The 54,892-nt window shown below is 65.4% G+C and carries 60 protein-coding genes and 1 tRNA gene (2 of these 61 only partly in view); 33 read left to right on the top strand and 28 right to left on the bottom strand.

The genetic code is table 11. The features are described from left to right. Positions 1-126, top strand: the 3' end of a protein-coding gene (locus EHH60_RS12590) for a cell wall hydrolase (RefSeq protein WP_199751425.1). It extends 1,323 nt beyond the left edge of the window; only the last 126 of its 1,449 coding nucleotides appear in the window; the start codon falls outside the window, past its left edge; the stop codon is at positions 124-126. 122 nt (positions 127-248) lie between these two features. Here EHH60_RS12590 and nadC read toward each other — a convergent pair whose 3' ends face one another. The 3 genes from nadC to nadA all read right to left on the bottom strand — a co-directional run bounded on the left by nadC (position 249) and on the right by nadA (position 4,041). Continuing rightward, positions 249-1,127: a carboxylating nicotinate-nucleotide diphosphorylase gene (gene nadC / locus EHH60_RS12585; RefSeq protein ID WP_124159775.1), complete on the bottom strand. Its 879-nt coding sequence runs from the start codon at positions 1,125-1,127 to the stop codon at positions 249-251. 10 nt (positions 1,128-1,137) lie between these two features. Further along, positions 1,138-2,742, bottom strand: coding sequence for an L-aspartate oxidase (locus EHH60_RS12580; RefSeq protein ID WP_124159774.1), 1,605 nt, complete (start codon positions 2,740-2,742; stop codon positions 1,138-1,140). A gap of 192 nt (positions 2,743-2,934) precedes the next feature. Next, a complete protein-coding gene (gene nadA, locus EHH60_RS12575) occupies positions 2,935-4,041 on the bottom strand; it encodes a quinolinate synthase NadA (RefSeq protein WP_124159773.1) in 1,107 nt (368 codons plus the stop codon). Between the two features lie 356 nt (positions 4,042-4,397). On the opposite strand from nadA, the gene EHH60_RS12570 reads away from it, so the two are divergent. The 6 genes from EHH60_RS12570 to EHH60_RS12545 all read left to right on the top strand — a co-directional run bounded on the left by EHH60_RS12570 (position 4,398) and on the right by EHH60_RS12545 (position 11,707). Next, positions 4,398-5,651, top strand: a complete 1,254-nt coding sequence (locus tag EHH60_RS12570; protein ID WP_124159772.1) for an MFS transporter — start codon at positions 4,398-4,400, stop codon at positions 5,649-5,651. Between the two features lie 40 nt (positions 5,652-5,691). After that, a complete protein-coding gene (acuI, locus tag EHH60_RS12565; RefSeq protein WP_124159771.1) occupies positions 5,692-6,678 on the top strand; it encodes an acrylyl-CoA reductase (NADPH) in 987 nt (328 codons plus the stop codon). Between the two features lie 113 nt (positions 6,679-6,791). Continuing rightward, a complete protein-coding gene (locus EHH60_RS12560) occupies positions 6,792-7,379 on the top strand; it encodes a hypothetical protein (RefSeq protein WP_124159770.1) in 588 nt (195 codons plus the stop codon). 159 nt (positions 7,380-7,538) lie between these two features. After that, positions 7,539-7,784 carry a DUF6894 family protein gene (locus tag EHH60_RS12555; protein ID WP_124159769.1) on the top strand — a complete coding sequence of 82 codons (246 nt, stop codon included), beginning with the start codon at positions 7,539-7,541 and terminating at the stop codon, positions 7,782-7,784. 206 nt (positions 7,785-7,990) lie between these two features. Next, positions 7,991-9,727 (top strand): methyl-accepting chemotaxis protein, encoded by a 1,737-nt coding sequence (locus EHH60_RS12550; protein ID WP_124159768.1) that lies wholly within the window; start codon positions 7,991-7,993, stop codon positions 9,725-9,727. A 291-nt stretch (positions 9,728-10,018) separates the two neighbouring features. Continuing rightward, on the top strand, positions 10,019-11,707 hold the full coding sequence (locus tag EHH60_RS12545) for a methyl-accepting chemotaxis protein (protein ID WP_199751424.1): 1,689 nt from the start codon (positions 10,019-10,021) through the stop codon (positions 11,705-11,707). A 3-nt stretch (positions 11,708-11,710) separates the two neighbouring features. Here EHH60_RS12545 and EHH60_RS12540 read toward each other — a convergent pair whose 3' ends face one another. The 6 genes from EHH60_RS12540 to ygfZ form a co-directional block, all read right to left on the bottom strand. After that, positions 11,711-14,419, bottom strand: a complete 2,709-nt coding sequence (locus EHH60_RS12540) for a DUF2339 domain-containing protein (protein WP_124159766.1) — start codon at positions 14,417-14,419, stop codon at positions 11,711-11,713. Positions 14,420-14,470: 51 nt separating this feature from the next. Beyond that, positions 14,471-15,439 (bottom strand): NUDIX hydrolase, encoded by a 969-nt coding sequence (locus EHH60_RS12535; protein WP_124159765.1) that lies wholly within the window; start codon positions 15,437-15,439, stop codon positions 14,471-14,473. A gap of 217 nt (positions 15,440-15,656) precedes the next feature. After that, positions 15,657-16,163, bottom strand: a complete 507-nt coding sequence (locus EHH60_RS12525; RefSeq protein WP_124159763.1) for a tyrosine phosphatase family protein — start codon at positions 16,161-16,163, stop codon at positions 15,657-15,659. A 164-nt stretch (positions 16,164-16,327) separates the two neighbouring features. Next, positions 16,328-16,942 carry a YfbR-like 5'-deoxynucleotidase gene (locus EHH60_RS12520; protein ID WP_124159762.1) on the bottom strand — a complete coding sequence of 205 codons (615 nt, stop codon included), beginning with the start codon at positions 16,940-16,942 and terminating at the stop codon, positions 16,328-16,330. After that, positions 16,939-17,565, bottom strand: coding sequence for a DNA-3-methyladenine glycosylase I (locus EHH60_RS12515; RefSeq protein ID WP_124159761.1), 627 nt, complete (start codon positions 17,563-17,565; stop codon positions 16,939-16,941). The genes EHH60_RS12520 and EHH60_RS12515 overlap by 4 nt, the downstream gene beginning before the upstream one ends. Beyond that, a complete protein-coding gene (ygfZ, locus tag EHH60_RS12510) occupies positions 17,562-18,443 on the bottom strand; it encodes a CAF17-like 4Fe-4S cluster assembly/insertion protein YgfZ (protein ID WP_124159760.1) in 882 nt (293 codons plus the stop codon). Before ygfZ ends, EHH60_RS12515 begins: the two co-directional genes overlap by 4 nt. A 101-nt stretch (positions 18,444-18,544) precedes the next feature. Between ygfZ and EHH60_RS12505 the strand changes: the two genes are divergently transcribed. From EHH60_RS12505 to EHH60_RS12485, 5 genes are all read left to right on the top strand, one after another. Then, complete coding sequence (locus EHH60_RS12505) at positions 18,545-19,879, top strand: dihydroorotase (RefSeq protein ID WP_124159759.1); 1,335 nt, start codon at positions 18,545-18,547, stop codon at positions 19,877-19,879. Between the two features lie 160 nt (positions 19,880-20,039). Then, complete coding sequence (locus tag EHH60_RS12500) at positions 20,040-20,909, top strand: sulfurtransferase (protein ID WP_124159758.1); 870 nt, start codon at positions 20,040-20,042, stop codon at positions 20,907-20,909. Between the two features lie 91 nt (positions 20,910-21,000). After that, positions 21,001-21,690 (top strand): RNA polymerase sigma factor, encoded by a 690-nt coding sequence (locus EHH60_RS12495; RefSeq protein WP_124159757.1) that lies wholly within the window; start codon positions 21,001-21,003, stop codon positions 21,688-21,690. Between the two features lie 86 nt (positions 21,691-21,776). Beyond that, positions 21,777-22,310: a DUF4142 domain-containing protein gene (locus EHH60_RS12490; protein ID WP_124159756.1), complete on the top strand. Its 534-nt coding sequence runs from the start codon at positions 21,777-21,779 to the stop codon at positions 22,308-22,310. A 10-nt stretch (positions 22,311-22,320) separates the two neighbouring features. Beyond that, positions 22,321-22,632 (top strand): cupredoxin domain-containing protein, encoded by a 312-nt coding sequence (locus EHH60_RS12485; RefSeq protein WP_370138588.1) that lies wholly within the window; start codon positions 22,321-22,323, stop codon positions 22,630-22,632. A 188-nt stretch (positions 22,633-22,820) separates the two neighbouring features. Here the strand turns inward: EHH60_RS12485 and EHH60_RS12480 are convergent, their stop codons facing one another. From EHH60_RS12480 to EHH60_RS12465, 4 genes are all read right to left on the bottom strand, one after another. After that, on the bottom strand, positions 22,821-23,081 hold the full coding sequence (locus EHH60_RS12480; protein WP_124159754.1) for a hypothetical protein: 261 nt from the start codon (positions 23,079-23,081) through the stop codon (positions 22,821-22,823). 272 nt (positions 23,082-23,353) lie between these two features. Continuing rightward, complete coding sequence (locus EHH60_RS12475) at positions 23,354-23,731, bottom strand: TIGR02301 family protein (protein ID WP_124159753.1); 378 nt, start codon at positions 23,729-23,731, stop codon at positions 23,354-23,356. A gap of 110 nt (positions 23,732-23,841) precedes the next feature. Continuing rightward, a complete protein-coding gene (locus EHH60_RS12470) occupies positions 23,842-24,276 on the bottom strand; it encodes an NUDIX hydrolase (protein ID WP_124159752.1) in 435 nt (144 codons plus the stop codon). A 9-nt stretch (positions 24,277-24,285) separates the two neighbouring features. Next, positions 24,286-24,795, bottom strand: a complete 510-nt coding sequence (locus EHH60_RS12465; protein WP_124159751.1) for a hypothetical protein — start codon at positions 24,793-24,795, stop codon at positions 24,286-24,288. A gap of 63 nt (positions 24,796-24,858) precedes the next feature. On the opposite strand from EHH60_RS12465, the gene EHH60_RS12460 reads away from it, so the two are divergent. After that, entirely contained in the window at positions 24,859-25,617 is a 759-nt protein-coding gene (locus EHH60_RS12460; RefSeq protein WP_124159750.1) for an SOS response-associated peptidase, read from the top strand. A gap of 25 nt (positions 25,618-25,642) precedes the next feature. Here EHH60_RS12460 and EHH60_RS12455 read toward each other — a convergent pair whose 3' ends face one another. From EHH60_RS12455 to EHH60_RS12425, 6 genes are all read right to left on the bottom strand, one after another. Then, positions 25,643-26,836 (bottom strand): CaiB/BaiF CoA transferase family protein, encoded by a 1,194-nt coding sequence (locus EHH60_RS12455; protein ID WP_124159749.1) that lies wholly within the window; start codon positions 26,834-26,836, stop codon positions 25,643-25,645. A gap of 35 nt (positions 26,837-26,871) precedes the next feature. Beyond that, positions 26,872-27,801 (bottom strand): glycine reductase, encoded by a 930-nt coding sequence (locus EHH60_RS12450; protein ID WP_124159748.1) that lies wholly within the window; start codon positions 27,799-27,801, stop codon positions 26,872-26,874. 294 nt (positions 27,802-28,095) lie between these two features. After that, positions 28,096-28,677, bottom strand: coding sequence for an NUDIX domain-containing protein (locus tag EHH60_RS12440; RefSeq protein WP_124159746.1), 582 nt, complete (start codon positions 28,675-28,677; stop codon positions 28,096-28,098). A gap of 8 nt (positions 28,678-28,685) precedes the next feature. Continuing rightward, complete coding sequence (locus EHH60_RS12435; protein WP_124159825.1) at positions 28,686-29,135, bottom strand: GNAT family acetyltransferase; 450 nt, start codon at positions 29,133-29,135, stop codon at positions 28,686-28,688. 2 nt (positions 29,136-29,137) lie between these two features. Continuing rightward, entirely contained in the window at positions 29,138-30,565 is a 1,428-nt protein-coding gene (locus EHH60_RS12430; RefSeq protein WP_124159745.1) for an FAD-binding oxidoreductase, read from the bottom strand. Between the two features lie 23 nt (positions 30,566-30,588). Next, positions 30,589-31,578, bottom strand: coding sequence for an L-threonylcarbamoyladenylate synthase (locus tag EHH60_RS12425; RefSeq protein ID WP_124159744.1), 990 nt, complete (start codon positions 31,576-31,578; stop codon positions 30,589-30,591). 68 nt (positions 31,579-31,646) lie between these two features. On the opposite strand from EHH60_RS12425, the gene EHH60_RS12420 reads away from it, so the two are divergent. Continuing rightward, positions 31,647-31,723: transfer RNA gene (locus EHH60_RS12420), tRNA-Pro, on the top strand. Between the two features lie 146 nt (positions 31,724-31,869). Here the strand turns inward: EHH60_RS12420 and EHH60_RS38555 are convergent. Beyond that, entirely contained in the window at positions 31,870-32,004 is a 135-nt protein-coding gene (locus EHH60_RS38555) for a hypothetical protein (RefSeq protein ID WP_283811828.1), read from the bottom strand. Positions 32,005-32,390: 386 nt separating this feature from the next. Between EHH60_RS38555 and EHH60_RS12415 the strand changes: the two genes are divergently transcribed. After that, positions 32,391-33,365 carry a tripartite tricarboxylate transporter substrate binding protein gene (locus EHH60_RS12415; RefSeq protein ID WP_124159743.1) on the top strand — a complete coding sequence of 325 codons (975 nt, stop codon included), beginning with the start codon at positions 32,391-32,393 and terminating at the stop codon, positions 33,363-33,365. A gap of 26 nt (positions 33,366-33,391) precedes the next feature. On the opposite strand, the gene EHH60_RS12410 is transcribed toward EHH60_RS12415, so the two are convergent. Both EHH60_RS12410 and EHH60_RS12405 read right to left on the bottom strand, forming a co-directional pair. Beyond that, entirely contained in the window at positions 33,392-33,718 is a 327-nt protein-coding gene (locus EHH60_RS12410; protein ID WP_124159742.1) for a hypothetical protein, read from the bottom strand. A 170-nt stretch (positions 33,719-33,888) separates the two neighbouring features. Then, positions 33,889-34,113 (bottom strand): hypothetical protein, encoded by a 225-nt coding sequence (locus EHH60_RS12405; RefSeq protein ID WP_061878448.1) that lies wholly within the window; start codon positions 34,111-34,113, stop codon positions 33,889-33,891. A 256-nt stretch (positions 34,114-34,369) separates the two neighbouring features. On the opposite strand from EHH60_RS12405, the gene EHH60_RS12400 reads away from it, so the two are divergent. The 5 genes from EHH60_RS12400 (at position 34,370) to EHH60_RS12375 (ending at position 39,342) form a co-directional block, all read left to right on the top strand. After that, complete coding sequence (locus EHH60_RS12400) at positions 34,370-35,329, top strand: N-carbamoyl-D-amino-acid hydrolase (protein ID WP_124159741.1); 960 nt, start codon at positions 34,370-34,372, stop codon at positions 35,327-35,329. 1,228 nt (positions 35,330-36,557) lie between these two features. Then, a complete protein-coding gene (locus tag EHH60_RS12390; protein ID WP_124159740.1) occupies positions 36,558-37,175 on the top strand; it encodes a TetR/AcrR family transcriptional regulator in 618 nt (205 codons plus the stop codon). A 57-nt stretch (positions 37,176-37,232) separates the two neighbouring features. Next, complete coding sequence (locus tag EHH60_RS12385) at positions 37,233-38,426, top strand: MFS transporter (protein WP_124159739.1); 1,194 nt, start codon at positions 37,233-37,235, stop codon at positions 38,424-38,426. A gap of 159 nt (positions 38,427-38,585) precedes the next feature. Further along, positions 38,586-39,005, top strand: coding sequence for a DUF4118 domain-containing protein (locus EHH60_RS12380; RefSeq protein WP_124159738.1), 420 nt, complete (start codon positions 38,586-38,588; stop codon positions 39,003-39,005). 139 nt (positions 39,006-39,144) lie between these two features. After that, complete coding sequence (locus EHH60_RS12375) at positions 39,145-39,342, top strand: hypothetical protein (protein WP_124159737.1); 198 nt, start codon at positions 39,145-39,147, stop codon at positions 39,340-39,342. 242 nt (positions 39,343-39,584) lie between these two features. On the opposite strand, the gene EHH60_RS12370 is transcribed toward EHH60_RS12375, so the two are convergent. Beyond that, entirely contained in the window at positions 39,585-40,562 is a 978-nt protein-coding gene (locus EHH60_RS12370; protein ID WP_124159736.1) for a LysR family transcriptional regulator, read from the bottom strand. 118 nt (positions 40,563-40,680) lie between these two features. Between EHH60_RS12370 and EHH60_RS12365 the strand changes: the two genes are divergently transcribed. The 9 genes from EHH60_RS12365 (at position 40,681) to EHH60_RS12325 (ending at position 49,784) form a co-directional block, all read left to right on the top strand. Continuing rightward, positions 40,681-41,718 (top strand): class 1 fructose-bisphosphatase, encoded by a 1,038-nt coding sequence (locus tag EHH60_RS12365; protein ID WP_124159735.1) that lies wholly within the window; start codon positions 40,681-40,683, stop codon positions 41,716-41,718. Positions 41,719-41,730: 12 nt separating this feature from the next. After that, a complete protein-coding gene (locus EHH60_RS12360) occupies positions 41,731-42,606 on the top strand; it encodes a phosphoribulokinase (protein ID WP_124159734.1) in 876 nt (291 codons plus the stop codon). A gap of 16 nt (positions 42,607-42,622) precedes the next feature. Further along, positions 42,623-44,641, top strand: a complete 2,019-nt coding sequence (tkt, locus tag EHH60_RS12355; protein WP_124159733.1) for a transketolase — start codon at positions 42,623-42,625, stop codon at positions 44,639-44,641. Between the two features lie 12 nt (positions 44,642-44,653). After that, the gene (gene fba, locus EHH60_RS12350) at positions 44,654-45,739 is read left to right on the top strand and encodes a class II fructose-bisphosphate aldolase (protein ID WP_124159732.1); all 1,086 of its coding nucleotides are present in this window, start codon (positions 44,654-44,656) and stop codon (positions 45,737-45,739) included. Positions 45,740-45,777: 38 nt separating this feature from the next. Continuing rightward, positions 45,778-47,238 carry a form I ribulose bisphosphate carboxylase large subunit gene (locus tag EHH60_RS12345; RefSeq protein ID WP_124159731.1) on the top strand — a complete coding sequence of 487 codons (1,461 nt, stop codon included), beginning with the start codon at positions 45,778-45,780 and terminating at the stop codon, positions 47,236-47,238. An 11-nt stretch (positions 47,239-47,249) separates the two neighbouring features. Next, positions 47,250-47,657: a ribulose bisphosphate carboxylase small subunit gene (locus tag EHH60_RS12340; RefSeq protein WP_124159730.1), complete on the top strand. Its 408-nt coding sequence runs from the start codon at positions 47,250-47,252 to the stop codon at positions 47,655-47,657. Between the two features lie 94 nt (positions 47,658-47,751). Further along, positions 47,752-48,684, top strand: a complete 933-nt coding sequence (cbbX, locus tag EHH60_RS12335; protein WP_199751423.1) for a CbbX protein — start codon at positions 47,752-47,754, stop codon at positions 48,682-48,684. Further along, positions 48,681-49,400, top strand: coding sequence for a ribulose-phosphate 3-epimerase (gene rpe / locus EHH60_RS12330; protein ID WP_124159728.1), 720 nt, complete (start codon positions 48,681-48,683; stop codon positions 49,398-49,400). Before cbbX ends, rpe begins: the two co-directional genes overlap by 4 nt. A 171-nt stretch (positions 49,401-49,571) precedes the next feature. Continuing rightward, a complete protein-coding gene (locus EHH60_RS12325; protein WP_124159824.1) occupies positions 49,572-49,784 on the top strand; it encodes a hypothetical protein in 213 nt (70 codons plus the stop codon). A 20-nt stretch (positions 49,785-49,804) separates the two neighbouring features. Here EHH60_RS12325 and EHH60_RS12320 read toward each other — a convergent pair whose 3' ends face one another. After that, positions 49,805-50,641 (bottom strand): universal stress protein, encoded by an 837-nt coding sequence (locus EHH60_RS12320; RefSeq protein ID WP_124159727.1) that lies wholly within the window; start codon positions 50,639-50,641, stop codon positions 49,805-49,807. A gap of 206 nt (positions 50,642-50,847) precedes the next feature. On the opposite strand from EHH60_RS12320, the gene EHH60_RS12315 reads away from it, so the two are divergent. Together EHH60_RS12315 and EHH60_RS12310 are read left to right on the top strand one after the other, a co-directional pair. Further along, entirely contained in the window at positions 50,848-52,392 is a 1,545-nt protein-coding gene (locus EHH60_RS12315; RefSeq protein ID WP_124159726.1) for a Do family serine endopeptidase, read from the top strand. A gap of 268 nt (positions 52,393-52,660) precedes the next feature. After that, positions 52,661-53,023: a hypothetical protein gene (locus tag EHH60_RS12310; protein ID WP_124159725.1), complete on the top strand. Its 363-nt coding sequence runs from the start codon at positions 52,661-52,663 to the stop codon at positions 53,021-53,023. A 12-nt stretch (positions 53,024-53,035) separates the two neighbouring features. Here the strand turns inward: EHH60_RS12310 and EHH60_RS12305 are convergent, their stop codons facing one another. After that, the gene (locus tag EHH60_RS12305) at positions 53,036-53,308 is read right to left on the bottom strand and encodes a DUF6496 domain-containing protein (protein WP_124159724.1); all 273 of its coding nucleotides are present in this window, start codon (positions 53,306-53,308) and stop codon (positions 53,036-53,038) included. 87 nt (positions 53,309-53,395) lie between these two features. Continuing rightward, positions 53,396-53,590, bottom strand: coding sequence for a DUF3072 domain-containing protein (locus EHH60_RS12300; RefSeq protein ID WP_124159723.1), 195 nt, complete (start codon positions 53,588-53,590; stop codon positions 53,396-53,398). A gap of 113 nt (positions 53,591-53,703) precedes the next feature. Between EHH60_RS12300 and EHH60_RS12295 the strand changes: the two genes are divergently transcribed. Continuing rightward, positions 53,704-53,976, top strand: a complete 273-nt coding sequence (locus tag EHH60_RS12295; RefSeq protein WP_124159722.1) for a hypothetical protein — start codon at positions 53,704-53,706, stop codon at positions 53,974-53,976. Positions 53,977-54,094: 118 nt separating this feature from the next. Here EHH60_RS12295 and EHH60_RS12290 read toward each other — a convergent pair whose 3' ends face one another. Both EHH60_RS12290 and EHH60_RS12285 read right to left on the bottom strand, forming a co-directional pair. Beyond that, a complete protein-coding gene (locus EHH60_RS12290; protein ID WP_124159721.1) occupies positions 54,095-54,337 on the bottom strand; it encodes a hypothetical protein in 243 nt (80 codons plus the stop codon). 94 nt (positions 54,338-54,431) lie between these two features. Further along, entirely contained in the window at positions 54,432-54,689 is a 258-nt protein-coding gene (locus EHH60_RS12285) for a hypothetical protein (RefSeq protein WP_124159720.1), read from the bottom strand. A gap of 141 nt (positions 54,690-54,830) precedes the next feature. Here EHH60_RS12285 and EHH60_RS12280 point away from each other — a divergent pair, with 141 nt between their 5' ends. Then, a protein-coding gene (locus EHH60_RS12280) for a hypothetical protein (RefSeq protein ID WP_124159719.1) crosses the window boundary here: on the top strand, positions 54,831-54,892 show its 5' end (the start). It continues 160 nt past the right edge of the window; only the first 62 of its 222 coding nucleotides appear in the window; the start codon lies at positions 54,831-54,833; its stop codon lies beyond the right edge, outside the window.

Here is a 54,892-nt window from a genome sequence, read left to right as displayed (position 1 = left end):
CGGCCGCGCAACTGGGGCGACGGCAGCGAGGAGCCGAGCTGGGGCACCCCGGCCCAGACCGCCGCGCTGTCCGCTGAACTCGCGCAGGAAGCCAAGAGCTCCGCCGAGATGGGCGAGCGGCGTTAGAATCTGGAGATGGTCGTCATGCCCGGGCTTGTTCCGGGCATCCACGTTCTTCGTTCCGCATGCCAGACGTGGATGGCCGGGACAAGCCCGGCCAAGTCGGTGTGGAAGTTCAGGTGCTTGAACTACGCCTCGATATCCAGTGCGCAGTCGAAGTTGGGCGCCGAATGCGTCAATGCGCCCGCCGACGCATAATCGACACCGGCCGCCGCGATCGCGGCGATCGAGTCCAGCGTGACGCCGCCGGACGCCTCCAGCTTGAGACGGCCCCCGTTGATCCTGACGGCCTCGCGCAGCATCGCGAGGTCCATATTATCGAGCAGCACCGCGTCGGCCATCCCGCTGTCGAGCACTTCGCGCAGTTGCGCCAGCGTGTCGACCTCGATCTCGATCTTGACGAGGTGGCCCGCGTGGGCTCGGGCGCGCTCCAGCACCGGACGGATGCCGCCGGCCACCGCGATGTGATTGTCCTTGATCAGGATGGCATCGTCGAGCCCGAAGCGATGATTGAAGCCGCCGCCGCAGCGCACCGCGTATTTCTCCAGTGCGCGTAGTCCGGGCGTGGTTTTTCGCGTGCAGCAGATGCGCATCTTCGTGCCTTCGGTGCGCGCGACATACTCCGCCGTGAGCGTGGCGACGCCCGACAGGCGGCCGACGAAGTTGAGCGCGGTTCGCTCGGCCGTGAGAATGACGCGCGCGGGGCCCGAGATCGTCAGCACATGCTGCCCGCGCGCAACCCGCGCGGCGTCGCGGACATGTGCACGCAGCTCGATGTCGGGCGACAGTTTCTGCAAGGTCGCGAGCGCCAGCGGCAATCCGGCGATCACGCCGGACTGACGCGCGACGAGGACCGCTTGCGCCGTCGTCGCTTCCGGAATCGTCGCAAGCGAGGTGATGTCGCCGGCGCGGCCGAGGTCCTCGTCGAGCGCGCGCTGCACGGCCGCGTCGATCGCGAGCGGAGAGAGAAAGGCGTCGGGATAGAGCAGTGAAGTCGGGGTGATCATGGGGCCTCCTTCAGCCGATCATGGATTGCGCAATGCGTGGCAGCGCACGCTCGTCGAGACTCTCCGCGACCTCGCGCATCGCGACGAGCGTCGTCATCGTTCTCCGGGCCCGCCCGGGATCGTCAGCCGGATGATCGGAACGGAAATGCGCACCGCGGCTCTCGCGCCGCGTCCAGGCCGCAACGGCGATGAGCAGGGCCGAAACCGCCATGTTGCGGAGGACGATGTCTGCGGCCTCGCGTTCGAGCATGGCGAAGTAGCGCACGGCTTGCGCAAGCCCGTCACCGTCGCGGATCACGCCGGCATGCGCGCTCATCATCGCGCGCAGCCGCTTCACGGCTGTGCTATCCGCCGTACCGCCTCGCGCTGTCACAGCATCGGGCAGACGGGCGGGCGCGGGGATCGCATGGCCGGCGATGTCGTCAGCGATGCGCGCGGCATAGACCACGGCTTCGAGCAGCGAATTGGAGGCGAGGCGGTTGGCGCCGTGCGCGCCGGTCGAGGACACTTCGCCGCAGGCCCAGAGCCCGTCGATCGAGCTGCGGCCGCGCATGTCCACCGCGATGCCGCCCATGTGATAGTGTGCGGCCGGCGCAATCGGAATCGGCTGCGCCGCGGGATCGATGCCGGCGGCGATGCAGCTCGCATGCACGGTCGGAAACTTCTCGGCAAAGCGCGCGCCCAGTGCCTGCCGCGCATCGAGGAAGGCGCCGCGTCCGGCCGCGATCTCGGCGAACACGCCGCGGGCCACGATATCGCGGGGCGCGAGCTCCGCGAGCGGGTGGCGGGCGCTCATGAAGCGCTCGCCGTTGCCATTGATCAGCGTTGCCCCTTCGCCGCGCAGCGCTTCGGTGGCGAGCGGTGCCGGGTCGCGGCCGACCATGATGGCGGTCGGGTGGAACTGCACGAATTCAGGATCGGCAATCACGGCGCCGGCGCGGGCGGCGATCGCAAGGCCCGAGCCGCTCGCTTCACACGGGTTGGTGGTGACGCCATAGAGATGTCCGATTCCGCCGGTCGCAAGCACGATCGCGCGTGAAGCGAGCACGACCGCCCGTGCAGAGGGATGGCCGGTTTCGCGCAATTGAAGGCCGGTCACGGCGCCGTCCTCGGTCAGCAGGGCTTCGGCGACAAAGCCTTCCATCAGACGGATCGCGGGCGTGCGCCGCACGGCTTCGCTCAGCGCTGCGATGATCGCGGCGCCAGCACCATCGCCGCGCACATGCACGATGCGACGTGCGGAATGCGCAGCTTCCCGTCCGACGGCAAGCCTGCCGTCGAGATCGCGATCGAACGGCACCCCGTAAGCGAGAAGATCATGGATGCGCGGGGCCGCCTCGCGCGCGATCCCGAGTGCGACTGCTTCATCGACAAGGCCGCCGCCGACCGCGACGGTATCGGCGGCGTGTGCCTCCGGCGTGTCGCCTTCGGCCACCGCCGCGGCGATGCCGCCTTGCGCCCACGCGGACGACGCGCCCTGTCCGAGCGGTGCCGCCGAGACCAACGTCACCGGCCGCGGCGCGAGTTTCAGCGCGCAGAACAGTCCGGCGAGGCCGCCCCCGACGATGACGACGTCGTCGGTGCTGCGGGTGAGGTTGTGGATGGCGTTGGTCATTGTCCTCTCCATTCACTCCGCCGTCGTCGCTGCGAAAGCAGGGACCGCATACGCTCGGCGGGAGCTTGTTGCGCGAAGCTGCGCAACGCCGTTCTTCGCCAAATATCTGCCTGTGATTATGGGTCCCGGATCTGCGCGCGCTCGAGGCGCGCTTGTCCGGGACGACAGACGTGTGTGTTGCTGCGTCCCGTCCTAGTTCTTCAGGTTGATCATTCGCTCGACCGAACGCCGCGCGCGTTCGGCAAGCGCGGGATCGATCGTCACCTCCTCGCGAAGCGTCAGCAGGCTCTCCAGGATCTTGGCGAGCGTGATGCGCTTCATGTGCGGGCAGAGATTGCAGGGCCGCAGCATCTCCACATCGGGAAGCTCGGCCCGCACATTGTCGGCCATCGAGCATTCGGTGATCATGACGAGGCGCCGCGGCCGCTTCGCGCGCACCCAGTTGATCATGTGTGCGGTCGAACCGGTGAAGTCGGCTTCCGCCAGGACGTCCGGCGGGCACTCCGGATGCGCGATGATCTGGACGGACTGATCGGCTTGCCGAAAAGTCCGCAGCTCCTCGCCCGTGAAGCGCTCATGCACCTCGCAGGCGCCTTTCCAGGCGATGATCTTCACGTCGGTCTTCGAAGCCACGTAAGTGGCGAGGTATCGGTCGGGCAGGAAGATCACGCTCGGCGCGTTTAGGCTCTCGACCACCTGCACCGCGTTCGAAGACGTGCAGCAGATATCGACTTCCGCCTTCACCTCTGCCGAGGTGTTGACATAGGCAACGATGGGCACGCCAGGGAATCTTTCGCGGAGCAGCCGCACGTCGGCGCCGGTGATGCTGGCGGCGAGCGAGCAGCCCGCGCGCGAATCCGGAATCAAAACGGTCTTGTCCGGATTGAGCAGCTTGGAGGTCTCCGCCATGAAGTGCACGCCGCACTGGACGATGATGTCTGCCTTCACCTTGGTGGCTTCGACGGCGAGTTGGAGCGAGTCGCCGCCGATGTCGGCCACACAGTGGAAGATCTCCGGGGCCTGGTAGTTGTGGGCGAGGATCACCGCACCCCGCGCGCGCTTCAACTCGTTGATCGCGTTGATGGTCGGCGCCATCAGCGGCCATTCGATCGGCGGGATCACGTGTTTCACGCGCTCATAGAGCGGCGCGGTGGCGCGCTCGACCCCCGCCGTCCATTCCAGGGAGGGCATTGGCCACGTCGGTCCCGCGGGCGCCGACGCGGCGCGAGGGGAGGTGATGAGTTGGCCCTGCGGCCGATTGGCAAAATCGTCGGGGCCGTAAATTCCAGCGATCGGCATTGAAGCCTCCCATGCATGGTTATTATGCTCAATATGAGAATATATAGGGCCTGATAAATCCGGCCGAGAAGGCCGGTCAGATCAGGTTGTACCCAAATATGCTCAATCTGAGTAAATCGAAGATAGCACGCTCCGGTTCGGGCCGCTAGATCCTGCCGCACACATTCCCGTCAGTTCGCGGGTGAAGCGCCGCGCGAGGCCGCATTGAAACGCAATGCTCCCGCGGCAGCCCCTCATGGAATGCAATCGTCCTCGACTGGCGATCTTTTTTGACTTGGGATTTGCATGCAGATGCATTAAACGGGCTCTCCCGCGGCTGCTGATCGCGCATCCGTCAACGACAGACGAGGAAGACCATGTCGACACAGATCGGCGAGCTCGCTCCGGCCTCACGTTCCTCCAACTGGCGTACCCCGGCCGTCATCATTCTCTGCGGTTGTGCGATCGGCATGCTCGGCTTCGGTCCGCGCTCGGCGCTCGGCTTCTTCGTGCAGCCGATGAGTCACGAATTCAGCTGGGGCCGCGACGTGTTTGGCCTCGCGATTGCCGTACAGAATCTGTTGTGGGGGCTGGGCCAGCCCTTCGCCGGCGCAGTTGCCGATCGCTTCGGCCTGTTCCGGGTGATGTGTGTCGGCGCTCTGCTCTATGCCGGCGGCCTGCTCCTGATGCGCTACTCCTCGACGCCGCTGTCGCTGGACATCGGCGCTGGCGTGATGGTCGGCTTTGGTCTTGCCGGCTGCTCGTTCAACCTGGTGCTGTCGGCGTTCAGCAAGCTCTTGCCGGCGGAGAAGCGCGGCCTCGCGCTCGGTGCCGGCACGGCGGCGGGCTCGTTCGGGCAGTTCCTGTTCGCACCGATCGGCGTCGCATTGATCGATAATTTCGGCTGGCAGCAGGCGCTCTCCGTGTTCGGTTTCCTGATGCTGCTGATCATCCCGCTGTCACTGGCGCTCTCGACGCCGCCGGTCGCAAGCACGGCCAACACGGCGCCTGTAGATGAGCAGACCTTCACCAGGGCGCTGGCCGAAGCCTTCGGCCACCGCTCATACGTGCTGCTGGTGCTCGGCTTCTTCACCTGCGGCTTCCAGCTGGCCTTCATCACCGTGCATCTGCCGGCCTTCCTGGTCGATCGCGGCATCTCCGCGCAAACCGGAGGCTGGGTGATCGCGGCAATCGGCCTGTTCAACATCATTGGCTCGCTCAGCGTCGGCTATCTCCAGAACTCCCTGCCCAAGCGCTACATCCTCTCGACCATCTACTTCACGCGTGCGCTGGCAACGCTCGCCTTCATCTCGTTCCCGATCACGCCGTTCTCGGCGATCGCATTCGGCGCGATTTCCGGCCTGACCTGGCTGTCGACGGTGCCGCCGACCTCGGCGCTGGTGGCGCTGATGTTCGGCACGCGCTGGCTCGCGACGCTGTACGGCTTCGCTTTCGTCAGCCATCAGGTCGGCGGTTTCCTCGGCGTCTGGTTAGGGGGCATCGTGTTCGAGCGGTTCGGTTCCTACACGCCGATCTGGTGGCTCTCGATCCTGTTCGGCGTGCTTTCCGCGCTGATCAATCTTCCCATTGTGGAGAAACCTGTCGAGCGAGCGGTTGCACAGCCTGCCTGATCGGCTAAACAATCCCTGAAACAAGTCAGGGAGTTCAGTCGTGGCCACATTCAAGGCGATCCGGATCGACAAGGCGGACAAGGGCACCACCGCGCAGCTCACGCAGTTCGACGAAGCCGAGCTGATGGACGGTGACGTCACCGTCCGTGTGGAATGGTCGACGCTGAACTACAAGGACGGCCTTGCGCTCACAGGCAAGGCCCCGGTGGTGCGCCGCTTCCCGATGATTGCCGGCATCGACTTCGCCGGCACCGTCGAAGCCTCATCGCATTCACAGTGGAAGGCGGGCGACAAGGTGGTCTGCACCGGTTGGGGCATGGGCGAGACCCATCTCGGCGCCTACGCGGAGAAGGCGCGGGTGAAGGGCGACTGGCTGGTCGCCTTGCCGCAGGGCCTGTCGGCGCGCGATGCCATGGCGATCGGCACCGCCGGCTTCACTGCGATGCTCGCGGTGCTGGCGCTCGAGAAGCACGGTCTCTCGCCGAAGAGCGGCCCGGTCGTGGTGACCGGCGCTGCCGGCGGCGTCGGCTCGGTCGCGATCGCCGTGCTCTCCAAGCTCGGCTACCACGTCATCGCGTCGACCGGCCGGGCCTCCGAGGCCGACTACCTGAAGCACCTGGGAGCAGCCGAAGTCATCGACCGCAATGAACTCTCGGCATCGGCAAAGCCCCTCGCCAAGGAGCGTTGGGCAGGCGGCGTCGACAGCGTCGGCTCGGCGACCCTCGCGAATCTGCTCTCGATGACGAAATATGGTGGAGCGATCGCGGCTTGCGGTCTGGCCGCCGGTATGGACCTGCCGTCCTCGGTCGCGCCGTTTATTTTGCGCGGAGTGTGCCTTCTCGGCATCGATTCCGTGATGTGCCCGATCGAGCCGAGGAAGGCAGCCTGGCAACGCCTCGCGTCCGATCTGGATCGGACAAAGCTATCTGAAATCACTAAGGAAATTTCGCTCGACGAAGTTTCGGAGTGGGGCGCGAAGATCCTTGCCGGCCAAGTCCGGGGCCGCATCGTGGTTAAAATTGACTAACGGCGTTTAGACTTTACCAACCAAGCTGCTCCAATGTTGCCTTGGTTGGTATGGTAAGCAGTGGGTAAAGAGATAGGCATCGCCCGCTGCGGGGGTTGAGTTCGGAGTTGAGCATGCTTGCGCGTATTGTGTTGGGGGCTGTTACGGCGGCAGCAACGTTTGCGCCAGCCATTGCTGGGAGCATGAACGCCGACGAGGCGCGTCGCTTCGTGGCGGGCAAAGTGTTCGCCTTCACCTGCTTCGACGGCACCCGCGGTGCAGGCCGCATCCTCGACGACCTCGGCGCCGCCGGTGCGGTGCAGTTCTCGGGCGCTGGCCCGGTCCGTCACCTCCGCCTGCCCGGCAATACGCTCCAGATCCGCGGCCAGAACGTTTGCGCCTCGATCAAGGGCATCCCGTTCGAGCCCTGTTTCAACCTGGAAAAGACCGACGATCGCAGCTTCCGCGGCTCGGTGTCGGGCATGGGCTTCGCCTATTGCGACTTCCATCACCAGGGCGGCAACCAGATGCTGATGGCGCGCGCTGCGGCGCGGCCGCGCTCGCTGCGGACCTCGGAGCGTACCGGTTCGATCGGCGCATCGAACACCGAAGTCGCCGCGCGCGTCGAGACGCCGCGTGTCGAGAGCAGCCGGCTCGAGCCGGTGAAGTCCGAGCCGGCGAAGAATGAGGGCCCGCTGGAGTTGCGCCAGTCGACCCAGTGAGCTGGCCGCGCGGGACCATCCGCGCAACTTGTCGCCGAAGACGTCCGTCGAACACGAAGCCGCTGCGCCGTATTGATACGGACTGCGGCCTTCATGCGTTGGTAGCTGTTCGCCTTCAATTTGCGTGCGGCCGGGGCGGTTCTACGCGAGGGGTCAACGATGTCGCTCTATTTCTTTCGCATCAGTACCGGCCGCTATTCCGGCGCCGCCGACCAGCCGTACGAGTTCGAGGATCGCGTGGCGGCCTGGACCGAGATGACCGAGGTGTGCGCCAATCTGCTCGGCGGCATAGCGCGTAGCCTGAAGCCAAACGCCGAGTGGTGCATGGAGCTGCTCGACGAGAACAAGAAGCCGGTCTTTCGAATCAGCGTCGTCGGCGAGACGGTCGGGTGCAGAGCCCCCTAGATCCGACCTCCAGCTGCAATTTACAACTATGGCGAGATCAATTCCCTTCGCTTTCAATCATTTAGCGTAACAAATCCGTATTTCTGCGAGTGATGTCCTTAACCAAATCGGAAGGTGCCGCGCTCAATTTTTAGGCAAGGGCGCAGTCAAGGCCTAGGGACAGTCGACAATGACTCGGCTGCGCATTCCTTCGGGGGAAACTGCCCATGTTGAGCCTTGTTCAGAATTTGAGAATCGGCACCAAGCTGGCGATTGCTTCGGCACTCGGGGTGCTCCTGGTCGGAGCCATGATCGCGAGCCAGATGCTCGGCAATGTCAGTGTCCGCGAGATCACAGAGAGTGCAGTTGCGCAGCAGCAGATCGCGCGCGACGCCGTGAAGGCGGAGGCAGCTGTTCGCGGCATGCAACTCGCTGTACGAGACCTTCGTCTAGCCAATAGCCAGGCCGATATCCAAAAGGCGAATCAGAGTTTGGAGGATCAGCAGAAATCGACCGGCTTATTGGTCGACCGGATGCTGCGCCTGTCGCACGAGGCTGAGAACCGCGCCCGCATGGAGAAGTTGAGGTCGATGGCGGCGGATTATGGAAAGGCCGCGCAGCAGATTTCTGGCGTCCGCAGCGAGATATTGGCTGCGAGCGGCGCAGATAGCGCGTCGCGTGCCGCCAAGCTCAATGAAGACGCTGTACGCATCGCTCGCGAGGTGACCCTGCCGATTGCCGCCGAACTCGATGTCCTGATCGGTCAGATCGCCGACTACGCGGGGCGCAAGTCCGAGGAGAAAAATGCAGCGGCCGCTACACGAATGAAATCGAGCGAGCAGCTCGCGATGCTGGTCGGTGCACTTGCCATGCTCGTCCTCGTCGGCTCCTGGCTGATGTCGTTTCTCACCATCGCGCGGCCGATCCGCGCGCTTACGGTCGCCATGGACAAGCTCGCCGGCGGCGATTTCTCCGTGGTGCTGCCCGGTCTCGGGCGCAAGGACGAGGTCGGCGGCGTCGCTGCGGCGGTCGAAAAGTTCAAGGTCGTGTCAGAACAGAAGGCGCGCGAGGAAGCTGAAGCCAAGATCAGGCAGGACCAGATTGCGGCCGCGCAGCGCAAGACGGAGATGCACAAGCTCGCGGACAGCTTCGAGGCTGCGATCGGCGAAATCGTCGATACCGTCTCCTCGGCATCGACCGAACTGGAAGCTTCTGCCTCGACGCTGACGTCGACTGCGGCGCGTGGACAGGAGCTCACCACCATGGTTGCTGCTGCATCCGAGGAAGCGTCCACCAATGTGCAGTCGGTGGCGTCGGCGACCGAAGAGCTGTCGTCGTCGATCACCGAGATCAGCCGGCAGGTGCAGGAATCGGCCCGCGTCGCGAGCAATGCGGTGAGCCAGGCCCGGACCACGACCGACCGCGTCGGCGAGCTTTCCGCTGCGGCGGCGCGGATCGGCGACGTGGTGGAACTGATCAACACCATCGCGGGCCAGACCAATCTCCTGGCGCTCAACGCAACCATCGAGGCCGCGCGCGCCGGCGAGGCGGGCCGCGGCTTTGCCGTCGTCGCCTCCGAGGTCAAGGCGCTCGCCGAGCAGACCGCGAAGGCGACCGGCGAGATCGGCCAGCAGATCGCCAGCATCCAGACCGCCACCGAGCATTCGGTCGGCGCGATCAAGGACATCAGCCACACCATCGAGAAGCTCTCGGAGATCTCCTCGACCATCGCAGCCGCGGTCGAAGAGCAGGGCGCCGCAACGCAGGAGATTTCCCGCAACGTGCAGCAGGCCGCGGCAGGCACCCATCAGGTGTCGTCCAACATCATCGATGTGCAGCAAGGCGCGAGCGAGACCGGATCGGCGTCCTCGCAGGTGTTGGCGGCGGCGCAATCGCTGTCCGGCGACAGCAACCGGCTGAAGCTGGAGGTCGGAAAATTCCTCGGTACCGTGCGCGCGGCGTGACGCTCGCCGTCACCGTGAGGGAAGCCGTCATCCCCTCCGTGATGCGGTGCATCAAGCTGCGTCCGCATCGCGGCAGGAGACGTCCATGCGCGCCGCAACAGATGGTTGGCGATCACGGGCGCGAGCCGTAGTTTTACGTAGGTTCCTGTTAACGCCTGTTTGCGATTATGGGCGCAATCTCTCGGGACAAGAACCAGCCAGCATTGTTGAACTGACTTCCGCCCTGTCGTCCGTCGCGACGATTGCGGCGCAGGTCATTCGCGCGTTGTTGGCTACATCGGGATTGTCATGATGTCGAAATTGTCGATCGTATTCAAGCTGCTGACCGTGCTGTCGGTCCTCGTGCTCTCGCTCGCCGGCGTCGGCGTGATGGCGATCGGCACGATGCAGAACATCAACGCCCATACGGTCGAGATCGCGGAGAGCTGGCTGCCGAGCGTGCGTGCACTCGGCTCGATGCGCGCCGACATCAACGAGCTGCGCGTCGTCCTGCGACTCCACCTGATGCAGGAGAGCATTGAAGGCAAGGACGCCGCTGAGAAGCGCATGGCTCCGCTACGCGAGCGCATCGAGAAGACGCGCAAGGTCTATGAAGGCCTGATCACCTTGCCAGAGGAACGCTCGATCTATCAGCAGTGGACCAAGGCCTGGGCCGAATACCTCAATGGCGTTCAGGAGACGATGGCGCTGTCGCGCAAGAGCACCGGCCGCTTCCCGACCGATGCCAACGAGCTGCTGCAGACCAAGGTCGCGAAGATGGCTCAGGCGGCGGATCCCCTGCTCCTGAAGAGCATCGAGCTCAACAACAGCGGCGCCGAAGCGGAAACGAAGCAGGCGGCCGACAGCTACGCCACCATCTTCCGCGCACTCGTCGGCATCATCGTTGCAGCGGTCGCGATCGCGATCGCTGCCGCCTATTACCTCGTGCGCGACGTCTCGCGCGGAATCGCCTCGATCATCCGTCCGATGCAGTCGCTCGGCGAGGGCGACCTCTCGGCCGACGTGCCGCACCGCGGCGAGAAGACGGAGATCGGCTCGATGGCGGATGCGCTCCAGATCTTCAAGGAGGCGTTGATCGCCAAGAAGGCGGCCGACGAGGCGGCGGCGCGCGACGCCGAGGCCAAGATCGAGCGTGGCCGCCGCGTCGATGCCATCACCCGCAATTTCGAGGTCATGATCGGCGAAGTCGTCGAGACCGTGTCATCGGCCTCGACCGAACTCGAGGCCTCCGCGGCCACGCTGAGCGGCACGGCCCAGCGCGGCCAGGAGCTCGCAACCGTTGTTGCGGCGGCCTCGGAGGAGGCTTCCACCAACGTCCAGGCGGTGGCGTCCGCCTCCGAGGAGCTGTCGTCCTCCATCACCGAGATCAGCCGCCGCGTGCAGGATTCGGCGCGGATGGCTGCCGAAGCCGTCGAGCAGGCGGCGCGGACCAACGAGCGCGTCAACGCGCTGTCGCAGGCGGCCTCCCGCATCGGCGACGTGGTCGAGCTCATCAACACCATCGCGGGCCAGACCAACCTCCTCGCGCTGAACGCGACCATCGAAGCAGCGCGCGCCGGCGAGGCCGGCCGCGGCTTTGCCGTCGTCGCCTCCGAAGTCAAGGCGCTGGCCGAGCAGACCGCGAAGGCGACCGGCGAGATCGGCGCGCAGGTGTCCGGCATCCAGGCCGCAACGCAGGAATCCGTCAGCGCGATTCAGGAGATCGGCGGCACCATCGAGCGCCTCTCCGAAGTATCCTCGGCCATCGCTGCCGCCGTCGAAGAGCAGGGCGCGGCCACGCAGGAGATTTCGCGCAACGTTCAGCAGGCCGCGCTCGGCACGCAGCAAGTATCATCCAACGTCACCGACGTGCAGCGCGGCGCGATCGAGACCGGCTCGGCCTCGGGCGAAGTGTTGTCGGCGGCGAAGTCGCTGGCGACCGACAGCACCCGCCTGAAGGTCGAAGTCGCGCAGTTCCTGGAATCGGTCCGCGCGGCCTGACCTTCACGTGCCCGTTTGCGGCGCGGCCGGCGGCAGTGTGACCTGCCGCCGGAACAGGATGCGTTGGTACAGCCAGCCGATCGCGACCAGCACGACGCCGAGGCACATGAACGAGAGCGCGCGATAGACGCCTGTCAGCGTCCAGACGTCGACGGCGAAGGCCTTCAGGATCGTCAGCGCGATGACGGCGGCCGAGGCCAGGCGTGCACGCTCCGAATTGACCAGGATGCCCACGCCAAGCAGCATCACCCCGAATGCGAGCCAGCCGATCGAATAGGTATATTGCTCCGCGCTCGTTGTGCCGCCGTAGAGCAGGACCGGGCCGTGGTAGAACCGCCGGATCTCCAGCGTCACATAGGTGAGGGCGAACACCAGCGCGCCGCCGGCGATCGTGTTGGCGTATGCGACAGGGCGATGGACCGCCACGGCGTAAGAGAGCAGCAGCATCAGCACGGCCGGCAGCGCATAGGCGAGGAGCAGCAGGTTGAATACGAGGCCGCCGACATTGACGCCGGAGAGCAGCAGCGGGTTCTCCAGGAGCAGGAGCCCCAGCACGCTGATGAGCCCGGCGATTGCGGTCAGCACCACCGCGCCGACATTGTGCACGATGCTGTGGCTGCGCAGCCGCAAGCGCTCCAGCCCGATCGCCATTGCCAGCGTGATGCAGACCTGCAGCGCGAATTCGAGCAGCGAGGGAGCGGCGGTCATGCGGCCGCCGGTCGCGAAGTGCCGGATCTCCATGAAGGCGAGCAGCGCGGTGAACAGGATGGCGGCGGTCTCGACCATGCGCAGCGGCACATCATCGGCGCGGCGGCGCAGGAAGATGCTCGCGCCCCAGAAGGAAAGCGCCGGCAGGCCGTAGCCCCACAAGAGCCAGTTGAAAATCGGCGTGGTGCCGACGGCGTCGCCGACGATGCGCGGATCGTAGGCGATGCGCGCGGTGACGAGCGCGGCGAAGATCGCGACGAGCCAGCGCAGGAACGGAATCGGCCGCTGCATCGAGATCCAGGCCGTGCCGAGCGACATCAGCGCAAGCGCGATCGTCAGCCAGCCTTTCTCCAGCGCGAAGGTCAGCGCCAGTGCCAGTGCGCCGAGCGTGCCGGTCGCGAACAGGGCAGTGGAGATCGCAACGCCAGGCCGGGTCTCGCGGCGCGTGAGCGCCTCGGTCGCAGCGCCGAAGGCGGCGGCGAGCAGCACGGCGAGCATCGCGAACGGGATCGAGCGGTCGAGATGGGCGATGCGCGCATAGAGCGCGACCAGGATCGCGATCGGCGTCGCGACGCCGGCCGCCGACCACACCACCGGAATGATCGCCGAGTTCGAGCGGCCTTGTGCCAGGAAGCCGGCGACGCCAAAGCCGGCGGCGAAGATCGCGGCCGTCACCAGGTGCAGCGTCACCGCGCTGTCGGTTGCTGTCGGTCCAATGCCGGGCATGGGGCCGCCCGGCAGCACCAGCATGTCAGGATTGGCGCGCACCGCCCATTCGGCGAACACGATGAAGACGGTGGCGGCAGCCGCGCCGATCGCGCCGGTGGCCGCCGGCGCGCGCCAGGCGACGAACAGGGTTGCGCCGACGAGCAGCGCAAACGCGATCAGCGCCAGATCGGCATGCGCACTCGACAGCACGATCAGCATCGCGCTGAACAGATAGGCACCGAGCGAGCTCGACGAGACCGGCTCGATCTCGCCGTCCTCGATGCCGGGCCCGAGCATGAAGCCGCAGACGACGAGCAGCGCGGCCAGCACGAAGCCCGCGATGACATGGAAGGCGTGCGGTGCGACCTGCAGTTCGGCGGCGTCGAGACCCGGCAGGATCCAGAGCACGGCGAAAACGATTGTCGTGACTGCAAGCCAGCGCCACAGGCGGATACGGGCGAGGCCGAAGCTCGCGGCGGTGACGATCGCAAGATAGATGTAAAGCGCCCAATAGTCCGGCTTGCCGCTGGAGACGAGGATCGGCGTCACGAAGGCGCCGACCACGCCGAGGCCGGCGAGCGCGGGCCCGTGCAGCAGCGCGGCGGCGAGCGTGCCGAGTGCGACCAGGCCGAGCAGCACGAAGGCGGTTGCGGGCACGAGGAAGCCGTAAAGCGCATAGGCCGCGTAGATGGTTGCGAACGCTACCGCCGTGCCGGCCGCGGTGAGGATCGCGGGGATGTTGGCGATTGGCAGCGCCTGGATGCTGGAGATGGCCTCCTTGCGCCGCGTCCATTCGCCGGCTCCTAACAGCGCCAGCGCGAACAATCCGCCGAGGAACACGCGCACGCCGGGGCCGAGGAGGCCGGCCTCGATCGAATAGCGCACCATGAAGAAGCCGCCGAGCGCGAGCGCGAGCCCGCCGATCCACACCACCCAGCGGGTGCCGAGCCGCTCCTCTAACCCGGGCGCCGGTGCGGGCAGCGGCGGCGGTGCGCCGACCTCGCTCCCGGCCTCGAATGGGGGCGGCGAAGCATCTGCGGTGACCGGCGGAGGCGACGCAAGCTCGGTTTCGGGCGCAAGCGGCGGCGGCTCCGCTGGAGCCGTTGCTGGCGCCTCGGTCTGCACCGCCGCGGGTATCAACGGCGGCGGCTGCACCTGCCGCTGCGCGTAAAACATCTCTTCGAGCGAGCTCAGCCGGCGGCGCAGCTCGGTCGCCTGGTTGGTCGCCTTGATCGCGATCAGGAAGGCGACGATCGCAATGATCAGCGCAAAGACGTCAAACGGGCCGTCGAACATGGAGCCTCCAGGCAACCGGCGGGCGGGGGCCGGTACCACAAATATCAGGATCTAGCGCCGGGAGCGCACGCGCAAGCCCGGCGCGGGCCGCTCCTGGAGCACCTCGCGGCGGAAGCGGTAGAGCGCCGCCGGCCGTCCGCCCGTCTGTGTCGACATGACGCCGGTCGGTTCGACCAGGGCTTCCATTTCGACCAGGCGACGGAAATTCTGCTTGTGCAGATGCCGGCCGGAGATCGCCTCCACCGTGTGCTGCAGTTCGGTAAGTGTGAATTCGGCTGGCAAAAGTTCAAAGATGACAGGACGATACTTCAGCTTGGCACGCAGCCGCGCGATCGCAGTGGCGAGAATCCTGCGGTGGTCGAAGCGCATCGACGTGCCGAGCGGGGGAAGTGTCTTGCGCGCTAATGCCGCAGGGCGGCCATCGCGCCGTGCTTCCTCGATCAGCCCGGCCTCGTACAGCAGCTCATAGCGGTCGAGCACGCGTTCCTCGTCCCAGGGCGCGCCGTCGAGACCGAAATAGAACCGCACGCGATCCTTCCGCGGCAGCGCGCGCGTCGTCTCCGGCGTTTCCTGCTCGGCCCACTTCGTCAGCGCCGGAATGATGTCGCGGGCGATGATCGCCGGCGGCTGCTCGCGCCAGTCTTCCCAGGGGAAGAAGCGATACCATGGCGCAAAGCTCGCCGCGTTTGCGGCGAGCTCGCCGTCCACAGGGCGCGTCAGTGCGAGATAGCCGATCGACACCATATGCGCGCCGGTATCGCCGGCCTCGGCATGGCGGCCGCGATCGCCGAAGGTGTAGAGCTGCTCGACATAGCCAAGCCGCAGGCCCGCCTGCTGCTCGACCCAGGCGCGCAGGCCGATTTCGAAGGTGCGATGGCTCACCGCGTCGAACGGGCCGAACGGCAGGCCGGCAAGCCCGTCGGCACCAGGTGCGGTCAGGATCAGCGGCTCGTGGTTCTCGATCGCAACGATGGCGGCGGTGAGGCCAATCTCGATCGGCGTCAGCTGCCTGTCGCTCATGCGGCCGGGATCGCAGGTGCTGTGAAAACGGCTTGTCGGTTGTTTGAGGCGGTTTCACCGCGGAGGCGCTGCAACCTCTCCCGCTTGCGGGAGAGGTCGGCGCGTAGCGCCGGGCGAGGGTTGTCTCCACACCGGGAGTGTCCCGATGAGGACGCACCCTCTCCCCAACCCTCTCCCGCAAGCGGGAGAGGGAGCGCACCTATCTCGTGACGCCTGGTCATTCGAGCTCGATTACGAAGGGGCGGCCTTCCACCATCATCGCACCGGGTCCCATCTCGTCGAGCGCGCGCAGCATGCGGCCGTTGCGCCCGAGAGCACGATCGGCGAGGTCGACGATGCGCCGGTTCGGCGAGGCAATCGGCGATGCCGCGCGGATCTTCCTGGCAATCTCGATCTCGTCGCGATTCGGATTGAGCGCGCAGGCGGCCGCGAACGCGCTCGCGGTGGAGCGGCTGATGCCGGCATAGCAATGCACCACCAGCGGTGCACTGCGGTCCCAGCCGCGCACGAAGGTCAGCACCTGCTCGATATGCGCCTCCGATGGTGCGACGAAACCGTCCATCTCCTCGGTAATGTCGTCCATCGACACCTTGAGGTGGTTGGCCGGCAGCACCGACACCGGACGTGCCACCTGCTCGACATTGGCCATCACCGTCAACACATGGCTGGCGCCGGTGATGCGGACAGTTTCGGGAAGCGCGGCGAGGGAACAGACATGGATCATGGGAGACCTTTTTGCCGCCGATTATAGCGAGGGTCGGTGGGATGGGCAAAGCGACATGTCCGCCGTAGCTCGAAGAGCGAAGGCGGAAGCGTGCCCGCCACTCTTGTCGCAAACGCGAAGGGATGGGGGGCGCGACGCAGTGCGCCTTTGCCACCTTACAGGACCTACGCAAACACGGCGCCAAATCGCTCCAGAAACTGCTTCTCGGCCCGCGCCGCCGTCCAAGGCGTCAGGTAGTCGCGCCGGATGGTGTCGGACAGGCCGGGATTCTTGCCGAACAGGCGCTTGGCCTCGCTCTCGCTGAAGCCGGCCAGTTCGGTTGCCTCGAGGTAAGCTGCGCCGCGATCGGCGGCCTTGATGGCTTGCGTGATCTCGTCGGGCAGCACCGGCGGCAGGCCGAAGCGGATATGGATAGCGCCGAGCAGGCGCTTCTCGACTGCCTTGTAGTGGCCGTCGAGCACGGCCTTGAACGGCGAGATCATGTCGCCGATCACATATTCCGGCGCATCGTGCAGCAGGGCAGCGAGCCGCATGCGCTGGTCGGCTCGCGGCATCTCGTGCCGCAGCACGGTTTCCACCAGCAGCGTGTGCTGCGCAACCGAAAAGATGTGCGCACCGATGGTCTGCCCATTCCAGCGCGCGACGCGGGCAAGGCCGTGCGCGATGTCGGCGATCTCGATGTCGAGCGGCGAGGGATCGAGCAGGTCGAGCCGCCGGCCCGACAGCATGCGCTGCCAGGCGCGGGACTGCGCATCGCGCGCGGTCTTCTTCGCCGTCATTTGGCCTTGAGGCGCGGCTTGCGCTGCGTCTTGCCGCAGGTGGCGTGACAGTGGCAGTCGACGAGATGATCGTTGACCATGCCGGTCGCCTGCATGAAGGCATAGACGATGGTCGGGCCGACGAATTTGAAGCCGCGCGAGGACAGCTCCTTGGAGATCTGCACCGACAGCGGCGTCGATGCGGGCACGCTCGCGGTGGTCTTGAACTGGTTGACCTGCGGTTTTCCGTCCATGAAGTCCCACAGCAGCTTCGAGAAGCCCGGGCCTTTCTCCATGATATCGAGATAGGACTTTGCGCTCAGGATCGCGCCGTCGATCTTGGCCTTGTTGCGCACGATGCCGGCATCGTTCATCAGCGCATGGACCTTCTTCGCGTTGTAGCGCGCGATCTTCTCCGGCTGGAAATCGTCGAAGGCTTTACGGAAATTGTCGCGCTTGCGCAGGATCGTGATCCAGGACAGCCCGGCCTGGAAGCCGTCGAGCATCAGCTTCTCATACAGCGCGCGGTCGTCATATTCCGGCACGCCCCATTCGGTGTCGTGATAGGTGACATAAAGCGGATCTTCGCCAGGCCAGGGGCACCGCTTCAGGCCGTCGGGATGCAGGCGGGGAGCACGGCTCATGCGATGGGCTGCTTGGCTGGAATTCGAACGACGTCCGGTTCAGCGAGCGTCAGAGGCAGCCCGCCAGCGGTGAGCGGCTGGCCCGCGTCGAGCGCTTCCGCGACGCGGTCGATGCGCACCAGGGCAATGCCCTTGCCGCCGGCAGTCGAGCCGATGGTGCCGACCGGCTTGTCGCCGGCGAGAATGGTCGCACCCGGCTCGGGCGACGCGTCCTCGAGCAGCACCTTCACGCTGCGCGTGCGCGCGGTGCCGCGATGCTGCATGCGCGAGACGACCTCCTGACCGACATAGCAGCCCTTGTCGAAATCGACGCCGGCGAGGCGATCCATGTTGGTCTCGTGCGGGAATGCATCGCTGTACATGAAATCGAGCCCGCCGCGGGGCACGCCGAGCGCGATGCGGTGCGCCTCGTATTCGGCCGCATCGACCAGCTCGGCACCGATCAGGTCGGACAGCTTCTGCTTGAGATTTTCCGGGATCAGGATGCGGTAGCCGAGCCCGTCGTTCCGTGGATCGATGAAGGCGAGGTCCGGCTCGGCCGCGGGCTGGCCGTCCCAGGCCGCGAGCACGCCGAGATCGTCGGAAAGGTTGTCGACCGTGACCTTGGCCCGCAGCTTGTAGAATTTCAGCTTGGTGGCGAGGCTGTCTGCCAGCGCTTTCGGGCAGTCGATCAGGAACCCGCCGCCGTGACCCGCGGGCGCTTCCGTGATCAGGAAATCCACGATGATCTTGCCCTGCGGCGTCAGCAGCGCGCCGAATCGCCCCAGGCCCGGTTTCAGCCTGTCGACGTCGGTCGTGACCAGGCCGTTGAGGAAGTTGCGCGCATCCTCGCCCGCGACCTTGACCACGCCCCGGTCGGGAAGAAACGCCGATTTCATGCGAAAATCTCTTGCGACATGTTGCTCCGGAACGTAAGCCCCCAACGCATAAACGACAAGACCTCGAGCCCTGCGCTTGGGGATGAGAAAGGCCTTCAGCCATGAGCCAGCGTTTCGATGTGATCCTCAAGGGCGGCACAGTGGTCAACCAGGACGGCGAGGCTGTTCGCGACATCGGCATCACGGGCGGGCGCATCGCCGAGCTGGGCCCGCTGTCGCAAGGCAACGCCGCGGAGGTGCTCGACTGCAAGGGCCTGCACATCCTGCCCGGCGTGATGGACACGCAGGTGCATTTCCGCGAGCCCGGGCTGGAGCACAAGGAAGACCTCGAGACCGGCTCGCGCAGCGCCGTGATGGGCGGCGTCACCGCCGTGTTCGAAATGCCGAACACCGCGCCGCTGACGGTGACGGAGGCCGAATTCACCGACAAGGTGAAGCGCGCCCATCATCGCATGCATTGCGATTTCGCCTTCTTCATCGGCGGCACCCGCGAGAACGTGCAGGACCTGCCGGTGCTCGAGCGCGCCCCCGGCTGCGCCGGCGTCAAGGTGTTCATCGGCTCCTCGACCGGCGCACTGCTGGTGGAGGACGACGAAAGCCTGCGCCGCATCTTCCAGGTGATCCGCCGCCGTGCGGCCTTCCACGCCGAGGACGAGTATCGGCTCAACGAGCGCAAGCCGCAGCGCATCGAGGGCGACGCGCGCTCGCATCCGGTCTGGCGCGACGAGACCGCGGCGCTGGTGGCGACGCAGCGACTGGTCAATCTCGCGCACGAGACGGGCAAGCGCATTCACGTGCTGCACATCTCGACCAAGCAGGAGATCGAGTTCCTGCGCGACCATAAGGATGTCGCCTCCTGCGAAGCGACGCCGCATCATCTCACGCTGGTCGCGCCCGAATGCTACGAGCGGCTCGGCACGCTGGCGCAGATGAACCCGCCGGTGCGCGGCGCCGATCACCGCGCCGGCATCTGGCGCGGCATCGAGCAGGGCATCATCGACGTGCTAGGCTCCGACCATGCACCGCATACGCTGGAAGAGAAGCAGAAGACCTATCCGGCCTCGCCCTCGGGCATGACCGGGGTGCAGACGCTGGTGCCGCTCATGCTCGACCACGTCAATGCCGGCCGCCTGTCGCTGGCGAGGTTCGTCGACCTCACCAGCGCCGGTCCCGCTCGCATTTACAACATGGCCTGCAAGGGCCGCATCGCCGCCGGCTATGATGCCGATTTCACCATCGTCGATCTGAAGCGCAGCGAGACCATCACCAACAAATGGGTTGCATCCAAGGCCGGCTGGACTCCCTATGACGGCGTGCGCGTGACGGGCTGGCCCGTCGGCACCTTCATCCGCGGCCGCCGCGTGATGTGGCAGGGCGAGCTGGTGACCCCCTCGCAGGGCGAGGCGGTGCGGTTTCTGGAGACGCTGAAGCCGTAGAGCTTCTGTCGGGGGACGAACGCACCATCCCCCGTCATTGCGAGCACAGCGAAGCAATCCAGAAATTTTCGGTAGGCAGTCTGGATTGCTTGGTCGCAAGAGCTCCTCGCAATGACGAGGGGAGAGGCTTACACTCCCTCTCGAACGGGAGAGTAATCCAATGTCCCAGCCAGCCGGCCTCATCACCACCGACCAGCTCGCCGCCATCTTGGGCGATCCCAATCTCCGCCTCTACGACTGCACGACCTATAACGAGCCGGTGCCCCCAGGCAGCGACGTGCCCTATCGCGCGGTGCCCGGCGACAAGACCTTCGCAGCCGGCCACATCCCCGGTGCCGATTTCCTCGACCTGCAAGGTGAGTTCTCGGACGCCTCGTCGCAACACTTCTACATGATGCCTGACGTCGCCCAGCTGGAGGCCGGGTTCGGCCGGCATGGGGTCGACGCGTCCAAGACCATCGTGCTCTACAGCATCGGCACCATGATGTGGGCGACGCGGTTCTGGTGGATGTTGCGCGCGCTCGGCATCGATGCGCTCGTGCTCGATGGTGGGTTCGACAAATGGAAGGAGGAGGGGCGGCCGGTCGAAAGAGGTGCCCCGAAGGGCTATCCGGCGACGACCTTCAAGGCGACGCCGCGCGCGGGCTTCTTTATCGACAAGACCACCGTGCTGGCGCGGATCGGAGATCCCGCGACTGTCATCGTCAACGCGCTCGGGCCGCAGTTTCACCGCGGCCTCGAACCCAGCCGCTATGGCCGGCCGGGTCGCGTGCCCGGCAGCGTCAACGTTCCAGCCGCAACGCTGGTGAACGCCGACAAGACGCTGACGACGCTTGCAGATGCCGAGGCCAAATTCGCGGCCCAGGGCGTCACGCGCGACAAGACCGTCATTTGCTATTGCGGCGGCGGCATTTCGACGACGGTCGACCTCTTCCTGCTGGCGCAACTCGGCTTCGACAAGCTGACGCTCTACGACGCCTCGATGGGCGAATGGGCGAAAGATCCGGCGCTGCCGATCGAGACGAATTAGGTTTGCTGGCCCCCTTTGGGCGAAAGAAAACTGGGAACCTTTTCCGCCAGCCTGCATCCAACGTCTGGAGCGAATGGAGATAGGTAACGCCATGCCAGGGACTGCAGCCGGCCTGTCCGCCGGGGCCAGGACATTGGAGGCCGCGCTGATCAACCGCGCGCGGCGCCGGGACGAGACTGCTTTGCGCGAGATCATGCAGGCAAACAACCGCAGGCTCTATCGCCTGGCGCGCGGCATCCTGCGCAGCGACAGCGAAGCCGAGGACGTGGTGCAGGAAACCTACGTTCGCGCATTCACCCATCTCGACGGCTTCCGCGGCGAGTCGGGACTGTCGACCTGGCTGTCGCGGATCGCCATCAACGAAGCCCTTGGGAGGATGCGAAGCGCCAAGCCGCATGTCGAGCTTGGTGCGGTGCCGGAAGAGGCGATCGCGGCGCAGATCATCAAATTCCCCGCTTCTTCCGCAGGCGATCCGGAAAAGACCATGGCCCAACGTGAAATCCAGCGCGTCGTCGAACGCGCCATAGACGAACTGCCGGACGTCTTCCGCATGGTCTTCATCGCGCGCGTCATGGAGGGCATGAACATCGAGGAGACGGCAGATCTGCTCGGCGTGAAACCGGAGACCGTGAAGACGCGGCTGCATCGCGCCCGCACGATGCTGCGCGAGAATGTCGAGAAGGAGATCGGTCCGGTGATGATGGATGCATTCCCGTTCGCCGGCTGGCGGTGCGAGCGCCTGACTGAAGCGGTGTTGAAGCGGCTTGCTGTCGGCGGCTGAAAATTCTTGGGAACGTTTGCACGAAACGCTCATCCAACTCCCGTGAAGCAAAGCCGGCGAATGCCCGGCAGCACAGGAGTCTCACCATGTTTGTCCGTTGGAGCGCGGCCGCCGCCGCAGCCATTCTGTTGTCCAGTCCCGCGCTGTTGCAAAGCGCCGGTGCAGCCGACAAGCCCACCGATCCGCAGATCGCTCACATCGCCTACACCGCAGGCGTGATCGACATCAACGCCGCCAAGCAGGCGCAGAAGAAGGCGAAGAGCAAGGAGGTGAAGGCGTTCGCCGAGGACATGCTGCGCGACCACGAGGCCGTCAACAAGCAGGCGCTCGCGCTGGTCAAGAAGCTGAACGTCACCCCTGAGGACAACGACACCAGCAAGGCGCTGTCCAAGCAGGCCGGCGACAAGTTGGCCGAGCTCGACAAGCTGAGCGGTGCCGCATTCGACAAGGCCTATGTCGCCAACGAGGTCGCCTACCACAAGCAGGTCAATTCCGCGCTGGAGACCCAGCTCATTCCCTCGGCCAGCAACGCCGAGCTGAAGAGCCTGCTCCAAACCGGCTTGAAGATCTTCCAGGGCCATCAGCAGCACGCCGAGCACGTCGCGGCCGAACTGAAATAGGAGAGCGATGATGTCGGGACGAGTGTTCTCCGCTGTCGCGCTCGTCGTGGCGATGGTCGTCCCGGCGCGCGCCGCGACGATCGAGATCACGATGGACAACCTCGTGATCTCACCGGCCGAGATATCGGCGAAGGTGGGCGATACCATCACCTGGATCAACAAGGACGTCTTCGCTCACACCGCGACCGCGAAGAACGGTGACTTCGACGTGATGCTGCCGCCGAAGAAGTCGGCCACGTCGGTTTTGAAGAAGGCGGGGACGATCGATTATTACTGCCGCTATCATCCCAACATGAAAGCGACGCTCAAGGTCGAGCCGTGAGGAGGGAGCACGTTCCCGATCGCGACGGGAACATCTCCCGACCGCCGCGAGACTAATGCTCATCAGCCTGACGTGGCCTCCGTGCGATAAAGGCGGGAGACTTCGCGAAGGCTTTCGTCAAATCCGTTCGCAAAGTCTTTCATCCGTCGACTGGCCCCGCCCGCGTGGCGGGGTCATTTTCGACGGGTTTACTGCCTGGAGATGCCGACCGAGAACTCGCCGTTGCGAATGCGGCCAGGAAAGCCCTCGACGAACTTCGCTACCGCGTCCTCGCCATAGGTGCCGACGAGTTCGGCCAGTGCCGCGAACAGGCTCGCCTGAGCCAGGCAATCACCGTCGACGCCGTCATGGCGCGCCTCGGCCCAGGCCTCGTTGAGATAGCTCAGGGCAGCTTGTTTCTGCTCGTGATCGGGCAGCGGCGCGCGGGCGTAGGAAATCGGCTGGTTCATGAAACTCGGTCAGGGCTGGGGCGCGATCCACGGCGATGCGCTATGCGAGAGGTGTAGCACGGGCGTTAACGACCGCTAGGCCACATCTTTAAGAACGGTTAACGGCTGTGCACAAAGTCGACGACAGGGTTCCAGCACCCGTCCGGGGCGCGCGCAGCGCGAACTACGGTGCGCAACTACGCACCTGAGAATCCATCTGGCGCAGAGTTGGTGGTGCGATGGATTCCGGATTCGCGATTTCGTCCCGCTCCGGAATGACAAGCAGAGAGCGGTCAGTTCGCGTAGCGCGCCGTCAGATCCCGCGAGATCTTCGAGCCTTCCTCGATGTAGCGGCGGATCGCCACCGTCGCGGCCGGCGTGCAGCTCCGGTAGGTCTGCTGAAAGCCGTTATAGCCGCGGTTGAATCCGGCGATCATACGGGTGCGGCGCTCCCCGGAGGGGGTTTCGGCCTCGATCAGCGCCTGCATCTCGTTGCGCCATTTGTTGCCCTCGTTGGACCCGCAGATGCCGCGGAGATAGTGCAGGCCGCCGAGGATCTCGGCCAGGCGCTGCAAATCGGCGTCAAACGGCGCCGCTACGTCCTGGGCCCGGACGGACCCGGCGGCGCAGGCGAGAATCAAGGCAAGAATGGCCAGAAATCGCGTAGACATCGGCGGGCTGTATGCCCCCTCGGGGCGGTGGACGCAAGGCGGAGTCGCGCGGACGGTGCGCTCCCTCCCCCGGCAAGCAAGCGGGAGAGGTGTCGGAGTTTGCCGCTCAGTCAGGGGCCGATCAGCCGGGCGGCGGACTGGATGACCTCCTCCAGCCCTCCGGTCAGCTTGAGGTCGCCGAGGCCGCCGAGAGCGGCCGGCGCGATCCAGCGGTAATCGTCGAGTTCGTCGTTCAAGGCCGGTTCGTTGGCCACCCAGCGGGCGGCAAAGGACATGATCAAATAATGGCCGGCGCCGGTCGCGGTGGGCAACACCTCGCGCCAGCCGGCAAGGCCAATGATCTCGATACGAAGGCCGGTCTCTTCGTCAACCTCGCGGTTCAGGGCCTGATGCAGCGATTCGCCGAATTCGACCCGGCCGCCCGGCAGCGAATAGAACCCCTTGGCAGGCGAACGGGCGCGTCGGACCAGCAGCACCTTGCCGTCTCGGAAGATGGCTGCGCTGACCGCGAGCTGGGGGTGGGTGGGCTGGACGACCGCGGCCAATCTCGTCACCTATCCGGCCGAGGTCGCCATGATGGTGTCGACGTCGGCTTCCGCGCCGCCATTGATGATGCCGCCGCAGGCCGCGATCAGCGGCTTGACCCAGAGGGTGGCCTGCTCGGCGAGGCGGACGCGGGTTGTGTCCTTCTCGACTTCGCGCATGGCCGAGCCGACCGCGGTCAGGATCGAGGTCATGGTATCGGTGATGTGGTCGAACTGGGCGCGGACGTTGGGATCGGCCTTGTCATAGGCCTCGATGGCGAGGTCCCGCGCCTTGAAATTCGACGCCGTGAAATGCTCGGCATAGGACAGAGGCGTCCAGGTCAGGAAGTCGTCGGCGCATTCAGGCATGTCCGGGACCATTTCGAGCAGCATCACGGCTTCATTGAAATGATTGAGATAGTCGGTTGCAAGCCCCGTCCGCGGGTTGATATTGGCCACGCGCAGGCGTTCGGCCCAGGCCTCCGCCTCGGGGCCCGTCTGTACGTGCGTCCGCGCGGGTTGGGAGGCCGTTGAGCTCATCTGCCGCAGTGTTAGCGTTCGGAGTTAAAAGGACCTGAACGGACCCTATATAGATACCAAAGCATGTGTGGACGCTTCGTCATAACTTCGGCCCCCGCGGCTTTGCGGCAACTGTTCGGCTATGTCGAGCAGCCGAATTTCCCGCCCCGGTACAATGTCGCCCCGACACAAGCGATTCCGGTCGTATTGGTCGAGAACGGCGCGCGCCATTTCCGCCTGATGCGCTGGGGCCTGTTGCCGGGCTGGGTCAAGGATCCGCGCGGATTTACGCTCCTGATCAATGCCCGCGCCGAGACGGTGCTGGACAAGCCCGCCTTCAAAAGGGCGATTCGTCGCCGGCGCGGCCTGATCCCGGCCGATGGCTATTACGAGTGGAAGACGGAAGACGGCCGCAAGCAGCCCTTCTTCATCCACCGCGCCGACGGCGAGCCGCTCGGCTTTGCCGCAGTGTTCGAGACCTGGGTCGGGCCGAACGGCGAGGAGCTCGATACCGTCGCGATCGTCACCGCCGCGGCCGGCGAGGATCTCGCCGCGTTGCATGACCGCGTGCCCGTGACCATCAGCCCGCGCGATTTCGATCGCTGGCTCGACATCAGCGGCGACGAGGTCGACGCGATCCTGCCGCTGATGACGGCCCCGCGCGTCGGGGAATTCGTCTGGCACCCCGTCTCCACCCGCGTCAACCGCGTTGCCAATGACGATGCGCAGCTCGTGCTGCCGATCAGCGCGGAGGAGATGGAGGCGGAGGCTGCGAAGCCCAGGAAGGCGGTGCGGAAGGTTGCTGCTGCCTCGTCAGATGACGGGCAGGGATCGCTGTTCTAGCTGCGGCGGCGGAGTGTGTGACGGCCTACACGATCTCTCTTGCCCGCAACTGCGCGATCTCCGCCGCATCGAATCCGAGCTCGCCGAGCACCGCATCCGTATCCGCCCCCAGCTCCGGCGCCATCCGATCCAGCCTGCCGCCGCCATGCGCGAGCTTGAATCCGCTGCCGGCAAAGCGCAGCCGGCCGTACGGCGTATCTAGCTCCTGGATCGCGCCGCGCGCCTTCACTTGCGGATGGTCGATGACCTCCTCGACCTTCCAGATGCTGGCGCAGGGCGCGCCGGCATCTTCCAGAATCGTCTCCCATTCGCGCGCCGGCCTTGCCGCGAGCGCCTCCTCGATGATCGCGCGGAGCGCCGGCTCGTTCTCGTTGCGTGAAAACCAGTCGGAGAAGCGCGGGTCGCTCAGCGCGTCCTCGCGGCCGAGCGCGCTCATCAGCGCGCGGTACTGCTTCTCGTTGTTGACGGCGAGCAGGATATGGCCGTCGCCGCATTTGAACAAATTCGCCGTGGTCCTGCGGCTGACTGCCTGGTTGCCCGACAGCTGCTGACGATGACCGGCGACCGACCAGTCCGCGATCTGCCCGGAGAGAAATGCCAGCGTCGCCTCCAGCATGGAGACGTCGATGAGCTGGCCCTTGCCGGTGCGGTCGCGCTGATACAGCGCGCTCGACACGCCGAACGCGGCCGTCGCGCCCGACAGCACGTCGCATACGGCAAAGCCGGCGCGGGTCGGCCCCGTCTCGGGGTGGCCGGTGATGGCCATAATGCCGGACAGCGCCTGCATCTTGCCGTCATAGCCGGGCCGCAGGCGGTCCGGACCGGTCTGACCGAAGCCGGAGACCGCGCAATAGATCAGCTTCGGATTGATCGCGGAGAGCGCCTCGTAGCCGATGCCGAGCCTGTCCATCACACCCGGGCGGAAATTCTCCATGACGACGTCGACGGTGTCTGCGAGCTTCTTCACGATCGCGATCGCCTCCGGCTTCTGCAGGTCGAGCGTCAGGCTGCGCTTGTTGCCGTTGACGGCCTGGAACGCCGGCGCCAGCCCGCGCTCGGCCCATTCGCGGGAAAGCGGCGTGCGGCGCATGTCCTCGCCTTCGCGCCGCTCGACCTTGATGATTTCGGCCCCCAGCAGCGCGAGCTGGTAGCTCGCATAGGGGCCGGCCAGCACTTGCGTGAAGTCCAGGATCTTCACGCCTTCGAACGGTCGCGTCACGTCGCTCTCCTCTTATTTGTTGTTGTCGGAGGACGTCAGGCGGCGCGGTTGCCGCGCGCGATCTCCTTCTGCTTGTCGAACTCGGCGCGGCGCCGCGCCAGCTCTTCGTGAGAGAGCTGCGCGACGTTGTTGTAGTCGAGCTTCCAGGAGGCATCCTCGCTCCAGCGCAGCGGCGACTGCATCGTGGTCTGCGGACCGCTCGCGGTCTCCAGCAGCTTGAGCGCCAGCTCGAGCGTCTGCGCCTGCGAGGCGATGTCATGCGGCTTGCCGGCGGAATTTCCGAGCGGGAAGTCGCTGAAGAGGAAGCGCGGCACGGCGGCGTGCTCGATGATGTCCTTGGCGCATCCCATGACCACGGTCGCAATGCCGTTCCGCTCCAGATGCCGCGCCACCAGCGCCGTGGTCTGGTGACAGACGGGGCAGTTCGGCACCAGCACGGCGACGTCGACCTTGTCGGCAAGGCAGCGCGCCAGGATCTCCGGCGCGTCGGTGTCGAGCGTGACGCGGTGGCTGCGGTTTGTGGGTGCGCCGAAGAAGCGCGGCGCGACTTCACCGATCCGGCCTGCAGCACTCGCCTTCAACAGCTGCGGCAGCGGAAACCAGGTGCCGCTGTCGGTGGCCGAGGTGTGCTTGCGGTCGTAGCCGATGTGCGAGATGCGCAGATCGTGCTCTTTCGACGTGTCGCCGTCATAGACCTGGTAGAATTTCGCGCCGCCATTATACGCCGCGCCCGGCCCCTGGTCGCCCTTGGCCGGATCGAACGGCGCGGCCGTGGTGATGATGGTGACGCGCGACTGTGCCAGCGGTTTCTTCAGCGGCTGGAACGGCGCCTCGGTGTAATGCGCCCAGCGATACGGCGTGGTGTAGCCGATCGCCGCGTAATAATCCCGCGTGCGCTGCATGTAGGGAACGGGGGAATCGTAGTCGGGCGCAAAGCCGAATTCGTCGTCGCGCGGAGCGGACATGGGCGCGTCTCCTGGTTCTTGGTTCGGCGCAGAGTAGAGATAGTCAGGAGTGAGCTCAACCGGGGGAGAGGCGGCGCAGGTCAGAATTGCATTGTACGCTAAAGCCGCGTGGAAGGCGCCTCTTACCCTCCCCTGGAGGGGGAGGGTCGGCTCACATGGAGCGTAGCGAAATGTGAGACGGGGTGGGGTGACGGTCTCTCCACATCCAACAGTGCCCGAGTGGAGGGATCACCCCACCCCGCTCGCGCTGCGCGCGATCGACCCTCCCCCTCCAGGGGAGGGTGAAGAGCGCACCTACCTGAACACGTGCAGCGCCGCGTATTGCAGCAGCATGATCGCCTTGGCATCGATGATGCGGCCGTCGGCGATCATCGCCAGTGCCTCGTCGATGGAAAGCTCCAGCACCTCGATGTCCTCGCCCTCGTGCTCAAGGCCGCCGCCGTCGCCGACGCGCATTTCGGGCTCGTATTCGGCGACGAAGAAATGCAGCTTCTCGGTGATGGCGCCGGGACTCATGAAGGCCTCGAACACCTTGTGCACGTCGTGCAGGCGATAGCCCGTCTCCTCCTCGGCCTCGGCGCGGATGCGCGCCTCGGGCTCGGCGTTGTCAAGCACGCCGGCGGCCGCCTCGATCAGCAGATCGTCGTAGCCGCGGATGAACGCCGGCAGTCGGAACTGCCGCACCAGGATCACCGTGCGCCGGGCGCGGTTGTAGGGCAGCACGGCGGCGGCATTGTCGCGCTCATAGGTCTCGCGGTGCTGCGTCTGCCATGCGCCATTGGCGCGCCGGTAGTCGAACGTCGTGGTCTTCAGGGGAGTCCAGCCGTCCGAGAGCACGCGGACGTCCTTGATGCGGACGCGATCGGAAATGGTCATGGCGGGTCTCAGTTGCTTGGCGTGGTCGTGCGGCCGTCGAGCCACTTCTGGAACATCACGGATGTCGATAGCTCGAAGCCCAGCGACCCATAGAAGGCATTGGCCTGCGCATTGTCGCGGCGGACCAGGAGCTGCAGTTTTGGAATTCCGGCCGCGCGCAGCCAGCCCTCGGCCGCGGCCATGATGACGCGGCCGTGGCCGCGCTTCCGGCTGTCGGGATCGACCGCGACGTAATAGACCCAGCCGCGATGGCCGTCATGGCCGACCATGACTGTCGCGACGATCGCGCCGCCGTCGCGGCCGATCAGTACGGTGGAATTCTCGCGCCGCCGCGCCAGCGCGATGTCGGCATGCGGATCGTTCCAGGGCCGCGTCAGGCCGCAGCGCTGCCACAGCGCGACGACGTTCTCGACATCGGCATCCGCGATCGCGCTGATCGCGAGCGGAGCAGGGGGCACGCTCACAGCACCTTCCCCGGATTCATGATGCCGAGCGGGTCGAGCATCGCCTTGATGGAGCGCATCAGCTCGATCGCGGTCTTGTCCTTCACCTCCGGCAGCTCGTCGCGCTTGAGCACGCCGATGCCGTGCTCGGCCGAGATCGAGCCGCCCATGCGCAGCACGATCTCGAACACCACCGCGTTCATCTCGTGCCAGCGCGCCAGGAAATCCGCCGTATTGGCGCCGACCGGCTGGCTGACATTGTAGTGGAGGTTGCCGTCGCCGAGATGGCCGAACGGCACCGGCCGCGCGCCGGGGATCAGCTTCACCACGGCGGCATCGGCCTCGGCAATGAAGGCGGGCACGGCGGCCACGGGCACGGAAATGTCGTGCTTGATCGAGCCGCCCTCCGGCTTCTGCGCCGCGGACATCTCGTCGCGCAGTTTCCAGAACGCACCGCGCTGGGCAAGGCTCGCCGCGATCACGGCGTCGTCGACGATCTCCTCCTCCATGGCGCGGGTCAGGATCGTCTCCAGCGGCGTGCGGGCGTCCTCGCTCGGCGAAGACAATTCCATCAGCACGTACCAGGGATGCTTCGCCTCGAGCGGATCGCGCACGTCGATGCCGTGCCGCACCGAGAAATCGACCGCCATCTCCGACAGCAGCTCGAAGCTCGTCAGCGCATTGGCGGCCTCGCCTTGCGCGATCGTCAGCAGCTCGAGCGCCGCGGCCGGCGATTTCAGCCCGACGAAGGCGGTCTCGACCGCCCGCGGCCTCGGAAACAGTTTCAACGTCGCCGCCGTGATGATGCCGAGCGTGCCTTCGGCGCCGATGAAGAGATTGTGCAGATTATAGCCGGTGTTGTCCTTCTTCAGCTTCGACAGCAAATTGAGAACGCGCCCGTCGGCGAGCACCACTTCGAGGCCCAGCGCCATCTCGCGCGCGACGCCATAGGCGAGCGCCGCGGTGCCGCCGGCATTGGTCGAGAGATTGCCGCCGATGGTGCAGCTGCCTTCGGCCCCTAACGACAGCGGAAACAGCCGGTCCACCTCCGCCGCCGTCGCTTGCGCGATCTGCAGCACCACGCCCGCTTCGCAGGTCATGGTGTTGGACGCGGTGTCGACCTCGCGGATCTTGTCGAGCCGGCGCAGCGACACCACCACCTCGCCATTGTGCGGCGTCTGCCCGCCGACGAGCCCGGTGTTGCCGCCCTGCGGCACCAGCGCGATTCCGTGCGCGGAGGCCAGCTTGCAGATCGCGGAGACTTCCGCGGTCGAGCCCGGGCGCAGCACCAGCGGCGAGCGGCCGTGGAACAGGTTGCGCTCCTCGGTAATGTAAGGCTCGATGTCGGTCGCATCGGTGATGGCATGGCGGTCGCCGACGATCTTGCGGAATTGGTCGATCAATTCGAGCGCAAGCGGCGGGGTGGCGGATTTATTGACGTTCATTCTCGTGTCTCTTCTCAAGCTTCTTATCGGGCAACCGCAGCCCGGCGCAGCCGGTCGTTGATCGCTTCGCCAAGTCCTTCCTCGGGGATCGCCATCACCGCGATCGCGCGTGGCGCCCGGGCATCGAGGCTGCGAAGATAGCCGAACAGATTGGCGGCGGCTTCATCGAGATCGCCGGTGGGCGACAGATTCATGACGGCGGCGGCAGCATCGACGCCCGGCAGCCGCGCGGGGCCGAACGCCAGCAGCGCCTCGCCCGGCGCCACCTCACGCGCATTGAGCCGCACATCGGCGCGCGGCGCGTAGTGCGAGGCCAGCATGCCCGGCGCCAGCGGCTGGCTGTCGTCGCTTTCGGCCTCCACAGACGGCCGCGCCAAGGGTGCGCCGAGCACCGCCTCGATCCGCTCGCGCGCAAGTCCGCCGGGGCGGAGCAGCATCGGCGCGTCGAAGCAGCCGACGATGGTCGATTCCACCCCGACCGCAACAGGCCCGCCGTCGACGATCAGGTCGATCCGCCCCACTAGGTCGCTCGCGACATGGGCGGCCAGCGTCGGCGAGACGTGGCCGGAGATGTTGGCGGACGGCGCCACCACGGCGCCGCCGAAGGCGCGCAGGATCGCCTGCGCGACGGGGTGGGCGGGGATGCGAATCGCGACGGTATCGAGACCAGCAGTGGCGAGATCCGCCACCGGGCAATCGTCCGTTTTCGGCACCACCAGCGTCAGCGGCCCCGGCCAGAACGCCTCGGCAAGTTCCAGCGCGCGCGCGTCGAACCGCCCGATCCGCCGCGCGGCCTTGAGGTCGGCGACATGCGCGATCAGCGGATTGAACGCCGGCCGGCCCTTGGCGGCGTAGAGATGGGCGATCGCCGTGGCGTTGGCGGCGTCGGCGCCCAGCCCGTAGACCGTCTCGGTCGGAAACGCGACCAGCCCGCCGGCCGCAAGGCGCCGGGCGGCGGCTTCCGCGCCGGCCTCGCCGGCCGGCAAAATCAGCGTTTCAAGACCCGTTTTCACAGGGATAAAATTCCTCGGCTCGGCCGCTTGCAGTGCGTCAAACCCGACGCTATAAGCCGCCTTCTTGTCGGAGTGTGGCTCAGCCCGGTAGAGCACTGCGTTCGGGACGCAGGGGTCGCAGGTTCGAATCCTGCCACTCCGACCATTCTTCCAAAAATCGACGGTTTCCAGAGACTTGGCGAACCGGCCGCCGGCGCCTCGGGAGCGCCTTTTTGCAACGATTTTCAGGACGGGTCCACGGCCGATTTGGCGGGGCAGGGGCGCTTGCCGCAGTGGCATGGCTCGTCAGGTTCAGGCGAGACTTGTCGGCCGAGGCTCGAACGAGACGACGACCCGCCTGGCCTTGATCCAACCGTGCACCCCATAGCTGGATTCGAAGCTCAGCGTCGTGGCGTCGGGATCGATCTCGATGCCGAGTCCGAACATGATCCCGGCTCGGTGGGGCGCATCTGAAAGGCTTGGGCGACAGGCCGCCCGGGCGCACCCTGGCGAAGCTCCAGCTCCCGCAATGTCGCATGGTGGAATGAGGGGACACCCTCGAACCAGGCGCACGGCGCCGCGCCACCTTCCAGATCGTCAATCGCTGCCTTCGCCATCAAGGATATCTCACGCACACTGATGCGCAAGCTACCGGGATTTCGATGACGGTGCATCTACGAGCGTGGGTCATGGTCGAGGCTTTTGCGCGCGATCAAATCCCTGCGCGCGGGATGGCCACTTGCCATCCGGTCGGGCCGACAGCTAGATGACCGCATAGCCGGTTGCGCGTTCGAGAGCGCGATCGGCCAATAACAAGAACAGGGCTGGAAATCATGAACAAGACAATCATCGCGCTCTTTGGTGCTTTCAGCATCGCTGCCTCTGGGCCTGCATGGGCGGCGTGGCCGGACGACAAGCCGATCGAGGTTGTGGTCGGCTTCGCGCCGGGCGGCGGCACCGATGTCATGGCTCGCAAGCTGCTGCCCTTTGTCGAGCGCGCGCTCGGCGGCAAGGCGAAATTTGTCGTCCTGAACAAGCCCGGTGCCGGCGGCGAGATTGCGTTTGCCTCGATCGCGCGCGCAGCGCCCGATGCCTATGCGATGGGTGTCGTCAACGTGCCGGGCTACAATTTCCTGCCGATGACCCGCAAGACCCAATACACCACGGACGAGATTCGGCTGGTCGCACGGGTCGTCGAGGATCCGAACGTGATCGTGGTGCCCGCGAACAGCAGATTCGAGGATCTGCCGGCTGTTATTGCCGCACTTCGCAGCAAGCCGGGGTCGGTGAGCTTCGGCCACAACGGCGCCGGCACGAACGGTCATTTGGCCATTCGCATGCTCGCGGCCGTCGCGAAGGTCGAGCCCAACGAAATCTCCTACAGAGGAACGGCGGCACAGCGCACCGATCTTTTGGGCGGGCATCTGGAAGTCGGGATGGTCAGTCTCAGCGAGATTCCCGAACTGCATGGCACCAACAAGGGACCACTTCGCGTCATCGCGATCCTGTCGAAGAAGCGTTTTCCATCGCTGCCCGACGTTCCGACGGCAGAAGAGGTGGGCTTTCCGGTCGTGACGACGGCCGAACGCGGCTTCGCGGTCCCCAAGCGCGTTCCGGACGACATCGTCAAGAAGCTGGAAGCCGGGATAGCCGAGGGCTTGCGTAATCCAGAGTACCTGACGGGTTCGCCCGGGGATGAGCCGGTGATCGCCTTCATGCCCGGTGCGGAGTGGCAGAAGCGCCTCGACGACATGTCCGAGGCCCTGCGTCCTTTCGCCGAGCAGATGCGGGCAAGCGAACAGAAGTAGCCCTGTCGCAAGCAGCTCTGGCGCGGCTACCTTCGCGCCACCAGCACCCCCACCAGAAACGCAACCATCAGCGACGGCAGCGGGGCCTCGCGCACCATGCCGCGCACGATGTCTTGCCAGTGCTGCTCGGGGACCAGTCTCGGCGATCGCACGTTGGGCGCCGGTTCGATGCCCCAGCTTGATGCGAGCTCGGCGATCTCGCTTTGTGCGAGGCGAACGCCGTCGCGGACGCGGAAGATGGCGGCGTCGGATCGCTCGCGCGGCGCGAGCAGCATCAAGGTCTCGACGGCCGTGCGCAGCGTCATCTCGCCGTAGCCCTGCAGCCGCACCGACTCCTCGGGGTCCGATGTCATGCGAAATCCCTCACAGCGCCAAAATCTTCATAACACAAAGTGGCGCGCGATGGTGGAGGCCGCCGCGCGCGAGATCGGCTCGCCTGCTCATGATCTGGCTCCATGCTCTGCATGGAAATGGCGGCGGCGGAACTTGGTTCCTTGCGCGCGATGCGAATCGCGGGCGTCCGCTACTTCCGCAATAGCTCGCTCAAAGCCGCCGTGGCCTCGGCGCAGCGGATGTCGTCGATCTCGCGCGACAGGCTGAGCGCGATCGCTCTCAGCTCTTCCAGCGTGCCGCTATCCGAATGCTGGTTTTCGAGCTGGCCGAGACGCTTGTTCAGATCGTCCAGTCTCGATTGAAGCTGCCCGATGCTGGCGGCCCCATTCACTTTCCAAACGCGTTGTGCACGCATCGTCGTTCCCCTGATAGTCTCACGGCCTTGTGAGAGTGGTTCGTGGCCGGAATGGGAGTTTGTTTTGTCCGGCTTCAGATCGTGGGGAACCGTTGCAGATCGGCAACGAATTTCCCCCCGTTTCAGCGCGCCTGGCGTCCCCACGATGATACCCGCAGGCACGGAATTTGATTGTGCCATGGGGATGATGGGCGAAGGCGGCTTGCATGTGGCGTAGGCTCGAGCCCGACGACTCGTAAAAATGAAGGAATGACGCGTGGCGAGATTTGTGACGATTGCAGCCGGCCAGCTCGGCCCGATCGCGAGGAGCGAGACCAGGACCGCGGTGACGGCGAGGCTGATGGCCTTGATGCGCCAGGCTCGGGCCTGCGGCTGCGACCTGATCGTCTATCCCGAGCTGGCGCTGACCACGTTCTTTCCGCGCTGGTATTTCGAAGATCAGGCCGAGATCGACAGTTTCTTCGAGCGCGAGATGCCGGGCCCCGAAACGCAGGCCCTGTTCGATCTCGCGCGCGAGCTCGGGATCGGCTTTTGCCTCGGCTATGCCGAGCTGACGGTCGAGGCCGGACTTGTCAGGCGCTACAACACCTCCATTCTCGTCGACAAGAGCGGCGCGGTCGTCCTGAAGTATCGCAAGGTCCATCTGCCCGGCCATGCCGAGCACGAGCCGTGGCGCGAGTTTCAGCATCTGGAGAAGCGCTACTTCGAGCCGGGCAGCGGCTTCGGCGTGGCCAATGCCTTCGGCGGCGTGATGGGGATGGCGATCTGCAACGACCGCCGCTGGAGCGAGACCTATCGCGTCATGGGCCTGCAGGGCGTCGAGATGGTGCTGATCGGCTACAACACGCCGGTGCACAATCCGCCCGCGCCCGAGCATGACGATCTCTCGCTGTTCCACAACCATCTGGTGATGCAGGGCGGCGCCTATCAGAACGGCACCTTCGTGGTCGGCGTCGCCAAAGCCGGCATCGAGGAGGGCGTCGACCACATCGGCGGCAGCTGCATCATCGCGCCCTCGGGCGAGATCATCGCGGCCTGCACCACCAAGGGCGATGAGATCGCGCTGGCGCGCTGCGATCTCGATCTCTGCGACTCCTACAAGCGCACCACCTTCAACTTCGACGTCCACCGCCAGCCGCATGCGTATGGAATGATCGTGGAGCGGAAGGGCGTGACGACGATGGCGGATGGAACGCCGGTGCCGCGAAAGGGGTGACACTCTCCCTCCTGTCATTCCGTGGCGATGCGCAGCATCGAGCTATGGTGCGCAATTGCGCACCTGAGAATCCATCGGGCTGCAGTACAAGCGGTTAGATGGATTCCGGGCTCGCCGCTTTGCGGCGCCCCGGAATGACGCCGGGAAATTCGGTGTTTCGCTCCCGTGTCAATCCTCTCGCATGAAAATATTCCTACTTTCCCGAAATTTGGATTTGTCGTATGTGTCGCCCATCCCGGCTCATCCTTGAGGGGCGATCGTGTGGTCGTCATGTTCGCGAGCCGGGCTTGCGGTGGACGCGGCAGCGTCGTGCACGAGAGGTGAAGGGCAGGGCGGATTGCTCTCCGTGAGCCCGGAACGGCGTGCGGACGAGCGGCGCTGACAGGTTCGTCCCGGCGGTCTTCGATGGCAACGTGCACAACGTCGTCGGAGCCGATGGGGTCAAGCGAGCCGTGCGTACGGCAAAACCGTGTGGTCCTGGCCGTCGTTGCTACGGTCAAGCTCCTTGCGGAGGCGGCAGTCGCGTCAACCGGCGCGGCGCCGGTGAATTTCGCAAGGACGAGGGAGGCCAGAACGAACTCGGCTCCCAGGAGAGCGCGGCATAAGCCGTCCGACCATCGCGCAGGGAAGGCCGAGTGATCGGCACCACCTGTATGCTGCTGTGCGGTTTTCTGCGTGCACCTTTTGCGCAGCGGACCGCGGGTGCCTGTCGGCACCCGGTCTTCCCTGTGCCCTCTTGATCGAGAGGGTGGAGTGACCAGGCAAAGCTCGGGCGAAACGCGCCGCGAGGATGCGAAGGCGTGCCTGCAAGCGAGATACCAGCTGGAAGAGCGATGTCGTTGCGTCATACTCCGTCATTGCGAGCGCAGCGAAGCAGTCCAGAATCTCACCGCGGAGAGACTCTGGATTGCTTCGCGGAGCCTGTCATCGGGCCGCGCTCTGCGCGGATCCGTTGGCTCGCAATGACGGCGTTGAGGGAGCGTGCGCCAAACATTGCGCTCGTGCCCTGGACGCAGCGCAGCGTCCCTTCAACGACGCGCTGAAGAGCCGGGCCCAAATCGTTGTCGTACCGTGCACCCTGGGTCCCGGCTCCGCGCCGCAACGCTTACGCGTTGCAGCTTGTCCGGGACACGAGTGAGAGCCGCATCTTCAGGTCCGTCGAATCCTCCTCGACCCGTTCACAACCACGTGTCTTTATTCGGAAACGTTCATTCCCTATTATGCCGCTATGCAAAAGACCCGCCGATCCCGGCCTGCCGCCCGTCGTCCCGGTCGTCCCCGGGAATTCGACATGGACACTGCGCTCGACCGCGCCGTACGCGTGTTTCGCGACCGGGGTTATCATGCCACCTCGATCGGCGACCTCACCGCGGCGATGCGGCTGGCGACTGGAAGCGTGTACAAGGCGTTTCGCGACAAGCATGCGGTGTTCCTCGCCGCCTTCGAGCGCTACACGGCGCTGCGCCAGGAGCAGACCCGCAGCGCGGCCGAGCGCGGCGCAAACGGCCGCGAGCAGATCCGCAACGTGCTGCTGTCCTATGTCGAGCACTCCCAGGGGGTCGAGGGACGGCGCGGCTGCCTCGTGGTCGGCAGCGCCATCGAATTGTCCGCGCACGATCCGGTGGTCGCGGCCCGCGTCAGCGCGCAGCTTGCGACCAACGAAAAGCTCATCGCCCGCCTCATCCGCGACGGGCAGGCCGACGGCTCGATTCCCTGCCATGTCCCCGCCGACGAGACCGCGCGGCTGATGCTCTGCATCACGCAAGGGATGCGCGTCGTCGGCAAGACGCGTCTGCCGCTCGACGGGAGGCGCCTCGTCGACGTCGCGATGAAGCTGCTCGCCTGAATTTTCTGTCATAATAGGGAATGGTCATTCCTTATACCCTATCTGGAGTCCATGCGAATGACGATGAATGCCACGATCGAGACCGCGCCCGAGCCGGATGCGGTGTCGCAGCGCCTGACTTTCGTGCTCGCCGCGGCCTGTGGCATGATCGCCGCCAACATCTACTATGCCCAGCCGCTGATCGCCCCGATCAGCGCCGCGCTCGGCCTGTCGCATGCAGCTAGCGGGCTGATCGCCACCATGACGCAGATCGGCTACGGCACCGGGCTGCTGCTCATCGTGCCGCTCGGCGATCTCGTCGAGAACCGCACGCTGATCTGCTCGGTGATCACGCTCGGCGCCGCGGCGCTGCTCGCCGCCGCGTTCGCCACCCATGCGCTGCCGTTCCTGATCGCCGCGCTGTTCATCGGCCTCGGCTCGGTCGCCGTGCAGATCATCATTCCCTATGCGGCGCATCTGGCGCCGGCAGCCATCCGCGGCCGCGTCGTCGGCAACGTCTCGACCGGCCTGATGCTCGGCATCATGCTGGCGCGTCCGGTGTCGAGCTTCGTCACCGCGGCCCTGTCGTGGCACGCGGTGTTCTTCTGCTCCGCCGCGCTGATGATCGTGCTCGCGATCGCGCTCCGGATGACGCTGCCGAAGCGCAAGCCGGTGACGCGGATGCATTACGACGAATTGCTGCTGTCGATGCCGCATCTGGTGCGGACCACGCCGCTGCTGCGGCGCCGTGCGCTCTATCAGGCGAGCCTGTTCGGCGCGTTCACCCTATTCTGGACGGTGGCGCCGCTCCAGCTCGCCGGCGAGTTCGGCTTCTCCCAGCGCGGCATCGCGCTGTTCGCGCTGGCCGGCGTCGCCGGCGTGTTCGCCGCTCCGACCGCCGGACGCCTCGCCGATCACGGCCATAGCCGCATCGCGACGCTGGTCGCGATGCTGCTCGCGGCCGGCGGCTTCCTCGTGACCTATGTCGGCGCGCCCGGCTCGATGCTGAACCTCGCCTGTCTTGTGGTGGCAGCGGTTACTGTCGACATTGGCGTCCAAGGCAACGTCGTGCTTGGCTTCCGCGCCATCTTCGCGCTCGGGCACGAGCACCGCAGCCGCCTCAACGGGCTCTACATGGCGACGTTCTTCGCAGCCGGCGCGGCCGGCTCCGCGGTCGGAGCCTTCGCCTTCGCGCAAGGCGGCTGGCCGCTGGCATCGGCCATTGGCCTCGCGCTGCCCGTCGCGGGCCTGCTCTATGCGGCGACGGAGTAGTCGCTGGAGGACGGCGCGCGCGTTTACCAAGCCTCGGACAAGAAGCCACCCGGCGCCTGATGAAGTTTTGGACGCTACAATTTCCATCTCGCGGTTGACCGGCGGTTGTAGTACTTTCGTCGCAAGCGCACCTGGTTAATGGGCGGCAGGGGGAGGCTGATGAGGCGTGCGGGGCTGTTTGGCGTACCGCGGATACGGCCATGGTCGTGGCAGGCGTTTCTGCTCGGATTTGTCGTCGTCGCCATGTCGGCCGTGCTTCAGAGCCTCTGCGTCGCGCTCGGCGCAAAGCTTTATTTCGCAGCGTTCCTGCCCAGCCTGTTCGTGCTCGCGCTCGTTGCGGGCGCGCCGGCGGCGGCATTCGCCGCGCTGCTCACGATTCCGCTGGTATGGTGGGCGTTCATACCGCCCGTCTTCCGGTTCACCACGCTGACCAGCGCGAATGCCGATTCCATCAACCTGTTCTGCTTGCTGGCCATACTCCTGATCGGCCTTGCCGATCTCTGCCGCAAGACGGTGACGATCATCAGAAGCGGCGGACTGAAGCCTTCCAGCGAGAGCGCGGCAACGAATCCGCAATAAATCGGCCTGGCAGGACCGTGCGCGTTGCGGACGCGCAACAGTCCGGCAACCATCCGCGAACTTGCCGCGCGCCGCTAACTTTTCGAAAAAGATTTGGTCGCAGTTTCTCCCGCGGGAATGACGAGGGAGTTTTCGGGACATGAACGGTCACGCCATCCTGGAGAACGTGCGCCGCTATCGCGGCATCGCATCGCTCTATCGCCAGACCGCCGCATTCCGCCCGGGCCAGAGCTGGTCGCTGCTGGAGCAGGCGAGCGAGTGGGAGGCGCGGGCGCTGTCGGAGCTGGAAGCCTATTTCGCGACGCGCACGGACTGCAGCGCCCCGCTCGCGGCCTGATCGCCAGCCATCGGCGCGGCCGCGAACCGGCTCGCCGAAGGCGCGATCGCCCACAGGGCAATTACGGAGTTGTCTCCGCATCCCACTGTGCTAGCAACTGGCCGATCGAGATATTCTCCACGTCGGCCGGGGCACGCGATGACCACCTTCAACCGCATCTTCACGACGGAGCGTCTGCTCCAGATCATCGTGATTCTGGCGGCGACCATCGCCATGAAGCTGATGAGCTGAGCGCCGGCCTTCTATCGCCCGCCGAGTTCGGGCACGTCGGGCAGATAGTTCGACCCTTCCGACCCCAGAAAATCGAACATCGCCTGGGCGGGCGGCAGCAGCACCTTGTCGCTGCGGCGGATCACGTACCATTGCCGGACGATCGGCAGGCCCGCGACATCAAGCACGACGAGCCGGCCCTCGGCGAGCTCATGCGCCACGGTGTGGGCTGAGATGAAGGCGATGCCGAGCCCGGCGATGACCGCCTGCTTGATGGTCTCGTTGCTGCTCATCTCCATGCCGATGATCGGCTCGAGATCCGACTTCTGGAACAAGCCCTCCATCAGCGTCCGCGTGCCCGAGCCGGGCTCGCGGGTGAGGAAGGTCTCGTGCACGAGGTCGGTGAGGTTGAGGCCGGAATCCTTCTCCAGCCAGTGTCCCTTGCGCGCGACGATGACGTGCGGATTGCGCCCGAGCTGTCGGACGTCGACGGTGACGTCGGCCGGTGGCCGACCCATCACCGCAAAGTCGAGGTCGTAGCCGTGCATGGCCTCGCGGATCTCCTCGCGATTGCCGATGGTGAGCTTGATCTCGATCTTGGGGTAGCGCTTCGAGAACGCCGCGATCGCATGCGGCACGAAATATTTCGCGGTCGAGACCGCGCCGAGATGCACGGTGCCGCCGGTCCGCCCCGCGAGCAGGTCGAGCGCGCCCTGACAATCCGTGATGGCGGCCTCCACCCGCTCGGCCAGCGCCAGCACCTCCTTGCCCGCTTCCGTCAGCAGCATGCCGTCACCGGTCCGCTGCACCAGCGGCAGGCCGGCGAGGTCCTGCAGCTGCCGGAGCTGCTGGGTCACCGCCGGCTGCGTCAGCCCGAGATGGCTGGATGCCGCCGTCACGCTGCCCTTGGCCGAAAGCGCCGCGAGGGAGCGAAGCTGCCGGATCGTCAGATGCCGGAGCTGGGCCGCCGCATGGCCGGGACCATTATAAGAAAATTCTTTGAGGCTCATTATGATTAGAAATTTTCCTTATTAAGTCGCCCCTGTCAATCTCCTGATGCCGGGACCGACCGCGCCGACCTCCAGTGGGGAGGAAACGGATGCGGCGCCGAAGAGGGGATGGACGCAGATGACCGGGCAACTCAGGCTGGACGACCAGCTTCAACGGTATTCCGAGACCGCGCCCCACGCGCTGGCGGTGGCGGGCGCCGTCGATGCCATCGCCGCAGCGGCGATCGAGATCGCCGATCTCATCGCCTCCGGCGATCTCGCCGACGCCTCGGGCCTGACCACGGACCGCAACAGCGACGGCGATCTCCAGCGCGATCTCGACGTCCAGGCCGATGCGATCCTGCGCCGCTGCCTCGGCCGGCTGCCGATCGCGGCGCTGGCGTCGGAGGAGATGCGCGAGGCCCAGATCGTCGACCGGCAGGGGCGCATCTGCATCGCGATAGATCCGCTCGACGGCTCCTCCAACATCGATATCAACATGACCGTCGGTACGATCTTCTCGATCCTGCCGGCACCCGGCGATCTCTCACTGGCCTTCCATCAGCGCGGCTCGGCGCAGCTCGCGGCCGGCTTCGTCACCTACGGCCCCCAGACCTCGCTGGTGCTGACGCTCGGCGACGGCGTCGACATCTTCACGCTCGATCGCAAGTCCGGCTGCTTCCGCCTCGCGCGCAGCGGCGTGCAGATTCCCGAGGCCGGCGACGAGTTCGCGATCAACGCATCGAACCGCCGGCATTGGGATCCGCCGGTGCGCGCCTTCATCGACGAATGCCTGGCCGGTGTCGAAGGGCCCGCCAACCACGATTTCAACATGCGCTGGATCGGCTCGCTGGTCGCGGAAGCCTATCGCATCCTCACCCGCGGCGGCGTGTTCCTCTATCCTTCGGACGCGCGGCCCGGCTATGGCGACGGCCGCCTTCGCCTCACCTACGAGGCGCATCCGATGGCGATGATCATGGAGCAGGCCGGCGGTTCGGCCTCGACGGGACGCGAGCGCATCCTCGAATTATCGGCGCAGAGCCTGCACCAGCGCGTCCCGCTGATCATGGGCTCGAGCAACGAGGTCCGGCGCGTCGAGGAGCTGCATTGCGATCCGCTGCTGGTTGCCAGCGTCTCCGCGCCGCTGTTCGCGCGGCGCGGCTTCTTCCGGCTCTGAGCGAGGCGCGCCATGTCCAGGAAGCATCCGATCATCTCCATTACCGGCTCCTCCGGCGCCGGCACCACCTCGGTCAAGAAGACCTTCGAGCAGATATTCTTCCGCGAGAAGGTCAACGCGGTCTACATCGAGGGTGACGCCTTCCACCGCTACGACCGCGCCGAGATGCGCGCGCAGATGGCGAAGGAGGCCGAGCGCGGCAACAAGCATTTCAGCCATTTCAGCCCCGAGACCAACCTGTTCGAGGAGCTGGAGCGCGCATTCCGCGATTACGGCGAGACCGGCACCGCGGTGACGCGTCACTACGTCCACGATGCCGAGGAATCGGCGCTGCACGGCGCGGCACCCGGCACCTTCACCGACTGGAAGCAGCTGCCGGAGAACTCCGATCTGCTGTTCTACGAAGGCCTGCACGGCGCCGTGGTCACGGACAAGGTGAATGTCGCGCGCTATGCCGATCTGAAGATCGGCGTCGTGCCCGTCATCAATCTCGAATGGATCCAGAAGCTGCACCGCGATCGCAGCGCGCGCGGCTATTCGACAGAGGCCGTTACCGACACCATCCTGCGGCGGATGCCGGACTACATCCACTACATCTGCCCGCAATTCACGGAGACCGACATCAACTTCCAGCGCGTGCCGACGGTGGACACCTCCAACCCGTTCATCGCGCGCTGGATCCCGACGCCGGATGAATCGATGGTCGTGATCCGCTTCAAAAACCCGCGCGGCATCGACTTCCCCTACCTGCTCTCGATGCTGCCGCAGAGCTGGATGTCCCGCGCGAACTCGATCGTGTGTCCGGGCGCGAAGCTCGACCTCGCGATGCAGCTGATCCTGACGCCGCTGATCATGCAGCTGATCGAGCGCAAGCGAAACCTGAAGTGAACGAGGAGAGAATCCGATGAACATCTCCGTCCACGCCGAAGCCGACCTCATGGCGGTCACGCACCACGATCTCGCCAACGCTGTCCGCTTCCTCGCTGTGGACGCTATCGAGACCTCGCAGTCCGGCCATCCCGGGCTACCCATGGGCATGGCCGATGTCGCGACCGTGCTGTTCTCGCGCTTTCTCAAATTCGACTCGGCGCATCCCAACTGGCCCGACCGCGACCGCTTCGTGCTGTCGGCGGGCCACGGATCGATGCTGCTCTATGCGCTGCTGCATTTGACCGGCGGCGATGTCAGCCTTGACGACATCAAGGCCTTCAGGCAATGGGGCTCGAAGACGCCGGGCCATCCCGAATATGGCCACACGCGCGGCGTCGAGACCACAACGGGACCGCTGGGGCAGGGCATCGCGACCGCCGTCGGCATGGCGCTCGCCGAGCGCATGGCCAATGCGCGGCATGGCGACAGCCTCGTCGATCACTTCACCTATGTCATCGCGGGCGACGGCTGCCTGATGGAGGGCATCAGCCAGGAGGCGATCTCGCTCGCCGGCCATCTCGGGCTCGGCCGGCTGATCGTGCTGTTCGATGACAACGGCATCTCCATCGACGGCCCGACCTCGCTTGCGACGTCGGATGACCAGCTTGCGCGCTTCGCCGCCTCCGGCTGGTCGGTGCGTCGGGTCGACGGGCACGATCCCGAAGCCGTGGCACAGGCGATTGCCGAGGAGCGGGAGACCGCACAGCCGTCGCTGATCGCCTGCCGCACCATCATCGGCTATGGCGCGCCTGATTGGCAGGGCACCGAAAAGGCGCATGGCGCGCCGCTCGGCACCGAGCAGACGGCGGCGGCGCGCCGGAATCTTGGTTGGGACTATCAGCCCTTCGTGGTGCCGATCCCGGTGCTCAAGGCCTGGCGGATGATCGGGCAGCGCGGGCAGGTCGATCGCCTCGCCTGGCTCGATCGCTACGAAGCTGCAACGCCCGAGCAGCGCGATCTGTTCGTCGAGGGCAAGGCTGTGGCTCTGCCCGCCGCCTATGCGCTGGCCGCGGCGAAATTGCGCGAGCGCTTTGCCAGTGAGCGGCCAAAACTCGCGACGCGGCAGGCCTCGCAACAGGTGCTCGACGGCATCGCCGGGACAATTCCCGGCCTGGTCGGCGGTTCGGCGGACCTGACACATTCGAACCTGACGCATGCCAAGGCGCAGGCTCCGGTCAGGAACGGCGCGTTCGGCGGCGACTACATCCATTACGGCATTCGCGAGCACGGTATGGCAGCTGCGATGAACGGCCTCGCGCTGCATGGCGGCTTCATCCCGTACGGCGGCACGTTCCTCGCGTTCTCCGACTACAGCCGGCCTGCGATCCGACTTGCGGCCCTGATGCGCCTGCGCGTGATCCATGTGATGACGCACGACTCCATCGGACTCGGAGAGGATGGCCCGACGCACCAGCCGGTCGAGCATCTCGCGGCGCTGCGCGTAATTCCCAACCTGCTCGTGTTCCGGCCGGCTGATGCCGTGGAGACGCTCGAGGCCTGGGACTGCGCGCTGGCGGCGGAGCATCGTGCGTCCGTGTTGTGCCTGTCGCGGCAGGCTTTACCGACCTTCCGCAGCGATGCGCGCGGGAAAAACCGCGTCGCGCGCGGTGCCTACCTCGTCGTCTCGCCCGACGGCGGCCGCGACGTGACGCTGATCGCAACCGGCTCGGAAGTGGCGATAGCCCTGGACGCCGCCCGCCTGCTCGCGACCGAGCACATCCGTGCGGCCGTGGTCTCCGTGCCGTGCTTCGCCCTGTTCGAGGAGCAGCCGGACGACTACCGCGCCACCGTGCTCGGCACCGCGCCGCGCGTCGGGATCGAGGCGGCGGTGCTGGGCGACTGGCCGCGCTGGATCGGCGCCGACGGCGAGTTCGTCGGCATGCGCGGTTTCGGCGCCTCGGCGCCTGCGCCCGTGCTGTACCGCGAGTTCGGCATCACACCGCAAAGCATTGCGGAAGCCGCCCGCCGGTCGATCGCCCGCAAGAGACAATAAGGAGGACGTCCCGTGGCCCGTATCACACTTCGCCAGCTGCTCGATCATGCCGCCAGCCACGGTTATGCCGTGCCGGCTTTCAACATCAACAATATGGAGCAAGGCATCGCGATCATGCAGGCGGCGGCCGAGGTCGATGCGCCCGTCATCATCCAGGCCTCACGCGGTGCGCGCAGCTATGCCGGCGATCTCATGCTCTCGCACATGATCGACGCGCTGGAGCGGACCTATCCCGACATCCCGATCTGCATGCACCAGGACCACGGCAATGACGAGGCGACCTGTGCCTCGGCCATCGCCCACGGTTTTACGTCGGTGATGATGGACGGCTCGCTGAAGGCCGACGCAAAGACGGCGGCCGACTACGACTACAACGTCGCGATCACCCGCCGCGTCGTCGATCTCGCGCATTGGGTCGGAGCGTCGGTCGAGGGCGAACTCGGCGTGCTCGGCTCGCTCGAGCACGGCGGCGGCGAGCAGGAGGACGGTCACGGCGTCGAGGGCAAGGTCAGCCACGATCAGCTCTTGACCGATCCCGACCAGGCAGTCGATTTCGTCCGGGCAACGAAGGTCGACGCTCTGGCGATCGCGATGGGCACCTCGCACGGCGCCTACAAGTTCAGCCGCAAGCCGGATGGTGACATCCTGGCGATGCGCGTGGTGGAGGAGATCCATCGCCGGCTGCCAAACACCCATCTGGTCATGCACGGCTCGTCCTCGGTGCCGCAGTCGCTTCAGGACATGTTCAACCAGTTCGGTGGCGAGATGCCGCAGACCTGGGGCGTGCCGGTGGACGAGATCGTCCGCGGCATCAAGAGCGGCGTGCGCAAGGTCAATATCGACACCGATTGCCGGCTGGCCATGACCGCCGTGTTCCGAAAAGTGGCTGCGCAGGCACGCTCCGAGTTCGATCCGCGTAAATTCCTCAAACCCGCGATGGATGCGATGCGCGAACTTTGCCGCGAGCGCTTCGAGCAGTTCGGCACGGCGGGCCATGCGAGCAGGATCAAGGTGGTCCCGATGAGCGAGATGGCGCGGCGCTATCGCGCCGGCGAGCTCGATCCGCGCGTCGACGCCCGCGAGTCCGTAGCGGCCTAGTCAATCAGATAGAGCAGAGAAGAGAGCAGGAGAGAGACATGAACGCACATGCAGGCACGCTCCGCGGCAAGGAGCGCTATCGCTCCGGCGTGATGGAATACAAGCGCATGGGCTATTGGGAGCCCGACTACACGCCGAAGGACACCGACGTCATCGCACTGTTCCGCGTCACGCCGCAGGAAGGCGTCGACCCCATCGAGGCCTCTGCTGCGGTGGCTGGAGAATCCTCGACCGCGACCTGGACGGTGGTGTGGACCGATCGCCTGACGGCGGCCGAGAAATATCGCGCCAAATGCTATCGCGTCGATCCGGTGCCGGGCACGCCGGGCTCGTACTTCGCCTACATCGCCTATGACCTCGACCTGTTCGAGCCGGGGTCGATCGCGAACCTGTCCGCCTCGATCATCGGCAACGTGTTCGGCTTCAAGCCGCTCAAGGCGCTGCGGCTGGAGGACATGCGTTTCCCGGTCGCCTATGTGAAGACGTTCCAGGGGCCGGCGACCGGCATCGTGGTCGAGCGCGAACGGCTCGACAAGTTCGGCCGGCCGCTGCTGGGTGCAACGGTGAAGCCGAAGCTCGGACTTTCGGGGCGCAACTACGGCCGCGTGGTCTACGAGGCGCTGAAGGGCGGGCTGGACTTCACCAAGGACGACGAGAACATCAACTCGCAGCCCTTCATGCATTGGCGTGACCGATTTCTCTACTGCATGGAGGCGGTGAACAGGGCGCAGGCGGCCTCGGGCGAGGTCAAGGGCACCTACCTGAATGTCACCGCGGGCACGATGGAGGATATGTACGAGCGTGCAGAGTTCGCCAAGGAACTCGGGTCATGCATCGTCATGATCGACCTCGTGATCGGCTACACCGCAATCCAGTCGATGGCCAAATGGGCGCGGCGGAACGACATGATCCTGCATCTGCACCGCGCCGGCCATTCGACCTATACGCGGCAGAAGAGCCATGGCGTGTCGTTCCGCGTCATCGCGAAGTGGATGCGGCTCGCCGGCGTCGACCACATCCATGCCGGCACGGTGGTCGGCAAGCTCGAAGGCGACCCCAACACCACGCGCGGCTACTACGACGTCTGCCGCGAGGACTTCAACCCGACCAAGCTCGAGCATGGCCTGTTCTTCGACCAGTCATGGGCGAGCCTCAACAAGATGATGCCGGTCGCCTCCGGCGGCATCCACGCCGGCCAGATGCATCAGCTGCTTGATCTCCTGGGCGAAGACGTCGTGCTGCAATTCGGCGGCGGCACCATCGGCCATCCCATGGGCATTGCGGCCGGCGCGACCGCCAATCGCGTGGCGCTGGAAGCGATGATCCTCGCCCGCAATGAGGGCCGCGACTACGTCCACGAAGGGCCGGAGATCCTCGCCCAGGCGGCCCAGACCTGCACGCCGCTGAAGGCCGCGCTCGAGGTCTGGAAGGACGTCACCTTCAACTATCAATCCACCGATACGCCGGACTTCGTGCCGACGGCGCTGGAAACCGTCTGAGGAGAATTGAGATGAAGATCACCCAGGGCTGCTTCTCGTTCCTGCCCGATCTGACCGACGAGCAGATCACCAGCCAAGTGCAATATTGCCTTGCCAACGGCTGGGCGGTGAACATCGAGTTCACCGACGATCCGCATCCCCGCAACACCTATTGGGAGATGTGGGGCCTGCCGATGTTCGATCTTCAGGACGCCGCCGGAGTGATGATGGAGCTCGCCGAGTGCCGCAGGGTTTACGGCGACAGCTACATCCGCATCAGCGGCTTCGATGCCAGCCATGGCTGGGAGTCGGTGCGGATCTCGTTCCTCGTCAACCGGCCGAAGCAAGAGGCGGAGTTCGAACTGGTGCGGCAGGAAGTGGCCGGACGCGCGATCCGCTACACCGCCGTGCGAAAGCCGGCCGCCAACGCCTCTCAATAACACTTCCTCCGCGCGGAGCTCTCCCTGCTCCGCATCCTTGGCGGACCACTGCTTCGCCGCTCCCAGCGGCGAAGCTCTTTTCTTCGAGGTGCCGATGCTTGATGTTCCCCATGCAACGACGACCGAACAGAGCGAGCCGCGTTTCGATCTTCGCAAGGAGGCCGAAGCGGCCGGGATCACGGATACGCTGCAACAGCTCGACCAGGAATTGATCGGGCTCAAGCCGGTGAAGAACCGCGTGCGCCAGATCGCCTCGCTGCTGCTGATCGAGCGTATCCGGCAGCGTGCGGGCCTCGCCTCCGCGCCGCCGACGCTGCATATGTCGTTCACGGGCAATCCCGGCACCGGCAAGACCACCGTGGCGCTGCGCATGGCCAGGATCCTGCACGGCCTCGGCTTCGTGCGGCGCGGGCAGGTGATTTCGGTGACGCGTGACGATCTCGTCGGCCAGTATATCGGCCACACCGCGCCGAAAACCAAGGAGATCCTGAAGAAGGCGATGGGTGGCGTATTGTTCATCGACGAGGCCTATTACCTGCATCGTCCCGATAACGAGCGCGACTATGGCCAGGAATCGATCGAGATCCTGCTCCAGGTGATGGAGAACCAGCGCGAAGACCTCGTCGTGATCCTCGCCGGCTATGGCGAGCGGATGACGAGCTTCTTCGCGTCCAACCCCGGTTTCCGTTCGCGCATCGCCCATCACATCGAATTTCCCGACTATGCGGAAGCCGAGCTGCTCGTCATCGCCGAGCTGATGCTGAAGGAGCGGGGTTATCGCTTCTCGGCAGCCGCGCGCGAGGCGTTCGAGAAATACATCGCGCTGCGCCGGACCCAGCCGTTCTTCTCCAACGCCCGGTCGATCCGCAACGCGGTCGACCGCATCCGCCTGCGGCAAGCCGATCGTCTGGTGTCCGATCTCAATCGCATGCTCGATGTCGCCGACCTCGAGACCATCGATCCCATGGACGTCCTTGCGAGCCGCGTGTTCAGCGGCGGCGCCGATGCGCGGAGTGCAGCGCCATGACCGAAGACATTCTCATCGCTCCGTCGATTCTGGCGGCGGATTTCGCGCGCCTCGGCGAGGAGATCGCGGCGATCGATTCGGCCGGGGCCGACTGGATCCATTGCGACGTCATGGATGGGCATTTCGTGCCGAACATCAGTTTCGGTGCTGACGTCATCAAGGCGATCCGGCCGTTGACGAAGAAGGTCTTCGACGTGCATTTGATGATCGCCCCGACCGATCCTTATCTCGAGGCGTTCGCGAAAGCCGGAGCGGACTTCATCACGGTGCACGCCGAAGCCGGCCCGCATCTCGACCGCTCGCTCCAGGCCATCCGCTCGCTCGGCAGGAAAGCTGGCGTCAGCCTTTGTCCGTCAACGCCGGAGGCTGCGATCGAATACGTGCTCGACCGCATCGATCTCGTGCTGCTGATGACGGTCAATCCGGGCTTTGGCGGCCAATCGTTCATCGGATCGCAGATCGAGAAGATCAAGCGGATTAGGACCATGATCGGCGAGCGGCCGATCCGACTCGAAGTCGATGGCGGCATCACGCGCGACAATGCCGCTGCCGTGGCCGCAGCGGGTGCCGATACGCTCGTCGCGGGTTCCGCCGTGTTTCGCGGCAACAGCGCTGCGGACTATGCCGCCAATATCGCCGCCATTCGCATCGCCGCCGAGGCGGGCCGAGTTCCTGCGGGGCGCATGCGCGTAAGCGACGGAGGCCGTATCCGCTAGACTCGGGGAGGCCGAGCGCCTGTCGGCGCCATTTTGGAACTTTGACCCGAATACGAATTTCCCAAGAACGAGCCGAGATCAGGCGAGGGGGCGCAGCAAATCTTTTGCATGACCGCCATCGGCCTGACGCAAATCAAGGCAATAACCTTGGCAGATGCGAGGGAGGGTCTCATGGAGAACGTACGTCGCTACCGGGCGCTGGCGTCCCTCTGTCGTCAGCAGGCGGCCTACCGGCCGCTCCAGAACTGGGAACTCCTCGGCCAGGCCGAACATTTTGAACATCTCGCGGAAGTCGAACTCAAGGCGCATTTCAACGCGTGCAATGTGCAACGCGATGAGGACGCTGCCGCGCCCGCGACGTGGGAGGCTCCGGTCGCGGCGTAATGGCGCCAGGCCGGCTCGGCTCAATGCGACATCAGCGTCGGGACTGTCATGGCTTCCAGCATGGCGCGGGTGACGCCCCCGAGAACGCGCTCCTGCAACCGCGAATGGCCGTAGCCGCCCATCACCAGGAGGTCGAGGCTCTCGTCCGCTGCAAGCGACAGGATGGTCGGTTGAATGTCGGCGCGCGTTGCCGACAGGCCGACCGTGCGGGTCGACAGCCCGCGCCGGCCGAGATGTCTTGCCAGGCTGCTCGCTGAAGCCTCACCGGAGACGGCGTCGGCCTCGTTGATGGTGATGATCACGATCTCTGCGGCGCGCGCCAGGAACGTTGCTGCGTCGCGCACGGCGCGGGCAGCGAGGCGGCTGCCGTCCCAGCAGATGCCGACCCGGTTTGCGTTGAAGGCTCCCCGGAAGGTGTAGGGCAGGAACAGCACCGGGCCGCCCGCCTGAAACAGGATCTCGCCTGGCACGTCGTTGTCGAACGAGCCTTGCGTCGGATCAGGCTGGAGCACGATGCTGAGGTCGTGCAGTCGCGCCATCTGGCCGAGCGAGACGGCGGCATCCGCCGGGATCGCCCCGAGCGCATGGCTGGCGTAGGAGACGCCGGCGTTTGCCGCCTCGCTCCTGAACACCGCGAGCGCGGCCTCGGCCCGCTCAACGGCGCGCTCGCGCTCCAGTTCGAACACGGCCGCCACCGCCGCGCCGCCCTCCATCACGTAAGCTGCACTGGTTGCGACATAGCCGACCGCGACCGCGTCGAGATGCGCGTTGAGGTGCGCCGCGAGCGAGATCGAGCCTTCGATAGCAGAACGCATGGGACGTTCGGTGGGAATGTGGACGAGAATGTCTTTGTACATGGCGCGCCTCCGGTGGACCTCATGGTTGCAGTTTTTCACTGCGCGAAGCGCCCGTGTTGAGCTGCATCAAATGAGCAGCGACGATTTGCCTGCCGCGCCCGCTTTGCCATTCTTTGCCGAGATTTAATCGGACGGACGGGACGCCGTAAGGTGGCAGCGACCATGTTGAGGACAAGGCGACACCAGCTCAACATGGATATTTCGACATGAACGATCGCGTCAATTCCGACACCACCACGTCCCGCAAGATCTTGAGGCCGCGCCGGCTCGCGCTGCTCGGCACCGTGGCCGCGCTGGGCGTGGCCGCCCTGTCAATGGCGCCAGGCTCCGCGCCGTTCGGTACGAACTCCTTCATTGCGCCGGCTCAGGCTGCGGAAGCCGCGGCTACGCCGGCGGGCTTCGGCGATCTGGTCAGCAAGGTCAAACCCGCGGTGATCTCGGTGCGGGTGAAGATCGACCAGGACAACGACAAGACCGCGATGCTGCAGCAGAACCGGATGGATTCGGACGAGGATACGCCGTTCGACCAGTTCTCCCGACAGTTCGGCTTCCGCTTCCCGGGTGGTATGAACGGCATGCCGCGCCAGCGCCATCAGATGATCACGGGCGAAGGCTCCGGCTTCTTCATTTCGCCCGACGGCTATGCCGTGACTAACAACCACGTCGTCGATCATGCCGAGTCGGTTCAGGTGACGATGGATGACGGTACGACCTACACTGCGAAAGTCGTCGGCACCGATCCGAAGACCGATCTCGCGCTGATCAAGGTCGATGGCAAGAAGGACTTTCCGTTCGTCAAATTCTCCGACCAGAAGCCGCGCATCGGCGACTGGGTGGTCGCGGTCGGCAATCCCTTCGGTCTTGGCGGCACTGTTACCGCCGGCATCGTCTCGGCCAGCGGCCGGGATATCGGCAATGGTCCTTATGACGACTTCATCCAGATCGATGCGCCCATCAACAAGGGCAATTCCGGCGGCCCGGCCTTCGACATGAACGGCAACGTGATCGGCGTCAACACTGCGATCTTCTCGCCCTCGGGCGGCTCGGTCGGCATCGGCTTCGATATTCCCGCCTCGACCGCCAAGCTCGTCGTCGCGCAATTGAAGGACAAGGGCGTGGTCACCCGAGGCTGGCTCGGCGTGCAGGTGCAGCCCGTGACGTCTGATATTGCCGACAGCCTCGGCCTCAAGGAGGCGCGCGGCGCGATCGTCGACAATCCGCAGGATGGCAGCCCGGCGGCGAAGGCCGGCATCGAGGCGGGGGACGTCATCACCGCCGTCAACGGCACCACGATCAAGGACTCCCGTGACCTCGCCCGCACCATCGCCACGTTAGCGCCTGGCACGTCGGTGAAGCTCGATGTCTTCCGCAAGGGCGACAGCAAAACGGTGACCCTGGCGCTCGGCGAGCTGCCGAACGAGCGGCAAGCCAAGGGAAATGGCACCGACGAGGGCAGGAGGCAGCCGAGTGCCGGCACGCCGCGCCTCGGCCTCAGCCTGGCGCCGGCCGGGGACGTCCAGGGCGCGGGCCAGAAGGGCGTCGTCGTCACCGAGGTCGATCCGCAAGGGCCGGCGGCACAGCGCGGCATTCAGACTGGCGATGTCATCCTCAATGTCGGCGGCAAGGCCGTCGAGAATGTCGGCGACGTCCGTTCGGAACTGGCGCAGGCCAAAACGTCGGGCAAGCGGAGCGTGTTGTTGCAGGTCAAAAGCGCGGAGGCGACAAGATTCGTGGCAGTTCCGCTCGCGTGAGCCGGGCGCATCGAGCGACACAGGTTAAAAAAGGCGGCCCTCGGGCCGCCTTTCCTCTTCATCCTCGAAATTTCCGTTGGGTTAGCGATAACATTCTCGTTAACCGCAGGGATGATGACGCAGTTCGTCCGAAAAAGCCGTGTTCGATCATCACAGTTCCAACACCGCTGCGGCAATGGAGTCGTAGAGGTGGGTTGCAATCGCGGAACTTCGAACTTGCGGCTGCTTTGTGGAACTTGCCGGCGGTTCGAATTTGATCGGTGCCGACATGGATCGATTGAAGCTCTCGCTGAGGAGTGCACTGCTCGTCGTGCCATTGGTGCTCTGTGGCGGACACGCGCTCGGGCGTGACGACGGCCGCTACGCGAATTCCCCTCTGAAACCATGGTTCGACAGCCTGCGCAGCCAGCTCGGTCCGTGCTGCTCGGATGCGGATGGCTTTGCCGTCGCCGATCCCGACTGGGAGTCGTACAACGGCCGTTACCGCGTGCGTCTGGACGGGCAGTGGATCGAGGTGCCGGACGAAGCCGTCATCACCGAGCCGAACCGGGCCGGCCGCACCATGGTGTGGCCGGTGAAGACTGCGTTCGGGATTTCGATCCGATGCTTCATGCCCGGCAGCATGATCTGAGACAGGTTAGCGTCAGCGCTTGCTGGATTTGCGCTTCGACGACTTCTTTGACGACCTTTTGCTTTTGGACGTCTTCTTGGCACTCTTCCGCTTCGATGCCTTCTTAGGGACCTTCTTGCCCTTCTTGCGCGCCTTCGACAGTCCGATCGCGATCGCCTGCTTGCGGCTCTTCACGCGGCCCCCGCGCCCGCTCTTGGCGGTGCCCTTCTTGTAGCGCCGCATCTCGCTTTCGACATCGCTGCCGGAACTGCGAGAGTAGCGACGTTTCTTTGCCTTGCGTGCCATGCATGTTCTCCCTTGGCTGAGGAGAACCATTCGGCACAGCCATGGTTCCGGCAACGCCTGCACACCGTTGCGGGCGCGCGACGCAGGCTAGAAGGAATTCGCCAACTCGATCTCCGCCTCCAACGCCTGGATGCGCCGTGCTGCCTCGCCGAAAGACAGGTCCCGTGCATATTGGGCCGGTTGATACGCCTCTTCACTCAGCCGCCTCAGCCTGAGACCCTGCGCCCGCGTCATCTGCTCTCCAAGAAAAGCCTTGGCGTCGTATTTACCTTGAATCTGCATCTGCCTTCTCCGTTCCGAGATCCACTTGACTATATGTTCTTATTTTGTTCTAACAAGCCATGGACAACAGAATTAATGAAATTCGACGTAAAATCAGAGTTTTGAGGCTCGAAATGGCCGACGTCGAAGCGTCGGTGCGCAACCTCGTCGAGCGCGACTGCGACTGCACAGAAAGGGCCTTGGCGCAGATGGTTCTGCGCCGGAGAATCAACCTCCTGATCGGCGAATGGAAGGCAGCCGGCGGCAGCGACGTTCTGCCTGACGTCCGCGACCGCGTGCGCCTTCGTCCCGCGAAGACAGTCGGCAACACCGTGCGCGCGAGCGGGCGCCGAGATACTCAAGCTGGGCTCAACCATCCGGCAGCTGCAGCGCGACCGCCTCGGTGAGGCCGCAGCCCAGCTTCTGATTGCGCGCAAGTGGACGCGGCTAGAGCATCTCATGACGGCGAGCAGCGAGAGAAAGGGCCCCGCAACGGCGGAGCCCTCTATGGCTTCCAGGCGTGGACTATTTGGTGTTGGTCATGCCGCCCTTGTTCGTCATGGTGCCGCCCTGATCGGAGCCGGGCCCGGAGCCGCCCTGGCCGGAAGGATCAGCGCCCTTGGGAGACTTGGTGTTGGCGCCGGTGGTCTGCGACGATGACATCGAGGATCCGTGCTTGGCCTTGTGTGACTTGGCCTGCACGGCGAACGGTGCGGCGGCAAGGCCGGTTGCCAACATTACGGCGAGAGCGAGCTTGGTCGTGTTCATGCGGGGAAACTCCCTGAGTTAATTTGACGCAGGCAGCCAACCGCTATTCGCCGCCGGAGTTCCCGACAAAGCGTCCCCCCGCGGATCACGCGCTTCAAGATTGCTTGTCCTCATAAATGATGAACACGACGCCGGTGAGCGTCGCGCCGATCGCGAACGTCGTCACCAGGGTGAGGGCGAACACCAGAATGGCTTGGCTTCCGCCGTTATTCAGCAGGTTGGCCACGGCCGGATTGGACACGACGAGCGCGAGGCTGAAGGTGAGGCCGAGGGCTGCGCCCATCATCGCGTGCGTCATCAGCTTGATGAGGCCACTGGCAGAGATCAGTTCAGACGACTTCTTCGTGCGCATGGGAGGTCATTCCCGAACCGGCATGCCAACGCCCGCATGATTCTGTGGTTCCATTCGGTTGAAATAATTGTCATCGTCCGCTTCATCCGACGTTCATGCCGGGCTTGCGAGGATGAGTGCCATCAAAACGGGAACATCGATATGGGTAAGGTAGTCTTTCTTTACCGCTCGCTAGCCTATCGTCATGCGGCCGCGGACATCCT

The organism is Bradyrhizobium sp. RP6, from assembly GCF_003837805.1.
GTDB lineage: Bacteria > Pseudomonadota > Alphaproteobacteria > Rhizobiales > Xanthobacteraceae > Bradyrhizobium.
Note: the sequence above shows the minus strand (reverse complement) of the source record. Positions and strands in the feature narration are given on the sequence as shown.

Excerpts from the sequence above, each read along its gene's own strand:
- nadC (WP_124159775.1), bottom strand. The coding sequence starts at position 1,127 with ATGATCACCCCGACTTCACTGCTCTATCCCGACGCCTTTCTCTCTCCG.
- EHH60_RS12580 (WP_124159774.1), bottom strand. The coding sequence starts at position 2,742 with ATGACCAACGCCATCCACAACCTCACCCGCAGCACCGACGACGTCGTC.
- nadA (WP_124159773.1), bottom strand. The coding sequence starts at position 4,041 with ATGCCGATCGCTGGAATTTACGGCCCCGACGATTTTGCCAATCGGCCG.
- EHH60_RS12570 (WP_124159772.1), top strand. The coding sequence starts at position 4,398 with ATGTCGACACAGATCGGCGAGCTCGCTCCGGCCTCACGTTCCTCCAAC.
- EHH60_RS12560 (WP_124159770.1), top strand. The coding sequence starts at position 6,792 with ATGCTTGCGCGTATTGTGTTGGGGGCTGTTACGGCGGCAGCAACGTTT.
- EHH60_RS12555 (WP_124159769.1), top strand. The coding sequence starts at position 7,539 with ATGTCGCTCTATTTCTTTCGCATCAGTACCGGCCGCTATTCCGGCGCC.
- EHH60_RS12550 (WP_124159768.1), top strand. The coding sequence starts at position 7,991 with ATGTTGAGCCTTGTTCAGAATTTGAGAATCGGCACCAAGCTGGCGATT.
- EHH60_RS12545 (WP_199751424.1), top strand. The coding sequence starts at position 10,019 with ATGTCGAAATTGTCGATCGTATTCAAGCTGCTGACCGTGCTGTCGGTC.
- EHH60_RS12540 (WP_124159766.1), bottom strand. The coding sequence starts at position 14,419 with ATGTTCGACGGCCCGTTTGACGTCTTTGCGCTGATCATTGCGATCGTC.
- EHH60_RS12535 (WP_124159765.1), bottom strand. The coding sequence starts at position 15,439 with ATGAGCGACAGGCAGCTGACGCCGATCGAGATTGGCCTCACCGCCGCC.
- EHH60_RS12525 (WP_124159763.1), bottom strand. The coding sequence starts at position 16,163 with ATGATCCATGTCTGTTCCCTCGCCGCGCTTCCCGAAACTGTCCGCATC.
- EHH60_RS12520 (WP_124159762.1), bottom strand. The coding sequence starts at position 16,942 with ATGACGGCGAAGAAGACCGCGCGCGATGCGCAGTCCCGCGCCTGGCAG.
- EHH60_RS12515 (WP_124159761.1), bottom strand. The coding sequence starts at position 17,565 with ATGAGCCGTGCTCCCCGCCTGCATCCCGACGGCCTGAAGCGGTGCCCC.
- ygfZ (WP_124159760.1), bottom strand. The coding sequence starts at position 18,443 with ATGAAATCGGCGTTTCTTCCCGACCGGGGCGTGGTCAAGGTCGCGGGC.
- EHH60_RS12505 (WP_124159759.1), top strand. The coding sequence starts at position 18,545 with ATGAGCCAGCGTTTCGATGTGATCCTCAAGGGCGGCACAGTGGTCAAC.
- EHH60_RS12500 (WP_124159758.1), top strand. The coding sequence starts at position 20,040 with ATGTCCCAGCCAGCCGGCCTCATCACCACCGACCAGCTCGCCGCCATC.
- EHH60_RS12495 (WP_124159757.1), top strand. The coding sequence starts at position 21,001 with ATGCCAGGGACTGCAGCCGGCCTGTCCGCCGGGGCCAGGACATTGGAG.
- EHH60_RS12490 (WP_124159756.1), top strand. The coding sequence starts at position 21,777 with ATGTTTGTCCGTTGGAGCGCGGCCGCCGCCGCAGCCATTCTGTTGTCC.
- EHH60_RS12485 (WP_370138588.1), top strand. The coding sequence starts at position 22,321 with ATGTCGGGACGAGTGTTCTCCGCTGTCGCGCTCGTCGTGGCGATGGTC.
- EHH60_RS12480 (WP_124159754.1), bottom strand. The coding sequence starts at position 23,081 with ATGAACCAGCCGATTTCCTACGCCCGCGCGCCGCTGCCCGATCACGAG.
- EHH60_RS12475 (WP_124159753.1), bottom strand. The coding sequence starts at position 23,731 with ATGTCTACGCGATTTCTGGCCATTCTTGCCTTGATTCTCGCCTGCGCC.
- EHH60_RS12465 (WP_124159751.1), bottom strand. The coding sequence starts at position 24,795 with ATGAGCTCAACGGCCTCCCAACCCGCGCGGACGCACGTACAGACGGGC.
- EHH60_RS12460 (WP_124159750.1), top strand. The coding sequence starts at position 24,859 with ATGTGTGGACGCTTCGTCATAACTTCGGCCCCCGCGGCTTTGCGGCAA.
- EHH60_RS12450 (WP_124159748.1), bottom strand. The coding sequence starts at position 27,801 with ATGTCCGCTCCGCGCGACGACGAATTCGGCTTTGCGCCCGACTACGAT.
- EHH60_RS12440 (WP_124159746.1), bottom strand. The coding sequence starts at position 28,677 with ATGACCATTTCCGATCGCGTCCGCATCAAGGACGTCCGCGTGCTCTCG.
- EHH60_RS12430 (WP_124159745.1), bottom strand. The coding sequence starts at position 30,565 with ATGAACGTCAATAAATCCGCCACCCCGCCGCTTGCGCTCGAATTGATC.
- EHH60_RS38555 (WP_283811828.1), bottom strand. The coding sequence starts at position 32,004 with ATGTTCGGACTCGGCATCGAGATCGATCCCGACGCCACGACGCTGAGC.
- EHH60_RS12415 (WP_124159743.1), top strand. The coding sequence starts at position 32,391 with ATGAACAAGACAATCATCGCGCTCTTTGGTGCTTTCAGCATCGCTGCC.
- EHH60_RS12410 (WP_124159742.1), bottom strand. The coding sequence starts at position 33,718 with ATGACATCGGACCCCGAGGAGTCGGTGCGGCTGCAGGGCTACGGCGAG.
- EHH60_RS12405 (WP_061878448.1), bottom strand. The coding sequence starts at position 34,113 with ATGCGTGCACAACGCGTTTGGAAAGTGAATGGGGCCGCCAGCATCGGG.
- EHH60_RS12390 (WP_124159740.1), top strand. The coding sequence starts at position 36,558 with ATGCAAAAGACCCGCCGATCCCGGCCTGCCGCCCGTCGTCCCGGTCGT.
- EHH60_RS12385 (WP_124159739.1), top strand. The coding sequence starts at position 37,233 with ATGACGATGAATGCCACGATCGAGACCGCGCCCGAGCCGGATGCGGTG.
- EHH60_RS12380 (WP_124159738.1), top strand. The coding sequence starts at position 38,586 with ATGAGGCGTGCGGGGCTGTTTGGCGTACCGCGGATACGGCCATGGTCG.
- EHH60_RS12375 (WP_124159737.1), top strand. The coding sequence starts at position 39,145 with ATGAACGGTCACGCCATCCTGGAGAACGTGCGCCGCTATCGCGGCATC.
- EHH60_RS12370 (WP_124159736.1), bottom strand. The coding sequence starts at position 40,562 with ATGAGCCTCAAAGAATTTTCTTATAATGGTCCCGGCCATGCGGCGGCC.
- EHH60_RS12365 (WP_124159735.1), top strand. The coding sequence starts at position 40,681 with ATGACCGGGCAACTCAGGCTGGACGACCAGCTTCAACGGTATTCCGAG.
- EHH60_RS12360 (WP_124159734.1), top strand. The coding sequence starts at position 41,731 with ATGTCCAGGAAGCATCCGATCATCTCCATTACCGGCTCCTCCGGCGCC.
- tkt (WP_124159733.1), top strand. The coding sequence starts at position 42,623 with ATGAACATCTCCGTCCACGCCGAAGCCGACCTCATGGCGGTCACGCAC.
- EHH60_RS12345 (WP_124159731.1), top strand. The coding sequence starts at position 45,778 with ATGAACGCACATGCAGGCACGCTCCGCGGCAAGGAGCGCTATCGCTCC.
- EHH60_RS12340 (WP_124159730.1), top strand. The coding sequence starts at position 47,250 with ATGAAGATCACCCAGGGCTGCTTCTCGTTCCTGCCCGATCTGACCGAC.
- cbbX (WP_199751423.1), top strand. The coding sequence starts at position 47,752 with ATGCTTGATGTTCCCCATGCAACGACGACCGAACAGAGCGAGCCGCGT.
- rpe (WP_124159728.1), top strand. The coding sequence starts at position 48,681 with ATGACCGAAGACATTCTCATCGCTCCGTCGATTCTGGCGGCGGATTTC.
- EHH60_RS12325 (WP_124159824.1), top strand. The coding sequence starts at position 49,572 with ATGGAGAACGTACGTCGCTACCGGGCGCTGGCGTCCCTCTGTCGTCAG.
- EHH60_RS12320 (WP_124159727.1), bottom strand. The coding sequence starts at position 50,641 with ATGTACAAAGACATTCTCGTCCACATTCCCACCGAACGTCCCATGCGT.
- EHH60_RS12315 (WP_124159726.1), top strand. The coding sequence starts at position 50,848 with ATGAACGATCGCGTCAATTCCGACACCACCACGTCCCGCAAGATCTTG.
- EHH60_RS12310 (WP_124159725.1), top strand. The coding sequence starts at position 52,661 with ATGGATCGATTGAAGCTCTCGCTGAGGAGTGCACTGCTCGTCGTGCCA.
- EHH60_RS12305 (WP_124159724.1), bottom strand. The coding sequence starts at position 53,308 with ATGGCACGCAAGGCAAAGAAACGTCGCTACTCTCGCAGTTCCGGCAGC.
- EHH60_RS12300 (WP_124159723.1), bottom strand. The coding sequence starts at position 53,590 with ATGCAGATTCAAGGTAAATACGACGCCAAGGCTTTTCTTGGAGAGCAG.
- EHH60_RS12295 (WP_124159722.1), top strand. The coding sequence starts at position 53,704 with ATGGCCGACGTCGAAGCGTCGGTGCGCAACCTCGTCGAGCGCGACTGC.
- EHH60_RS12290 (WP_124159721.1), bottom strand. The coding sequence starts at position 54,337 with ATGAACACGACCAAGCTCGCTCTCGCCGTAATGTTGGCAACCGGCCTT.
- EHH60_RS12285 (WP_124159720.1), bottom strand. The coding sequence starts at position 54,689 with ATGCGCACGAAGAAGTCGTCTGAACTGATCTCTGCCAGTGGCCTCATC.